This window comes from Paracoccus sp. PAMC 22219, assembly GCF_000787695.1.
Classification (GTDB): Bacteria; Pseudomonadota; Alphaproteobacteria; order Rhodobacterales; family Rhodobacteraceae; genus Paracoccus.
In genome coordinates this window covers 1-55770 of the sequence record NZ_BBPH01000009.1, presented here as the reverse complement: position 1 = coordinate 55770, position 55770 = coordinate 1, and the positions used below count along the sequence as shown (strand labels likewise).

Below are 55770 nucleotides of genomic sequence, written 5' to 3'. Positions count from 1 at the left end.
GCGGTCCAGGGGACGACCACGCCCTGTTCCATCGCCATGCTCAGATGCCCGCGCACCGACGCGCCCAGCAGCACGGTCCCGGCATTGGGCGTCAGCAGACGCGCGCGCACGGTCACCGTGCCGGTCTGCGGATCGACCAGCGGCGCGATCTCGGTCACGGTGCCGACCATGTCGGGGCGGTCGACGTCCAGCGTCTCCATCCGCACGTCGCGGCCCAGGATGTCGCGCAGCAGCGGATCGTCGGGGGCGTGGAACACCGCCTCCAGCCCGGACAGCGCGGCCAGCGTCAGCACCGGCTGCGCGGCGGCGACCACCTGGCCGGGGGCCACCGACTTGGCGGTGACGACCGCCTGTTCGGGGGGCGCGCAGCACGGCGTCGTCCACGGCGCGGCGGGCCTGCTCGACCGCGGTCTCGGCGCGTTCCAGCGCGCCTTGCGTCTGGGACAGCGCCTGTTCCGCCTGATCGGCCGCCGCCCGCGTGCCGACCCCGCGCGACAGCAGCGCATCGGCCCGTTCGCGCGCCTGCCGCGCCTGGTCGCTGCCCGCCTGCGCGGCGGCCAGACCCGCCAGCGCCACGTTCAGCGCCTGGTCCTGCTGGACCGCATTCAGCCGCGCCAAGGGCTGGCCCGCGACCACGCGGTCGCCCTCGGACACCAGCACCTCGGTCACGCGGCCGCCCTGGCGAAAGCCCAGCTCCAGCGTGTCGATGGCCTCGATCGCACCGGACAGCTGCATGTCGCGGTCCAGGGGCTGGGTGCGGGCGGTCACGATGCGCACCCGGATGTCGTCGGGGGCGGCTTGTGCCGCCGCCAGCGCGGGAATCATCATGACAAGGGCAAGGGGCAGCATCTTGAACATCGGAACCGATCCACGACATCTGTGGCTCAATCTGTCGACGGTTTTCACCGACTTGGGAAGCCCTCTTACCCTAGGTCACGGCGGCCTTGCGATGGAATTCCGCGCTGTCCCAGCTGCCGTCGCGCAGGATGCGGGCCAAGGTGTCCACCGCCTGCGACACGTCGTCCAGATCGTTGTACAGCGGCGCGAACCCGAACCGCAGCACGTCGGGCGCGCGGAAATCGCCCACCACCCCCGCCGCGATCAGCGCCTGCATCACGGCATATCCCTGCGGATGGCGGAACCCCACCTGCGATCCGCGCCGCAGCGGGTCGCGCGGGCTGTTCAGCACCAGGTCGGGGCAGGCCGCCTCGACTCCCGCGATGAACGCCTCGGTCAGTTCGATCGACCGCGCCCGCAGCGCGGCCATGTCGACCATGTCCCAGATGTCCAGCGACGCCTCCAGCGCGCTCAGCGCGATGACCGGGGGCGTGCCCACGCGCATCCGCTCGATCCCCGGGGCGGGGCGGTATTCCTGGTCAAAGGCAAAAGGCGCGGCATGGCCCATCCAGCCCTGCAGGATGGGTTCCGCGACCTCGGCATGGCGCGGATGCGTCCAGATGAAGGCCGGCGCCCCCGGCCCGCCGTTCAGGTATTTATAGGTGCAGCCCACCGCGAAATCGGCATCCGCGCCCAGCAGGTCGACATCGACCGCCCCCGCCGAATGTGCCAGATCCCAGATCGCCAGCGCGCCGGCCTCATGCGCCCGCGCGGTCAGGGCCGGCATGTCGTGACGGCGTCCGGTGCGGTAATCGACCTCGGTCAGCATCAGCACGGCCAGATCGGGGCCGATGGCCGCCTCGACCGCCTCCGGCTCCACCACGCGCAGGGTCGCACCCAGGGCGCGCGCGATCCCCTCGGCCACGTACAGGTCCGACGGAAAGTTGCCGCTGTCCGACAGGATCACACGCCGGTCGGGCCGCAGCGCCAGCGCCGCGCTCACCGCCTGGAACACCTTGATCGACAGGGTGTCGCCCATGACCACCTGCCCCTCTCCCGCGCCGATCAGCCGCGCGATGCGGTCGCCGACCTTGCGCGGCTGGACATACCAGCCCGCCTTGTTCCAGCCGGTGATCAGCATCTGGGACCATTCGTCGGCCATCATCGTTGCGACCCGGTCGGCGGCGGCGCGCGGCATCGGCCCCAGCGAATTGCCGTCCAGATAGGTCATGCCCTCGGGCAGATGGAATGCGGCGCGGGTCTTGGTGAAATCGGTCATCATGGGCTCCCTCTTGACGCGACGATAGCGCCGCGATTGGCTGCCCGAAAGAGGGGGAACCGATGCTGTATCAGATCACCGATTGGGACGACGCCTATGCCAACGGCGCGCATATCCCGCATGCCGACACCTATGTCCCCCGCTGGACCGAAGCCGCGGCGGCCTTTCGCGCCGCCCATCCGCCTCAGGACCTGGGCCGCGGGCACCTGTTCCTGCCGGACGATACGCCCCGCGGGCTGATGGTATTCATCCATGGCGGCTACTGGATGCGGTTCGACCCGACGCTGTGGTCGCATCTGGCAGCGGGCGCGCTGGCGGCGGGCTGGGCCTGCGCGATGCCCGGCTATCCGCTGGCGCCGGACGCGCGCATCGCGGACATGACCCGGATCGTGGCCGACCAGATCGCGCAGGCGGCGGCGCAGGTCGCAGGCCCAATCGCGCTGACGGGCCATTCGGCGGGCGGTCATCTGGCGGCGCGGATGATCTGTCCGGGGGTGCTGCCCGACGCCGTGGCCACACGCGTCACCGCCTGCGTGCCGATCTCTCCGCTGACCGACCTGCGCCCGCTGCTGCGCACCGCGATGAACGACACGCTGCGTCTGGACGCGGCGGAATCCGTCGCGGAAAGCCCTGCCCTGCTGGAACCCCGCGCGGGCATCCCGGTCACCACCTGGGTCGGGGGGGCCGAACGCCCCGAATTCATCCGCCACGCACGGCTGCTGGCGAATGTCTGGGCGGGGCTGGGCGTGGCGACCGACTGCGTCATCGACCCCGGCCGCCACCATTTCGACGTGATCGAGGGACTGGCGGACCCCGCCAGCCCCCTGATGCGCCGACTGCTGGATCAGATCGCGCCGCGATAATCGAATTCGTCCGGGTCCGGCCCGGTGCGATGGCCGCGGTCCAGCGCGTCGATGGCCGACATCTCCTCGGGCGTCAGGGTGAAATCCAGCACGTCGAAATTCTCGGCCAGGCGTTCGGGCTTTTCCGACTTCGGAATGACCGACAGCCCGTGCTGGATGTGCCAGCGCAGGATCACCTGCGCGACCGTCCGGCCCGTGCGCGCGGCTGCGTCGTGGATCGCGGGCGCGTCAAAGCTGTCGCCGCGGCCCAAGGGGGTCCAGCTTTGCGTGACGATGCCCAGCTGCTTGTCGACCGCCCGCATCCGTTCCTGCGTCAGCGACGGGTGCAGCTCGATCTGGTTCAGCGCGGGGGCCACGCCGGTCTCGTCGATCAGGCGGCGCAGATGCGGCTCGTGGAAATTGGCGACCCCGATCGACCGCACGCGACCCTCGTCGCGCAGGCGGATCAGCGCCTTCCACGTGTCGACATAGGCGTCCAGCGCCGGCAACGGCCAGTGGATCAGGTACAGGTCCAGATAATCCAGCCCGCACCGCTCCATCGTCGCATCGAACGCCCGCAGCGCGGCGTCATGGCCCTGCGCATCGTTCCACAGCTTGGAGGTGACAAAGATCTGGTCCCGCGCGACGCCGCTGTCGCGCACGCCTGCGCCCATCCCGGCCTCGTTCTTGTAGGCGGCGGCGCCGTCGATCAGGCGGTATCCCATGCGCAGTGCCTCGGCCACGACGGCGGGGGTGGCCGCATCGTCGATCTGCCAGATGCCGGTGCCCAGCTGGGGCATGGTCCGGCCGTCGTTCAGGGTCATCATCGGTTGGGTCATCGCGTCTTCCTTGTGGCTGTCGCGACCCAACGCCCGCGACCGGCGCATGGGTTCATGCGACAAACTTTCCCGGCTGCGCCCCGGTCACCGCCTGCAGCCGGTCGGGCGCGATGGCAAAGACATGGCGCGGCGTCCCCGCCGCCGCCCAGACCTGCGCGAAATCGGCCAGCCGCGGGTCCAGGAACGCGCGCAGCGGCGTCAGGTGCCCCACCGGCGCCACGCCCCCGATGGCAAAGCCCGTCCGCGCCCGCACCAATGCCGCATCGGCCCGGCCCAACGGCTCCCCGGCCAGCGCCGCGGCCTTGTCGGGATCGACCCGGTTGCCGCCCGCGGTCAGGAACAGCAGCACCTGCCCGCTGTCCATGCCGTGAAAGATGATCGACTTGGCGATCTGGTCCAGCGCGCAGCCGACCGCATCGGCGGCCTCGGCGGCGGTGCGGGTGCTCCCCGGCATCTCGCGGATGTCGACCGCGATCCCCGCCGCATCCAGGGCCGCGCGGACCCGCGCCAGACTGTCGCTCATCGCATGCCTCCCGCCACTGCTGCGCGAACCTAGCGGGCGGGACGGGGCGGCGGAACCCCCCGGTCCGGGCACGGTTATAGGCTGTGCAGCATTCCCTGCCGCGAAAGGCCATTCATGGACCAGCCGGTCATCCCCTTCGATCTTGCCCGGATGTTCCTTGGCGATCACCCGCCCCTGTTCTATGCCGAGATCCTGGTCCGCACCGTGCTGGTCTATGTCTATGCGCTGCTGATGATCCGCTGGATCGGCGGGCGCGGCGTGGCCCAGCTGTCGATGGTGGAATTCCTGCTGGTCATCGCCCTGGGCTCGGCGGTGGGCGACGCGATGTTCTATCCCGACGTGCCGCTGCTGGCGGCGATGGCGGTCATCACCGTCGTCGTCGCGCTGAACAAGGTGCTGGACCGGCTGATCGTGCGGTTCGACCGGGCCAAGCGCATCATCGACGGCCGCCCCGTGGCGCTGGTCCTGGACGGGCGCATCCTGCCCGATGCGGCGTCCCACCGCGACCTGGGCCTGGCCGAGATCAAGGCGATGCTGCGCCTTGCGGGCGTGTCGAACCTGGGCGAACTGCGCGCCGCCTATCTGGAGGCCGGGGGCGGCCTGTCGGTCTTTCGCCGCGCCGAACCACGGCCGGGCCTGTCGCTGCTGCCGCCCGAACATCTGGTGAACGGCCCGCCGCTGCCCGCAAAGGCGCTTGCGATGGACGGATGGACATGCTGTTGCCTGTGCGGCGCGCCAGCCGGCGCCCAGATCATCGCCACCCGTGCGCCCTGCCCCGAATGCGGCAACCGCATGTGGCAGGCCCCCGAATGGCCCGAAGGGGCCGACAGCGCCCAAGGCGGCGCCAAACCGATGGAGTAAGCCATGAAGGTCTTCACGCTGGTCGTCGAACTGGGCAGACGGGCGGGCGACGGTCTGCCCAAGGGCGCGACCGGGGCGGGCCTGGTCTGCTATGCCGCGGGCCATGACGAACCCGAGGCGGTGCGCGAAACCGTGGCGATCCTGAAACAGGCCGACATGGCCCCGCTGGACGTCACCGGATACGGCACGCTGGACGAACGCCTGGCCGACGGGCACGAGATCGACGACGCGGAACGTGCGCTGATGGACCGCGCGCTGGCCGAAAACTCGGTCATCATCGCGCAGATGACGCCCTGGTTCGGAGAGGCGCCGGACCCGGAATCGCTGCTGCACTAAGCGCGCCCGCGCCCTACCCAAGCGAGAGTGGTTCGTCTAGACTGCACGTGGAAGACCAAATCCGGGCCATCAAGATCCGGGCAAACAAACCTCGGCAGTCCAATACAGGCGATCCACAATGAGCTTTACCCGCATTCTTCTGTCCACCACCCTGATCGGCGCGCTGGCGGCCTGCGCGTCGCCGGTGTCGCGCATGCCCGCCGCGGGCGGTCCCCGCGCCCCCGCCGACGTCACCGTGACCCCGATCCCGGCCGCAGCCCCCGGCGACGAGGCCGGCCTGCAGCAGTTCGTCCAGCAGTTCCGCGCCCGCGCCCTGTCGTCGGGCGTGTCCGGTCCGACCTATGACCGCGCCATGGCGCTGGCCCGCTACAACCCCGACGTGATCCGACTGGACCGCCGCCAGGCCGAATTCTCGCGCCCGGTCTGGCTGTACCTGGACAGCGCCGTGTCCGACGTGCGCATCACCACCGGCCGCCAGAAGCTGGCGCAGCTGAACCCCGTCCTGGCCCGGATCGAGGCGCAGTACGGCGTCCCGCGCGAAATCGTGCTGGCGGTCTGGGGGATGGAATCGAACTTCGGCGCCAACCGCGGCCGGATGCAGGTGATCCCGTCGCTGGCAACGCTGGCCTATGACGGCCGCCGCGGAGAGATGTTCCAGAACCAGCTGATCGCCGCCCTGCAGATCCTGCAGGCGGGCGACACCGACCCCCAGCACATGCTGGGCAGCTGGGCGGGCGCGATGGGCCACACCCAGTTCATGCCGACCTCCTATCTGGAATACGCGGTCGACTTCACCGGCGACGGCCGCCGCGACATCTGGTCCGAGGATCCGACCGATTCGCTGGCCTCCACCGCGGCCTATCTGGCCCGCAGCGGCTGGCAGCGCGGCGCGACCTGGGGGGCCGAGGTGCAGCTGCCCGCCAACTTCAACATGGGCCTGATCGGCAAGGGCACCCGCCGGTCGGCAGGCGACTGGTCGGCACAGGGCGTGCGCACGATGGGTGGCGGCGGCCTGCCGTCGGGCAACGGCTCGATCATCATGCCGGCGGGGGCACGGGGGCCCGCGTTCTTCATCACCGACAACTTCCGCGCGATCCTGCGCTATAACAACTCGGACAACTACGCCTTGGGCGTGGCCTATCTGGGCGAACGCATCGCCAGCCGTTCGGGCATCCAGGGCGCCTGGCCGCGCCAGGACCGCGCCCTGTCCACCGGCGAACGCCAGGAGATCCAGCAGCGGCTGGCCCAGCGCGGCTTCTATCAGGGTGAAATCGACGGGCTGTTCGGCTCGGCCACGATGGAATCGGTCTCGGCCTTCCAGCGGTCCATCGGCGTGACGCCGGACGGCTATCCGACCTCGATCCTGCTGGACCAGCTGCGCCGGTGACCGACGACGACGGCCTCGCCCCGGCGGGGCCGTTCTCTCCTGCGGAACGCGCGGCGGTCTATCGCGCGATCCGCGAACGCCGCGACGTGCGCGGCCAGTTCCGCCCCGACCTGGTCGATCCCGCGACCCTGCGCCGCCTGCTCCAGGCGGCGCATGACGCGCCCTCGGTCGGGCTGTCGCAACCCTGGAACTTCATCCTGATCCGCGACGCCGCCCTGCGCGGGCGCATCCACGACGCCTTCGCATCCGCCAATGCCGATGCCGCGACCCGCTTTCCCGACCGCAAGGCGCTCTATTCGTCGCTGAAGCTGGAGGGCATCCTGCAGGCCCCGGTCAACCTGTGCATCACCTGCGACCGCACCCGCGGCGGCGACCATGTGCTGGGCCGCACCCACGATCCGGCGACCGACCTCTATTCCACGGCCTGCGCGGTGCAGAACCTGTGGCTGGCCGCGCGGGCCGAAGGCATCGGCGTGGGCTGGGTCAGCATCTTCCGCCAGGACGACCTGCGCCGGCTGCTGCACCTGCCCGACCATGTCGTGCCGGTGGCCTATCTGTGCATCGGCCATGTCACCGAACTGTACCGCCAGCCCGAACTGCAAAGCCGGGGCTGGGCCACGCGCCTGCCGCTGGACGACCTGATCCTGCAGGACCGCTGGCCTGCGCCCTAGGCCAGGTGGGCGCGGAATGCGCCCAGCACCTCGGCATAGACGGCACGCTTGAACGGCACGATGCTGTCCAGCACGTCCTCGGCCCGCATCCATTGCCACCGGTCGAATTCGGGATGCGCGGTGTCGATGCGGACGTCCTCATCCGTGCCCAGGAACCGCAGCGCCAGCCATTTCTGGCACTGGCCCCCGAACCGCCCCTTCCAGATCCGGCCGACCATTTCGGGCGGCAGGTCGTAAAAGACCCAGTCCGGCGTCTCGTCCAGCACCTCGACCAACGACGGGTCGATGCCCGTCTCCTCGGTCAGCTCGCGCAGGGCTGCCTGACGCGGGGTCTCTCCGTCGTCGATGCCGCCCTGGGGCATCTGCCATGCGGGCGGCTGGTCGGGGTTGCGGTCGATCCGGCGCCCGGCAAAGACCATGCCCCGGTCGTCGATCAGAACCACGCCCGCGCAGGGCCGGTACGGCAGGCCGCCCGGCCCCATGCGTCCATCCATCGGATCAGCCTGGTCGGGGGCGGCCTCGGCCCCCTCGCCCGCGCCTTCGCCGGTCACCGCCGGGGTCGCCTCGGCCGGCACCTGGTCGGCGCGGAAATTGACCGCGGCCAGACCCTTCAGCACGTCGACCGCATAGGCCAGCTGGTAATCCTCCTCGCGCAGCGCGGCGGTCGCCTCGACCTCGGCGGCCTCGGTCTCCATCTGCTCGCGCATCTCGTCGCTGACATCGTTGCCCAAGGCACCGCGCAGGTCGGCCTCGGACCGGCTGAAGTCGCTGTTGCTGCGGGCTTCCTCCTCCTCGGCCTCGGGGGCCGGGGCGGGCTGGGCCACCAGGATGTCGGGCTGCACGCCCAAGGCCTGGATCGACCGGCCCGACGGGGTGAAATACCGCGCCGTGGTCAGGCGGATGGCGCTGTCGGCGGTCACCGGCATGACCGTCTGGACCGAGCCCTTGCCGAACGACTTCTCGCCCACGACGATGGCCCGGCGATGGTCCTGCAACGCGCCCGCGACGATCTCGGACGCGCTGGCCGAACCGCCGTTGATCAGCACGACCATCGGCTTGCCCTCGGCCAGATCGCCGGCCTCGGCGTTCCAGCGTTCGCTCTCCTCGGGGTTGCGGCCGCGGGTGCTGACGATCTCTCCGGCGTCCAGGAACGCGTCGCTGACGCTGATCGCCTGGTTCAGCAGACCGCCCGGATTGTTGCGCAGGTCCAGCACGAACCCGGTCACGCGGTCGATCCCGCCCGCCTCCTCGACGGCCTTGGCCAGTTCCGCCTCAAGCGTGTCCTGGGTCTCGTCGTTGAAGGTCGACACGCGCAGCACGACCGCATGGCCTTCGACGCGACTGCGCACCACGGTCAGCTTGATCGTGTCGCGAGACATGGACAGATCGAACGGCTCGCTCTCGCCCTCGCGCAGGATGGTGATGGTGATCTCGGACCCGATGGGGCCGCGCATCATCTCGACCGCGTCGTCCAACGGCAGGCCCAGCAGCGATTCGCCGTTCACATGGGTGATGAAATCGCCCGGCTGGACGCCCGCATTGGCGGCGGGGGTGTCGTCGATGGGGGCCACGACCTTTACCAGACCCTCCTCCTGGCTGACCTCGATCCCCAGGCCGCCAAAGCTGCCGCGGGTCTGGGTCTGCATGTCGGAATAGTCGTCCGCCGACAGAAAGCTGGAATGCGGATCAAGCGAGGTCAGCATGCCGTTGATGGCGGCCTCGATCAGGTCCTTGTCCTCGGGCGCCTCGACATAGTCGGTGCGGATACGCTCGAAGATGTTCCCGAACAGCTCCAGCTGCTGATAGACAGAGGTGTTCCCCTCGGCCGTCTCCTGCGCCAGCAGCGGACCGGCGATCTGCGTGGTGGCCAGGGCTCCGGCCAGAACGCCCCCCAGGCCTGCGATCAGATAATGTCTCATGGCGGTCTTTCCTGCCTCAGTCCTGTTGCGGCTCGACGACGGGATTCAGCACGAACCAGTCGGCGGGGTCCAGCGTTTCATTGCCCTGGCGCAGTTCCAGATACAGCGTCTCGCTGCGTCCGGCGTCGGCGCCCTGGGCGGCATCGGCGACGAATTGCGACCCGAACTCCTGGGCGGGGGCCTCGGCCCCTCCCATCAGGCCCACGGGATCGTTCGCGGCAAGCACGTCTCCCACTTCTCCAAAGACCTGGGACAGGCCTGCAAAGATCATAAGATAGCCGCGCGCGGGCTCGACGATCATCACATTGCCGTAATCCAGGAACGGCCCGCGATAGCGGATTGTCGCAGGCCACGGCGTCTGGACCAGCGCCGCGGGGGCGGTGGCGATGATCCAACCGGGACGGCTGACCCCCGCCGCATCAGGTTCCTGGTACGGGCGCAGCACGGTCCCCACCACCGGCAGGGCCAGGCTGCCCTGCGCGCCCTCGAAATCGTCCATGGGCGCGCCCACGTCCTTTTCCATCCGCGCGATGCCGGTCGCGAAATCGTCCAGGCTCTGCGCGGCGGCGCGCAACTCCTGCAGCTCCTCGGGGTCCTCGGCATATCGCGCGGGCATGGAGCTGCGGTCGGTCACGGCGCTGGCCAGCAGGCGCCGCGCCTCCTGGACGCTGTCCAGGCCGCTGCCCAGCATGCCGGCGGCGTTCGACTGCAACTGGCGGACGGTGGCGATCTCGTCCAGGTCCGCCTGCAGGGCCTCGGCCTCGGCCCGCAGGCCGGGGGTGCGCCCGACAGGATCATCCCCGACCGCGCATTGGCCAGCGCCCCCGCCGGATGCAGCAGCATCGTCGATTCAGGGCTCTGCTGCAGCGCGGTCATCGCGCCCAAGACGCGGGCCAGCTGGTCGCGCTGCGCCTCGAACCGGTCGCGCAGCTCGGCCTCGCGGCCGCTTGCCTGGCGCAGACCGCCGCGCAGGGCGGCCAGGCCCAGCTCGTATCCGCGGATCACCTCGGTCAGGGCCACGACCTGATCGTCGGCGCTGACCGCTTGGGCCAGCTGGCCGATGGCCGCGCGCAACAGCGCGGCGGCAGCCTCGGCATCGGCCACCGCCTGGTTGGCGGGGCTGGTCTGCGCAAAGGCCGGACCGGCAAGGGCGGCGCACAGCGCCAGGACAAGACGTGCGTTCATCGGACGATCAGGCTTTCCCCGGTCATGTCGGCGGGCTGTTCCAGCCCCATCAGCGCCAGGACCGTGGGCGCCAGATCGGGCAGCCGCCCGTCGCGCAGGCCACGGACGCCCGGCGCGCCATAGGCGATGACCGGCACCGGGTTCAGCGTATGCGCCGTGTGCGGCCCGCCCGTCACCGGGTCGATCATCTGTTCGCAATTGCCGTGATCGGCGCAGATCACCGCCGCCCCGCCCACGGCGTCCAGCGCCGCCAGCATGCGGCCCAGACCACGGTCCACCGCCTCGCAGGCGCGGGCGGCGGCGTCCAGGTTGCCGGTGTGGCCGACCATGTCGGGGTTGGCATAGTTCACGACGATCAGATCGTAGCCCTGCCCGATCACCTCGACCAGCTTGTCGGTCACAGCGACCGATGCCATCTCGGGCGCCAGGTCATAGGTCGCGACCTTGGGGCTTTGCGGCATGTGGCGGTCCTCGCCGGGTTCGGGCGTTTCCTTGCCGCCGTTCAGGAAGAAGGTGACGTGCGGGTATTTCTCGGTCTCGGCCAGGCGGAACTGGCGCAACCCCTGGGCCGCGACCCAGGCGCCAGGGTGTTCTGCACCTGCCGCTTTGGAAAGGCCGCCTGCATGAAGCTGTCGTGGCGGGTCGAATAATCGACCATGCCCAGCATCGCGGCCCAGGCGGGCCGGGCTGCCGCGTCGAACCCGTCGAACACCGGATCACCCAGGGCCGACAGGACCTCGCGCGCACGGTCGGCGCGGAAGTTCAGGCAGAACACCCCGTCCCCGTCCTGCGCCCCCGCATAGCCGCCGATGACAAAGGGCGGCACGAACTCGTCCATCTCGCCCCGCGCATGGGCCGTGGCGATGGCGGTCGCGGCGTCGGGCGCGGCCTCTCCGCGTGCCTCGACGATGGCATCGAAGGCCAGCCGCACGCGGTCCCAGCGGCTGTCGCGGTCCAGCGCGAAATACCGCCCGATCACGGTGCCGATCCGCGCCCCCGCAGGCAGCCCCGCCTGCAGCGTCGCCAGGAAACCCGGCGCCGAATCGGGGGCCACGTCGCGCCCGTCGGTGATCGCGTGGATCACCACCGGCACGCCCGCCCCGGCCACCGCCCGCGCGGCGGCCAGCACATGGACGATATGCCCGTGCACGCCACCATCGGAAATGACCCCCAGCAGATGCGCGGTCCCGCCCGTGGCCTTCAGCCGGTCGATGAACGCCAGCAGCGGCGCGTTGCGGCCAAAGCTGCCATCCTCGATCGCCAGATCGATCGCGCCCAGATCCATCGCGACCACGCGTCCGGCGCCGATATTGGTGTGGCCCACCTCGGAATTGCCCATCTGGCCGCGCGGCAGGCCCACGTCGGGACCATGGGTCACCAGCGTCGCATGCGGGCACTCGCGCATCAGGCGGTCAAAATTCGGGGTCGCCGCCCGGTCGGGGGCGCTTTGTTCGGGGCGATTGGACAGGCCCCAGCCGTCAAGAATGCACAGGATCACGGGTTTGGTCATCGGAGCCTCGCAGTTTTGCCCTTACTTACGCGTCGCGGGCGGCGGCGGCAACCAACGTGACCTAGGCCCGGTGATAGGGCGATCCGGCCAGGATCGTGGCCGCGCGGTACAGCTGTTCGGCCAGCATCACGCGGACCAGCAGATGCGGCCAGACCATCCGGCCCAGGCTGATCTGCCAATCGGCCCGCGCGCGAAACGACGGGTCCAGCCCGTCCGCGCCGCCGATGACGAAACACACGTCGCGCGCCTGATCGCGCCAGTCCGCCAGCCGCGCCGCGAATTCGGGCGAGGTCGGCTGATCGCCGCGCTCGTCCATCATCACCACCGCCGCGCCGGGCGGGATGGCACGAGCCAAGAGCTCCGCCTCGGCGGCCATCGTGCCGGCGCGGCGATCCTCGACCTCGACGACGGACACGGCCGGCAGCCCAAGGCTGCGGCCGGTCTTGGCAAAGCGTTGCAGGTAATCGGCGACCAGCGCCGCCTCGGGGCCGGTCTTCAGCCGCCCCACGGCGGCGATGTCGATCCGCATGAGGGCGGATCAGTCCTGCGGCTGATAGCTTGACGGTTGGGCGGGCTCGCGCACGCGGGCCAGCGCATCGGCGGGCAGCCACATCTTTTCCAGCTGATAGAAATCGCGGACTTCCGGGCGGAAGACATGCACGATCACGTCATCGGTGTCGATCAGCACCCAGTCGCCGGCATCCTTGCCCTCGATCCGGGGGCTGCGGCCGGTGACCTGCTTCACGCGCTCGGCCAGCTTTTCCGCGATGGCGCCCACCTGGCGCGAGCTGCGCCCCGAGGCGATGACCATGTGGTCAGCAATGGCCGTGCGGCCGCGCAGGTCGATGGTGACGACCTCTTCGGCCTTGTCGTCATCAAGGGAATTCAGCACCAAAGCCAGCATGTCGTCGCTGGTATGCTGGCTGGTCTGCTGGGTCGAGGTCGGCCGACCGGCCGACGGGGCGTCTTGTGACAGGGTGTAGTCCTCCGGTCCGCGCGCCGATAGCCCCCGGCGCAGGGGTTCCCCCAACATAGCATCTTTTCGGCCCGTCTCAATCTCTCGCGGCATTTTCCTTGACATGCGCACGCTTGCCAGCGGGCGGATGCTGGCCTAATCTGGCCGGATGATGCGTTATTTCGACATTCATGATCGCGCGCGCCTGCCGGGCCGCTTCTACGGCGAGATGCTGGGCGTGACCGCGCAGGGCTGACGGCTGCCCGCTTGTCCGCCCCCCTTGCATCACAGCCGAAAGACCTCAGCCATGACCCCTGCACGCACGCTTTATGACAAGATCTGGGACGCCCATGTGGTGGACCGCCAGGAAGACGGCACCTGCCTTCTGTATATCGACCGCCATCTGGTCCACGAAGTGACCAGCCCGCAGGCCTTCGAGGGGCTGCGCATGACCGGCCGCACGGTCCGCGCCCCCGAACGCACCATCGCCGTGCCCGATCACAACGTGCCCACCACGCTGGACCGCCAGCAGGGCATCGACAACCAGGAATCCCGCATTCAGGTCGATGCATTGGACCGCAACGCCCGCGAATTCGGGGTGGTCTATTACCCGGTCAACGACATCCGCCAGGGCATCGTGCACATCGTCGGCCCCGAGCAGGGCTGGACCCTGCCCGGCATGACCGTCGTCTGCGGCGACAGCCACACCGCGACCCACGGCGCCTTCGGCGCGCTGGCCCACGGCATCGGAACCAGTGAGGTGGAACACGTCCTGGCCACCCAGACCCTGATCCAGGGCAAGTCCAAGAACATGAAGGTGGAAATCACCGGCCGCCTGGCCCCCGGCGTGACCGCCAAGGACATCGTCCTGCGCATCATCGCCGAAACCGGCACCGCGGGCGGCACCGGCCATGTCATCGAATATTGCGGCGAGGCAATCCGCAACCTGTCGATGGAGGGCCGCATGACCATCTGCAACATGGCGATCGAAGGCGGCGCCCGCGCCGGCCTGATCGCGCCGGATGAGGTCACCTTCAATTACGTCAAGGGCCGCCCCCACGCGCCGAAGGGCGCCCAGTGGGAGGCCGCCGTCGCTTTGTGGAAGACGCTGTTCTCCGATGACGGCGCGCATTTCGACAAGGTCCTGACCATCCGCGCCGAGGACATCGCCCCCACCGTCACCTGGGGCACCAGCCCCGAAGACGCCCTGCCCATCACCGCATCCGTCCCCGCCCCCGAAAGCTTCGCGGGCGGCAAGGTCGACGCGGCGCGCCGCAGCTTGGACTACATGGGCCTGACCGCCGGCACGCCCCTGACCGACATCGCCATCGACGCCGTGTTCATCGGATCGTGCACCAACGGCAGGATCGAGGATCTGCGCGCCGCCGCCGACGTGCTGCGCGGGCGCAAGCTGGCACCCGGCGTGCGCGGCATGGTCGTGCCCGGATCGGGCCTGGTGCGCGCCATGGCCGAGGAAGAGGGGCTGGACCGCATCTTCCTGGACGCCGGTTTTGAATGGCGTCTGGCCGGATGCTCCATGTGCCTGGGCATGAACCCCGACCAGCTGAAGCCCGGCGAACGCTGCGCCGCGACCAGCAATCGCAACTTCGAGGGGCGCCAGGGCTACAAGGGCCGCACCCACCTGATGAGCCCGGCGATGGCCGCCGCCGCCGGCGTCACCGGACGCCTGACCGACATCCGCGCATTCGCGCACGAACCGGCCTGAGGACATCATGGACAAGTTCACCACCCTGACCGGCATCGCGGCCCCCATGCCGCTGGTCAACATCGACACCGACATGATCATCCCCAAGCAGTTCCTGAAGACCATCAAGCGGTCCGGCCTGGGCGTGAACCTGTTCGACGAGATGCGCTATGACCGCGAGGGGCACGAAATCCCCGATTTCGTCCTGAACCGGCCCGCCTATCGCGACGCCCAAATCCTGATCGCAGGCGACAATTTCGGCTGCGGCTCGTCGCGCGAACATGCGCCCTGGGCGCTGCTGGATTTCGGCATCCGCTGCGTGATCTCGACCAGCTTTGCCGACATCTTCTTCAACAACTGCTTCAAGAACGGCATCCTGCCCGTGGTCTTGCCCCAGGACGCGGTCGACGCGCTGATGCGCGACGCCGAAAAGGGCGCGAATGCCCGCATCACCGTCGATCTGGCGACCCAGACCGTCACCGGCGCGGACGGCACGGCCTATGCCTTCGACATGGACCCGTTCCGCAAGCACTGCCTGATGAACGGGTTGGACGACATCGGCCTGACGATGGAAAAGGCCCCGTCCATCGACACGTTCGAACAGCAGATGGCCCAGGCCCGCCCTTGGATCTAAGGCGCTTGCCCTGCTGCTGCTGGCGACCCCGGCGGCGGCGGACACGCTGCGCATCGCCACCTGGGACCCCGGCCTGTCGCGTGACGGGCCGGGCCTTCTGCTGCGCGACATCATGGCGGACGATCCGCAGGTGCTGGCCGCGGCGCAGGTGATCGCGGGCATCGCACCCGATGCGATCCTGCTGACCGGGCTGGACTGGGACCTGGACAACCGCGCCCTGACCGCATTCGCCGACCTGCTGGCCGCGCAGGGCCACCCCATGCCGCACCGCCACGCGACCCAGCCCAATCGCGGCCTGCCTACCGGGCTGGACCTGGACGGCGACGGACGCGCGGGCCGGCCCCGCGACGCGCAGGGCTATGGCGCCTTCACCGGACAGTCCGGGCTGGCGATCCTGTCGCGCCTGCCCATCGCGGGGGTCACCGACCACAGCGCGACGCTGTGGCGCGACGTGCCGGGCAACCGGATGCCCGACAGCCCCCATGCCGACGTTCAGCGCCTGTCCAGCACCGCGCATTGGGACGTGGCGCTGACCACGCCAGCGGGCCCGCTGCACCTGCTGGCGCTGGCCGCCACCCCGCCCGCGTTCGAGGATCGCAATCCCGCCCGCAACCATGACGAGGTCACGTTCTGGCTGTCCCACCTGCCCGACGCGCCCTTCGCGATCCTGGGCAACCTGAACGTCGACCCGCGGGACGGCGACGGCGATCCGGCCACGCTGGCGGCGCTGGCGACGTCACCCAGGACCCCCAGCCGCGCGGCGCATGGCAGCCGCCGCAGACCGGCCCGAATGCCGCGCATCGGGGCGACCCGGCGCTGGACACGGCGGAATACGACCGCGCGCCGGGCAACCTGCGGCTGGACTATGTCCTGCCCGCTACCGGGCTGCGCGTCCTTGATGCAGGCGTCCTGTGGCCCGCGCCCGACGATCCGCTGGCCGAACCGGTCGCGCTGGCCTCGCATCGCAAGCTGGTCTGGGTCGATCTAGACCTGGAATGAGGTCACGGCCCCCCAGGCCGCATCCAGATCGTCCCCCGTGACGCAATAGGGCGGCAGCACATAGACCGTGTTCCCCAAGGGCCGCAGCAGCACGCCGCGATCCATGCAATGCGCCCGCATCCGCGGCCCGACCTCGGACAGATAGCCGCCCTGGGGCACGACCAGATCGGCCGCTGCGATGGTCCCGCATTGGCGGATGTTGGTGAACCGCCCGTCCAAGCCCGCCAGCCGTTCGGCCTGCATCGCCGTCAGCGCGTCCAACCGCGCCTGCATGGGGCTTGCCTGCCACAGCCGCACCTGCGCCAGCGCCGCCGCGCAGGCGATCGGGTTCGCAGTATAGCTGGACGAATGATAGAAGGTCCGCCGCCGGTCCGTGGACCGATGCGCGTCAAAGATCCGCCCGCTGGCCAGTGTCGCCGCCAGCGGCACCACGCCCCCGGTCAACCCCTTGGACGTGCACAGAATATCGGGCGCCACCCCCGCATGGTCACAGGCCCACAGCCGCCCCGTGCGCCCCCATCCGGTCATCACCTCGTCCGCGATCATCAGCACGTCATGCCGGTCGCAGATCGCCCGCAGCCCGGCCAGAACCGCGGGGGCATACATCCGCATCCCCCCCGCACCCAGGACCAGCGGCTCCAGGATGATCGCCGCCATCCGCCCCGACGCCGCCAGCGCCTCAAAGGCCGCCAGCGTCGCCGCCCCGTCGCCGTCCGGGAAGGGCAGCCGGTCCACCCCGAACATCAGCGGGTCATAGGCGGCGTTGAACACCCCCCGCTCGCCCACGCTCATCGTGCCGATCGTGTCGCCGTGATAGCTGTCCTCGATCACCGCGATCCGATGCCGCCCGTCGCCCTCGTGCCGCCAGTATCCCAGCGCCATCTTCAGCGCGACCTCGACCGCCGTCGATCCGCTGTCGCTGTAGAACACATGGTCCAGCCCCGCGGGCGTCATCGCCACCAGCGCCTCGGCCAGCTCCTCCGCCGGTGCATGGGTCAGCCCGGCAAAGATCACCTGGTCCAACCGCCCGGCGGTCTCGCGGATCGCCTCGACGATCTCGGGTTGGTTGTGGCCATGCGTGACCACCCACCAGCTGCTGATCCCGTCCAGCAGCGGCCCGCGATCGGTTTGGATATGCGCACCTTGGGTGCCGACGGCCCGCGGCGGAGCGGGTTCGGTCCCGTGCTGAAAGAACGGATGCCAGACGGCACTCATGCGAAATCCTCCGCCCGGAACGCAGCCTGCATGGCGGCGGACAGGCTGTCTCGGTTCAGCCGGTCCAGCACGGGCAACCGCCCCAGAACCCTGACCCGACCCAGATCGCCGATGGTCGCCATGTTGTCGTCATTGGCGGGACCGACAAAGGCCACGCCATGCACCGGCACCCCGCGCGCGCGCAGACTCTCCAGCGCGGTCAGGCTGTGGCTGATCGTCCCCAGCCCCGTGGCGCAGACGACGATCACCGGCACCTGCCAGCGCGCGAACACATCCGCGAACAGCACCTGCCGCGTGACGGGGACCAGCGCGCCGCCCGCCCCCTCGATCACCAGCCGCGCGCGCCCGGGATCGCCCAGACCTCCGGGTCCAGCGTCACGCCCTGCAGCTCCGCCGCTCGGTGCGGCGACAATGCCTCGCGCAGCAGCACGGCCTCGGGGTGGGTGCGCGCGCCCGACAGCCGCTCGACCTCGGCGCGGTCGGTGCCGGGTTGCGCAACGGCACCGTGCGTTGTCGGTGTACGCCCTGTGCTCCCGCTGTGCCCCCCCGGTGCATCGGCGGTGAGGGCGTCATTCGCCACATTCCCCGCCAGCCCGGACTGCACCGGTTTCCAGTACTCGGCCCCGATCAGACCGCACAACCCGGCCGCAAAGACCGTCTTGCCGACATCGGTTCCGGTGCTTGTGATCACAAATCGGGCCACAGATCCTCCAGCGTCTCGGCCAGGCGGATCACCTCCGCCCGCGTGGCATTCAGCGTCAGCGACACCCGCAACCGCGATGTCCCCTCGGGCACCGTCGGCGGCCGGATGCCGCGCACATCGAAGCCCCGCGCCTGCACCTGCGCCGCCAGCGCCATCGTCTGGGCATTGGGCCCGACGATCAGCGGCACGATCTGGCTGCCACTGACCGGCACCTGCGGCAGCCGCCGCGCCATCTCGGCCCCGAAGGCCGCGACATGCCCCGTCAGCGTCGCCTGCCGCCACGGCTCATCGCGCAGAATCGCCAGCGATTCCAGCCCCGCAGCCGCCATCAGCGGCGATGGCGCGGTGGCAAAGATGAAGGGCCGGCAGCGGTTCACCAGGAAATCGATCAGCACCCGCGCCCCGCAGATCAGCGCACCGGACCCGCCCAGGGCCTTGCCAAGCGTATGCAGCGTCACGACGTTGTCGCGCCCTTCCAAGTGATGGGCCAGTCCCCGCCCCCGGGGACCGAAGACGCCCGTCGCATGCGCCTCGTCAATCAGCAGAAACCCGTGCGCGTCCGCCAGGCGCATCAGATCGTCCAGCGGCGCCCGGTCGCCATCCATGCTGTAAAGGCTCTCAACCGCGATCCACACCGCGCCGGTATTGCCCGCGCGCCGCCATTCCGTGATCACATCCTCGGCGTGACCGACATCGCCGTGGCGAAAGCTGGCGACCTCGGCCCGTCCGGCCCGTGTGCCCTCATGCGTGCTGGCATGCGCCAGCGCATCCATCAGCAGCAGGTCACCCCGCTGCGGCAATGTTGTGATCACGGCAAAGTTCGCGACATAGCCGCCGCCGAACCCCAAGGCCGCCTCGGCCCCAAAGAACCGCGCGGCGGCATCCTCGAACCCGGCCTGCTGGTCGGTGTTCCCGCGCAGCAGGCGCGACCCGGCCGCACCCACAGGCACGTCCCGATCCAGCGCCCGGACGACCGCGGCCCGCATCCGGTCACTTTGCGCCAGGCCCAGGTAATCGTTCGACGAAAAGTCGATCCCCCGGCGTTCAGCCAGACTGCGCAGCCGAGCATCGCCCGCCAGACCCTGCAGGTCGCGTCGATAGATCGCCAGCCGGTCCAAGCCGCGGCCCCGACCCTAGCGCAGGATCGGAATGGCGGGATCGGCGGCCAGCAACGCGGCGCGCCGCGCCGCGTCGGGGTGATGTTCATGCGCCTGCATCGGCTGCAGGCCCAGCTTGGCAAACAGGCGCATGTCGCTCTCTTCCTCGGGGTTGTCCTTGGTCAGCAGCGTGTCGCCCACGAAGATCGAATTGGCGCCTGCGAAAAAGCACATCGCCTGCATCTCGTCCGACATCGCGGTGCGGCCGGCGGACAGGCGGACATGGCTGCGCGGCATCATGATCCGCGCAGTGGCGATCATGCGCACGAAATCGATGGGGTCCACAGGGGCGGCATCGGCCAGTGGCGTGCCCTCGACCGGGATCAGCATGTTGATCGGCACGCTTTCGGGCGCGACGGGCAGATTGGCCAGCGTCACCAGCATGTCGACGCGGTCCTGCGGCCCCTCGCCCAGGCCCAGGATGCCGCCGGAACAGACCTTGATCCCGGCCTGCCGGACGGTGTCCAGCGTATCCAGCCTGTCGGCAAAGCTGCGGGTGGTGATGACGTTGCCGTAATGCGCCTCGGAGGTGTCGATGTTGTGGTTGTAATAGTCCAGCCCGGCATCGGCCAGCTGACGCGACTGGTCCGCATCCAGCATGCCCAGGGTCATGCAGGTCTCCATCCCCAGGGCCTTGACCCCCTCGACCATGGCGACGATCTGGGGCATGTCGCGTGCCTTGGGGCTGCGCCAGGCGGCACCCATGCAATAGCGCGTGGCACCGGCGTCCCGCGCCCGGCGCGCCTCGGCCAGCACGCGCTCGACCTCCATCAGCTTGGACGCCGACAGGCCGGAATCGTGGCGGGCCGACTGGCTGCAATAGCTGCAATCCTCGGGGCAGCCGCCGGTCTTGATCGACAGAAGGCGGCTCAGCTGCACGCGGTTGGGGTCGAAATGCTGGCGATGCACGGTCTGCGCCTGAAACAGCAGATCCATCAGCGGCAGGTCGAAGACCGCGCGCGCGCCCTCGGCGGTCCAGATCTTGCGGTGGCTGTCGGTGTTCGGATCGCTGTGCAGCATGGCTTTTCCCCGTGGCTTGGCACCGTGCCTAGCATCCCGGTCGCAGCCTGTCCAATGCCGCCGGGGGGGTCAGTATTTCTCCTTGCGGCGGCGTTCCGCCTCGTCCTGGCCCAGGTTCAGCAGCGCCTCGGCCCGGCCGAATTCGCGGGCCGCCTGTTGGCGGGCGATCTGGAACCGGGGCAGCATCCGCTGCAGCTCCTGGTCGGCATGGCGCAACTCGCGCGCGGCCCGCCCGGCCTGGGCATTGGCGATGCGCGCCTCTGGCAGGGTCAGGGGGGCGGTGCTGTCATAGCTTTGCGCCAGCGCTGCCTGCAGCGAATCGATGCGCTGACGCGCGACCGTCATATGGGCGTTGAACGCCGCGAAGGTCTTGAGCTGTCGTTCGGCCTTCAGCCGCGCGATGCGTTCCAACTGCTGCAACTGCTTGATCTTGTCTACCATCCGGCACGGGCCTTCTGTCGCATCTTTTCGGCAAAGCGGATCGCGGCGGCGACGGCGGCGAAATGCGCGCGGTCGATCTCTTCTCCGACCTTGACCTGCGCGTGGATGGCGCGGGCGCAGGGCGGGTCGGACCAGATCGGCACACCCGCCTCGGTCGCCTTGGCGCGGATGCGGGCGGCGACCTCGTCGGTGCCCTTGGCCACGCAGACGGGGGCGCGGCCGGACCCGCGCGACCATTTCAGCGCGACGGCGTAATGGGTCGGGTTCACGATGATCACGTCGGCGGTAGGCACGTCGGCCAGCATCTGCTTCATCGCGATGTCGACGGCGCGCTGACGGCGGGCGCCCTTCATGTGCGGATCGCCTTCGGAATCCTTGAACTCGTCCTGCATCTCCTGCCGGCTCATGCGGTTCTTGCGGCGGTGGTCGAACCATTTCCAAAGCATGTCCGGCACCGTGAAGATGATCGAGACGACCAGCCCCAGCATCAACACCTGCCCCAGGATCGTGCCAAGCGCCGCCACCCACTGCCCGTCCGCCATCGCCGAGGCCGCGATCCGGTCCAGCAGCGACACGAACAGGAACCAGCCCCCCACGCAGACCAGCCCGGCCTTGCCCAGGGAAAACGCAAAGGTCACCAAACCGTCCTTGCCGAATTTCTGCGCCGCGTTCTTGACCGGGTTGATGCGCTTGATGTCGAAGGCCAGCTTCTGCGGCGAAAAGATCAGCGCGCGCGTGGCGATCAGGCCCAGCAGGATCGCCCCCATCACCAGCGCGGCTAGACCGATCGTGGCCGTCGCCGCATAGGCGGCCAGCCCGCGCGCGATCGGGGCGGGGCCGCTGTCCGCCCAGCCTTCGGCACCCAAGGCCCGCGTGGCCATGGCCAGCCATTGGCGCACCGCGAACCCGGCCATGACCGCAAAGGCCAGGAACGCGCCCAGATACATCATCGTCACGTTCAGTTCGGTGGACCGGGGAATGTCGCCCTTTTCACGTGCGCGCTGCAGCTTCTGGTCGGTGGCCTCGAACTGCTTGTCGTCGGTATCCTCGCTCATCCGCGGTCCCTCATGGCAATGCCGGCAGCATGAAGCCCAGGACCGCATTGGCCCAGATGCCGACCAGCAGCGGCGCCAGGATCACCAGCCCCATCAGCGCCAGCAGGATGGACGCGGGCGCACCGATGAACACCACCGGCAGGGCCGGCATCACCCGGTTGATGACCCCGGAGAGCGCCTGGTACAGGAACCCGCCCAGGGTGAAGGGGGCTGCCAGCATCATCGCCAGCCAGAAGCTGTCGGCGACCATCCGCACGATGGCCATCACCAGCCCCTCGACCTGGGGCAGGTCGGCGGGCGGCCACAGGCGCAGGCTGTCGGCGATCAGCTCGACGATCATGATCGGCAGGCCCATCGCCATCAGGACCGCCATGCCGGCCAGGTGCAGCATGTTGCCGATCGGATGGGGCGACATCTCGTTCTGGATGCCCATGATCTGGGACAGCGAGGCGGTCGCGGCGATGGCCGTGGTGGCGATGTCGATGGCGATGGTCAGCAGCCGCAGCATGATGCCCGTGGCAAAGCCCAGCACCATCTCTACCCCGATCTGGGCGATCATGCCCAAGGGCTGCGCGGGCATCTGCGGGCCGGGCGCGATGCCCGACAGCAGCGGCGCCAGCGCCAGCGCGATGGCGACCTTGACCCGGGCCGAGATCACGCGTTCGCCCAAGCCCGGCAGGGCCACCACGCAGGCCTGAACGCGGACATAGACCAGCACCAGCGCCCAGTCCAACCCCGGGACGATGGCCTGCAGCTGGTCCCACATCACGCGGCCTCGACCGTGCCCAGCAGGCGCAGTTCCGCGGCGGGGTCGATCTCCTCCAGGCCGAGGACCGGGACGGCCATGCCGTTTGCGCCCAGCACTGCACGCACCATGCGACGACGGTGGTCGGGTGCGACCAGCACGGTGCGCGCGACCGGTTCGGCCAGGGACAGGGCGCGGCGCACGGCCTCGACCAGCTTCTTGGACATGGCGGGGGTCATGGCCCCGCCACCGGCGCGGCCGGTTTCGGCATCGGCGCGCACGAACTCGGCCTCCCATGCGGGATGCAGCTGCAGGGCGGCGATGCGCCCGGCCTCGTCGGAGTATTGCTGGGTGATCTGGCCACGCAGACGCTTGCGCACCAGCTCATAGATCGTCTCGGCCGATTCCACGCTGCGGAATTCGCAGATGGCATCCACGATCAGCGGCAGGTTGCGGATCGAGATCCGCTCCTCCAGCAGGGCGCGCAGAATTGCCAGCAGAGTTTCGGGGGTCACCTTGTCCGGCATCATCGCGTCGAAATACTTGCGATAGCGTTCGGCGCGGCCGGTATCGGACAGGGTCTTCAGCTCCTCGATCTGACGCTGCATCGCGCCCAGGGTCAGCAGTGCGGGCAGGTTCGCCTTGACCACCTCCATCAGGTGCGTGGACAGGACCTCCATCGGGGTGACGACGGTGGCGCCCATGGTGGCCGCGTCCTCCTGGTCCGCCGGATGGATCCAGCGGGCGGGGCTGGAATAGACCGGCTCGCGGACGGCCACGCCGCGCAGGTCGGCCAGCACCGCATCGGGACCAAGCGCCAGGATCTCGGCCGGGCGCAGGGTTCCGCGGCCGCGGATGACACCGTGAATGCGGATCTGATAGTCGCCGGGCGGCAGGTCATCGGTGTCGGTGATGCGCACGTCCGGCAGGATCAGGCCAAAGCTGCGGGCGATGTGGATGCGCAGGTTGCTGATGCGGCTGCCCAGGCCCCGCGCTTGGTCCAGCGCAGTCACTATCAGGTCCGACCCGATCTCGACGCTGATGTCGTCGGTGTCCAGCACGTCGCCGATACGGGCGGCGGGCTTGATGCCGCTGTCGCCCAAGGGCAGGTCGGGCAGCGTCTCGGCCGCGATGCGCTGTTTCTGCGCGATGCGCCAGGCCATGTAGGCCATGCCCGCCGCTATGCCTAGAAACAGCGGTTTCGGCATCCCCGGCACCAGCGAGATCACCACCATCGCCGCCGCGACCATCGCCGCCGGCTGCCAGCTGCGCACGAACTCGTTCGACATCAGGCCCGCGGTGGTTTCCGTGGCGCCCCCCCGCGACAGCAGCAGCGCCGCCGCCATCGAGGTGATCAGCGCCGGGATCTGGCTGACCAGCCCGTCGCCGACCGTCAGGTGGGAATACGTCGCGGCCGCCTCGCCCAGGGGCATTCCGTGGATCGTGATCCCGACGACCAGACCGATGCACAGGTTGATCAGCGTGATGACGATCCCCGCCACCGCATCGCCCTTGACGAATTTCGACGCACCGTCCAGCGAGCCGAAAAAGCTGATCTCGCGCTGTTCCTGGATGCGGCGGCGTTTCGCCTCCTGGTGGTCGATGGCGCCGGCGTTCAGATCGCCGTCGATGGCCAGCTGCTTGCCGGGCAGCGAATCCAGCGCAAAGCGGGCCGCGACCTCGGCCATCCGGCCCGAGCCCTTGGTGATGACCATGAAGTTCACGACCGAGATCACCGCAAAGATCGTGATCCCGACCAGGATCGATCCCCCTGCCACGAACTCGGCAAAGCCGTTGATGACGGCACCCGCGGCCTCCTTGCCGTTCTGGCCTTCGGTCAGGATCAGCCGGGTCGACGACACGTTCAGCGACAGCCGGATCACCAGGCTGACCAGCAGCAGGACCGGGAACGCCTGAAAGTCGGTCGGTTTCTCGACCAGCGAGGCCATGACCAGCACCATCACGGCGGTGGCGATGGAAATGGCGATGCCGAAATCCAGCACGCTGGCCGGCAGCGGGATGACCATAGAGATGACGACCAGCACAAGGCCGCCCGTGACAAGCAGGGGCGCATCCAGGATCTTGGTGGACTTGCCCGGAAGGGCGGCGATGGGGGTCATTCGCGGGGCTCCGTTCTGGTGGCCGCGGGGCGCAGAAGGTCGTCAAGCGACCAGGGACGTTCTGTCAGCAGTCCGATGCGACGAAGATAGGCGATCGCCTGCAGCCGATCGGCGCTGTCCATCTGCAGCAGTGTCACGCGATAGTCGCGCGGCAGCCCCTGCCCGGTCAGCAGCCATTCGTCGGCGGTGCGGCGGAACCCGTCCAGACCGGCGGCGGCGACCGGACCGGCGGTCAGGCAGGCGATCAGGAACAGCGGGCCGATCCGGGTCATCACGCGGCCTTCTTCAGCTCTCTCAGGGCGCCTTCCAGCGTGTCGAAGCTGGGACGCACATGTTCGGGGACGGTCTGGCGACCGACCTCGACGCACAGGGTGGTGGCGTGCTGATGCAGGCCCGCGACCAGGACCGACTTGACGACCTCGTAAAAGCCCAGGTCCTGCTTGACGACGGCGCCAAGCCGGTTGGCCAGCGGCGCGACGAAACCATAGGACAGGAACACCCCCAGGAAGGTGCCGACCAGCGCCCCGCCGATCATCTTGCCCAGCACCGCGGGCGGCTGATCGATCGAGGACATGGTCTTGATCACGCCCAGAACCGCTGCCACGATCCCTAGGGCGGGCAGCGCGTCGGCCATGTTCTGCAGCGCGTGGGGGACGTGCATCTCCTCCTCCTTGAGGACGGCGATGCGGCGGGACAGCATGTCCTCGACCTGATAGGGATCGTCATAATTCAGGCTGGCCGAGCGCAGCGTGTCGGCAATCAGCGACACGACGTGATGATCCGCCGCCAGCTTGGGATAGGCGGTGAAGATCGGCGATTCGCCCGGATTTTCGATGTGCTGTTCCAGCGCCACCGGGTTCTCCTTGGCGATCTTGAGCAGCTGGAACATCAGGCACAGCACGTCCTGATGATCCTGGGCGTTCCATTTCGGACCCTTGAACGCGCGGATCAGTCCGCCCAACGTGGCCTTCAGCGTATGGGTGTCGTTGCCCAGCAGATAGGCGCCGACCGCGGCGCCCATGATCATCATCATCTCGAAAGGCAGCGAATGCAGGATCACGCCCATCTTGCCGCCGGCCAGAAGATAGCCGCCGAAGACCATGACGATGGTAAGGAAGATTCCGACGAAACCGAACATTGCGGGGTTCCTTATGGGTTGCGGACGCTGCGCGCGCCCATCTGGGCGGTCAGCAGGGCGGCCTGGCGGGGCTCGACCGCGGCGATGATGCGGGCGCCGGCCTCGGGCTGGACGCGCATCAGGATCTCGGCCGCGAAATCGGCGGGAAGGTTGGTCAGGATGGCGGCGGCCTCGGCGGGCTTCATCTGGTCGTACAGCGCGATCAGACGGTCGATGTCGGTGCGCACCGCCTGGGTCGCGCCGTCCTGGCGGGCGGTGATGCTGCCCTTCTGGGCGCGCAGTTCGGCCAGGCGTTCGCGCAGCGTGGTTTCCGCCTGCGTCAGCTCGGCCTTCCGGGCGTCGATGGATTCCATGTAGCGTTCGATGCGCAGCGCCCGGTCGCGCAACTCCTCGGCCAGGGCCACGGCCTCGGGGACGTCGCCGCAGCCGTCCAGCAGGTCGGTGGGCGCGGCCACGGCGGCAAAGACCCGCGACAGGTCCTGGCCCTGCAAGATAATCGCGGCGGCCGGCAGCGCGAACAGCAATGTCAGCGCGGGCAGAAGATGCCTAGCCATGGGACACCTCGCGCTTGCGCAGGCGACGACCCGAGGGCATCGGCTGCGGCGCCTCGGAGGCGGCGGCGCCGATCCGCTGGCGCAAATCCCAGATGGCGCGTTCGCGGCGCGCGGTCTCGATCTCCTCGGCCAGGCGCTCGCTGGCGGCGGTCGCCTCGTCGCGGGCGGACCGGATGGCGCGTTCCAGCCGGTCGACCTCGGCGGCCATGACCGCGATGGCGCCGCCCAGACCGCTTTCCAGATTGTTCATCCGCCGCAGCCGCCGCGCCAGGGTGGCGCAGAACACGCCAAGCCCCAGACAGGCCACCAGCAACAGGATCTGCATCAGTTGTTCCAGGGTCATTTGAATCGAAACTCCGTGATCAGAAGGTCCTTGACCGGCTCCTCGCCCAGGACGAAGCGGGTGCGCGTGACCAGTTCGGCGCGGATCACCTCAAGGACGCCGCGCTTGTCATAGGCCGCCGGATCGACGCCCGAGAGGAAGGTCGTGAACGCGTCCGACACCCGCGGCATCAGGTGGGTCACCTCGGCCTTGTGGGTGGTGTCGGTCTCGATCGTGGCGGACAGGACCAGGCTGCGGGCGCGGCCGCCGGGGATGACGATCTCGATCGTGGGGATGTCGATGAACTCGACGGTCATGTGCTCGGTCGATTCGACCGGCTCGGCGGGGCCCGACAGCATGCCGGATGGCGACCAGAACCCCAGATAGCTGGAGGCGAATCCCGCCCCGCCCAGCACAAGCGTCGCCACCAGCGGGATCAGCAACCCCTTCTTTCCGCGCGGCTTTTCGGGTGCCGCCGCAACAATGTCGGTCATCGTGATTCTCCGTCCTGACCAGACCGAAATATCAGGTCGCGACTAACCAAATCTTAACGTGGCCCATGTCATTTCAGGGTCAGACGACCATGACGCGATGATTCGAAAGGAACGGTTTTGCAAAAACTGCAGGACTACTGGAACGAGCGAAGCTCTCGACAGCGGATGATCCTGGGGGCGGCCTTTCTGGGGACGTTCCTGGTGATCGCGGGGTTCGGCTGGATGGCCAGCCGCCCCAGCATGGCCCTGATCTATGGCGGGCTGGACAGTGCCCAGGCCGGCGAGGTGATCGCCGGCATCGAACGTGCCGGCGTCCCCTACGAGGTGCGCGGCGATGCGATCTATGTCGCCTCCGATCAGCGCGACCGCCTGCGCATGGACCTGGCCGCCGAAGGCCTGCCCGCCGCCGGCAGCACCGGATACGAGCTGCTGGACGGAATGTCGGGGTTCGGCACCACATCGCAGATGTTCGACGCCGCCTATTGGCGTGCGAAGGAGGGAGAGCTGGCACGCACCATCCTGGCCCTGCCCAATGTCCAGACCGCCCGCGTCCACCTGGCGATCGAGAATGGTCGCGGATACCGCCGCGACCAGAACGGCAGCGCGTCCGTCACCCTGACCACCAGCGGTGGCACGATCACGCGCGAACAGGCCGCGGCGCTGAAATACCTGGTGTCGTCGGGCGTGCCGGGCATGCAGCCCGACCGCGTCACCGTCATCGATTCGCAGCGCGGCATCATCGCCGCCACCGAAGACCAGAGCGGCGCCGACCGCGCGGCCGAGATGAAGCGCAACGTCGAACGCATCCTGGAACCCCATGTCGCGTCGGCAATGCCATCGTCGAGCTGAACCTGGACCTGCTGACGGAGACCGAGCTGCTGACCGAACAGCGCTACGACCCCGAGGCGCGCGCCCTGATCTCGACCGTGACCGAGGAGACGACGGACGAAAGCAACTCCACCGGGACGGGGGCGGTCACCGCGGCCTCGAACCTGCCCGACGCCGAGGAACAGCCGGGCGACACCAGCCAGAGCAGCCGCGCCGAAAACCGCACCCAGTCCAACTTCGAGGTCAGCCGCACCACGCGCGAGGTTCAGCGCCAGCCCGGATCGACTCGCCGCCTGACCGTCGCGGTCCTGGTGAACGGCGTTCCGCAGGCCGGTGCCGACGGAGAGACAGCCCTGACCCCCCGGTCGGAGGCCGAACTGCAGACGCTGCGCGAGCTGGTCGCGTCCGCTGTTGGCTATGACGAGGCGCGGGGTGACCAGATCACCGTCAAGTCGCTGCCCTTCGCCACCCTGGGCGAGAACGGCACCCTGGCCACGCCGGGCTTCCTGGATCGGCTGGCGCTGAACGATCTGGCCCGCATCGCGCTGATCGGCTTTTTCGCGCTGGCGGTGATCCTGATGGTGCTGCGCCCGATGATGCGCAACCGCGCACCCGCCCCGGCGCCGATGCTGGACAACAGCCTGCCGCCGATGCCGCCGATGATGGACGGGCTGACGGGCATGATCGACGACGAGCCCTCTCTGGACAACCCGCGGATCGTGCCGATCGATTTTCCGGGCCTGGACCAGCTGGCGCTGCCGCCCGCAGACCCGGTCGCCCGGCTCAAGGCGATGATGAAGGACCGCCATGACGAAAGCGTCAAGATCCTGTCCGGCTGGATCGACAACAAGGAGAAGGTGAATTGAGCCTGGCGATCTTCAAACTTGAATCCTTTTCGAACGCTGTCGCGGCGCGCGGGGTCGAGGTGACCTATACGCAGGCCGACCTGGACCAGGCCTTTGCCGACGGCATGGCGCAGGCCAGCGCGCAGGCCCAGGACGACCAGCTGCGCGCCCTGGGCGCCAGCTTGGAACAGGTCGCCGCGGGCCTGGCGGCGGACGAGACCCGCCGCCGCCAGCTGCGCCAGGAGGCCGTCGATGCCCTGACCCCGATCCTGCACCAGATCCTGGACCTGATGGCGCCGCCGCTGTCGTCGCGCCGGCTGGAGGAGGCCCTGCAGACGGAACTGACCCATCTGGCGCAGCGCGCAAACCCCGTCGGCCTGCGCATCGCGTGCAGCGATCGGCTGGCCGACATGGTCCGGCGCTGCCTGACCCAGGCAGGCCTGCAAGGCATCGACATCGCGCCGGTGCCGCAGGACCTGATCACCGTGACGCTGCAGGGCGGCCACATCGACTTTACCCCCGACAGCATCGCGGGCGACATCCGCGCCCTGATCGCGGAAATCACCCAGGAGGACAGCACATGGACGCACTGAAGCATCTGATCGACACCGACACCATTCAGGTCGAGGTGACCATCCGCCTTGGCCGCACGCGCCAGACCGTCTCGCAGCTGTCCTCGTTGCGCGCCGACGACATCCTGGTCCTGGACCAGGCGATCGAGGACGGGGTCGAGATCTGCGTCGGCGACAAGGTCATCGCGCGGGGCGAGCTGACCGGCGACGGCTCGGCCGAGGACCGGCTGTGCGTGCGCGTCCTGGGCGCGACGGGGGCGGCGTGATCCGCGCCGCGGCCCTTGTCGCGGTCGCGGCCCTGCTGCCCACGCCGCTGTGGGCGCAGGATCTGGGCGGCGCCCTGGGCGCAGGTCTGGGCGACAATGCGGTGATGCTGGTCCTGGTGCTGACGGCGCTGTCGCTGGCGCCGGGCATCGCGATCATGGTGACCGCATTCCCGTTCATCGTGACGGTCCTGTCCATCCTGCGCCAGTCTATTGGCCTGCAGCAGTCGCCGCCGAACATGCTGATCGTCAGTCTGGCGATCTTTCTGACCTGGTTCATCATGGACCCGGTCCTGCGCGAGGCATGGACCGTCGCGGGCCTGCCCCTGCAGCAGGGCCAGATCGACATCAGTGAGGCGTTCCAGCGCGGCATCGTGCCGTTCGAGGGGTTCATGGCCGCGCGCACCGACCCCGACACCTTGGCCAACCTGGCCGAGATCGCCCCCGGCACCGGACCCGACGACCGCCTGTCCGTGCTGATCCCATCCTTCATGCTCTCCGAAATCCAGCGCGCGTTCGAGATCGGGTTCCTGATCGCCCTGCCCTTCCTGATCATCGATCTGGTCGTGGCGGCGGTGCTGATGTCGATGGGCATGATGATGCTGCCCCCGGTGGTGGTGTCGCTGCCCTTCAAGCTGGCGTTCTTCGTCGTCGTGGATGGCTGGGGGATGATCGCGGGCGCGCTGGTGCGCAGCTATGCGCCCGGCTGACCCCCACGGGGGATCAGCCGACAGGTATCAGGCGCGGTCGGTGCGCCGCGCGGCCAGTGACTGGACGCCCATCACGGACAGGACCTTGTCCTCGATATGCTGGGCGTTCAGGCAGCTGCTGTCATACATCGCCCGCGGCGCGTCATGGTCGACGAACGCGTCCGGCAAGACCATCGACCGGAACCGCAACCCTTGGTCAAAGGCGCCCTCCTCGGCCAGCAGATGCGCGACATGGCTGCCGAAACCGCCGACAGCGCCCTCCTCGATGGTGATCAGCGCCTCGTGATCGCGGGCCAAGGCCAGGATCAGATCGCGGTCCAGCGGCTTGGCAAAGCGCGCATCGGCCACGGTCGGGGTGATGCCGCGGGCCATCAGCGCCTCGCGGGCGGTCATCACCTCGGACAGGCGGGTGCCGAAGGACAGAATGGCCACGCCCTTGCCCTCGGCGATCATGCGCCCCTTGCCGATGGGCAGGATCTGGCCACGCTCGGGCATCTCGACCCCGGTGCCCTCTCCGCGCGGAAAGCGGAAGGCGATGGGGCCGCTGTCATGGGCGGCGGCCGTGGCGACCATGTGGACCAGCTCGGCCTCGTCGGCGGCGGCCATCACCACAAATCCCGGCAGGTTGGCCAGGAACGCGGTGTCATAGGCGCCCGAATGGGTCGGTCCGTCCTGGCCCACCAGACCGGCGCGGTCGATCGCGAACCGCACTGGCAGGTTCTGGACCGCCACGTCATGCACGATTTGATCATAGCCGCGCTGCAGGAAGGTCGAATAGATCGCGACGAACGGCTTCATGCCCCCCGCGGCCAGACCGGCGGCAAAGGTCACGGCATGCTGTTCGGCGATGCCCACGTCGAAACAGCGCCGCGGGAACCGCTGCGCGAACTGTTTCAGGCCCGTCCCGTCCGGCATGGCGGCAGTGACCCCCAGGATGCGGTCGTCGTGACCGGCCTGATCGATCAGCGCCTGCGCAAAGACGGCGGTATAGCTGGGCGCGTTCGATTTGGCCTTGGCCTGCACGCCGGTGATCACGTCGAACTTGGCGGTCGCATGACCCTTGTCCGCGGCGGCCTCGGCCGGGGCATAGCCCTTGCCCTTCTTGGTCACCACGTGGATCAGGACCGGCCCGTCAGCCCGCGCCCGCACGGTGCGCAGCAGCGGCAGCAGCAGTTCCATGTCGTGCCCGTCGACCGGGCCGATATACGAAAAGCCCAGCTCCTCGAACAGGGTGCCACCGACGGCCATGCCCTTGAGCATCTCCTTGGCGCGGCGCGCGCCCTCCTGCAGGGCGTCGGGCAGCAGGCCCACGGCACCCTTGGCCGCGGCCTTCAATTCCTGGAACGGACCGCCCGCATAAAGACGCGTCAGATAGGACGACATGGCGCCGACCGGGGGCGCGATGGACATCTCGTTGTCGTTCAGGATGACGAACAGGCGCTTGCCCTCGTGTCCCGCGTTGTTCAGCGCCTCATAGGCCATGCCCGCGCTCATAGCGCCGTCGCCGATGACCGCGATCGCATCGCCCGGATCGCCGCCCAGTTCCCGCGCCATCGCAAAGCCCAGGGCCGCGCTGATCGAGGTCGACGAATGCCCCGCCCCGAACGGGTCATAGGGGCTTTCCGTCCGCTTGGTGAACCCCGCAAGGCCCCCGCCCATGCGCAGCGTGCGGATGCGGTCGCGCCGCCCGGTCAGGATCTTGTGCGGATAGCACTGGTGGCCCACGTCCCAGATCAGCTTGTCGCGCGGCGTGTCGAACACGGCATGCAGGGCGACGGTCAGCTCGACCACGCCCAGGCCCGCGCCCAGATGGCCGCCGGTCACGCTGACGGCGCTGATCGTCTCGGCCCGCAGCTCGTCGGCAAGCTGGCGCAGTTGCGCATCGGTCAGGGTCTTCAGATCCGACGGCAGGCTAACGCTGTCCAGAATCGGCGTCTTGGGTCGATCGGTCATGGCTGGCCCTCCTCCGGGGCGGGCGTCAAGTGTCGCGCTCGATAACGAAACGCGCGAGATCGTGCAAGTTCCCGGCGGCATCACCATATTGCGACAGCGCATCGGTGCCCACGGCGACACGTCGCCGCGCCTCGGCTTGGGCGCCGGCCAGGCCCATCAGCGACACAAAGGTCGCCTTGCCGGCCCCGGCATCCTTGCCGACGCGCTTGCCGGTGACGGCCTCGTCACCGGTCACGTCCAGGATGTCGTCGCGATCTGGAAGGCCAGGCCCAGGGCCACGGCATAACGGTCCAGCGCCACGGGGTCGTCGCCCGCGATAAGCGGTCCGGCGGTCGCGGCAAAGCGGATCAGCGCGCCGGTCTTGCCGCCCTGCAATTCGGTGATGGCGTCCAGGTCCAGCGGCGTGCCCGCCGTTTCCGCCGCGATGTCCAGCGCCTGCCCCCAGACCATGCCCGCAGCCCCCGAGGCCTGCGCCAGCGCCGCCACCAGCCGCACCTGGGCATCAGCCGCGCCGATGCGCGGATCGGTCAGCAGCTGAAACGCCAGCGTCTGCAACGCGTCGCCGGCCAGGATCGCGGTCGCATCGGTCCACTTGACATGCACGGTCGGCTGGCCGCGCCGCAGGTCGTCGTCGTCCATCGCGGGCAAGTCGTCATGGACCAGGCTATAGGCATGCAGCGCCTCGACCGCCGCCGCGACCGGCAGGGCGGCATCGTCGGACACCCCGTGCAGGCGTGCCGATTCCATCACCAGAAAGGCCCGCAGGCGCTTGCCCCCCTGGACCGCATAGGCCATCGCATCGCGCAGATCGCCGGGCGGCAGCGCCGCGATGGCGCGGTCCAGCTCGGCCTGAACCTCGGTGCGGACACGCGCAAGGCGGTCCTGCATCACAGGCCCTCGACGGGGGTGGTGCCGGCGGGCTGGCCGTTGGCGGCCAGGGTGATCTTCTCGACGCGCTCCTCGGCCTCGCGCAGGCGGGTCTCGCAATGGGCACGCAAGGCGGCACCGCGTTCGTACAGCGCGATGGATTCCTCCAGCGTCGCCTCTCCGGTCTCCAGCTTGCCGACCGTGGCCTCCAGCTCGCGCATGGCCTCCTCGAACGAGAGGGTGTTGATATCGCTCATGCGTCGGCCTCCAGCAGCACATCGACATGGGCCCGCACGCTGCGGCCCAAGGCGTTCAGATCATAGCCGCCTTCCAGGCAGGATACCACCGGGGCCCCGCCCGCCGCGTCCAGGATCTCGCGCGTCAGGGTGGCGTAATCGTCGTCGTCCCACTCCAGCTGGGCCAGCGGATCGTCGCGATGCGCGTCGAACCCGGCCGAGATCAGCACCAGCTGCGGCGCAAGGTCGCGCACCTGCGCCAGCGCGCCGCGCCATTCCGACAGCGCCAGCACCCCGTCCGATCCCGGCGACAGCGGCAGGTTCACCACCTGCCCATGCACGCCCCGTTCTGACGCCGCGCCAGTGCCGGGCCACAAAGGCGACTGCTGGCTGCTGACGAACAGCACCCGCGCCTCGTCCCACAGCAGGGCTTGGGTGCCGTTGCCGTGATGCACGTCGAAATCCAGCACCGCGACCCGTTCCAGCCCGTGATGATCCAGTGCCCGTTTCGCCGCGATCGCCACGGTGCCGAACAGGCAGAACCCCATGGAAACCTCGGCCTCGGCATGGTGCCCCGGCGGGCGCATGGCGACAAAGGCCGACCGCGCCTCGCCCGCCAACACCGCATCGACCGCCGCGCAGGCCCCGCCCACGGCACGCAACGCGGGCTCCAGGCTGCCCGGCGACAGATGCGTATCGGCATCGATCTGGCGCGTGCCCGTCTGCGGCACCGCATCGCGCAGCCCCTGCAGATAGGCGGCCGGATGGCACCGCAGCACCTCGCATCGTCGGCCACGGGCGCCTCTCGCCGATCCAGCGGCAGGCCCTCCAGCGCCGCCATCACGGCATCATATCGCGCCACCTGCTCGGGGTGGCCGTCGGGCGTCACATGGCGGCGGGCGCTGTCATGGGAATACAGGATCACGGTCATTCATCTCCTCCGGAAGAACAGGCTAGAAGCCCCCGCGCATCCCGACAACCCGCCATTTCTCTGTTGCGCAAATACCCCGGGGGAGCCCGAAGGGCGGGGGCAGCGCCCCCTGCGACGCCGCTCAGACCGTCAGCCGCTGGCCATCATGACCCGCGACGGTCAGTGTCATCAACGCGCCTTCGGGCTGGTCGCTGGCAAAGGTCACCTCGGTGAACTGCTCGGTCCGGCCAAGGCGTGGACCTTCGGTCAGGACACGGTGCGTGCGGCCGACCTGCGCCTGCAGATGCGTGCGCAGCGCCGCGTCGCCCGCCGCCCGCAGACGCGCGGCCCGGTCGCGGATCGCCGGGCCTGCCACGGCGGGCATGCGCGCGGCGGGCGTGCCCTTGCGCGCCGAATAGGGAAAGACATGCAGGAAGGTCAGACCGCAATCCTGAACCAGCTTCAGCGAATTGTCGAACATCGCCTCGGTCTCGGTCGGGAAGCCGGCGATGATGTCGGCGCCGAACACCATGTCGGGACGCAGCCGCCGCGCCTCCTCGCAAAAGGCGATGGCGTCGTCGCGCAGGTGGCGGCGCTTCATCCGCTTCAGGATCATGTCGTCGCCCGCCTGCAGCGACAGGTGCAGATGCGGCATCAGGCGCGGCTCAGACGCGATGGCCAGCATCAGGTTCTCGTCCGCCTCGATCGAATCGATCGAACTGATGCGCAAACGCGGCAGGTCCGGCACCAGCCGCAGGATGCGCATGACCAGATCGCCAAGCCGCGGCGTGCCCGGCAGATCGGCGCCCCAGCTGGTCAGGTCCACCCCGGTCAGCACGACCTCGTTGAAGCCGCGCCCGACCAGGCGCTTGATCTGCTCGATCACCACGCCTGCGGGTACGGACCGCGAATTGCCGCGCCCGAAGGGGATGATGCAGAAGGTGCAGCGGTGATCGCAGCCGTTCTGGACCTGCACATAGGCGCGGTGCCGCCCGAACCCGTCGATCAGATGGCCTGCAGTTTCCCGCACCGACATGATGTCGTCCACGATGACCTTTTCGGTGTCGCCGATCAGGTCGGGGGCGCGCGAGGTCGCCCAGGTGGCGGGCTGCATCTTCTCGTGATTGCCGATGACCTTGGTGACCTCGGGCATGGCGGCAAAGGTCTCGGGCTCGGTCTGGGCGGCGCAGCCGGTGACGATGACCGGCACGCCCGGATTCTCGCGCGACAGACGGCGGATCTCCTGGCGGGCCTTGCGCACGGCCTCGGCGGTGACGGCACAGGTGTTCACAACGACCGCGCCGGACAGGCCCGCAGCCACGGCCATCTCGCGCATGGCCTCGGTCTCATAGGCGTTCAGGCGACAGCCCAGGGTGGAGAAGATCGGCGCGCTCATGCCAGCCACGCGGGCGTCAGGACCCCTTCGAACACGATGGCGGTCGGACCCTCCATCCAGACGCCGTCCTCGCGCCAGTCGATCAGAAGTTGCCCACCCGGCACATGCACGGTCACCCGCCGATCCGTCAGCCCGCGCCGCACGGCGGCCACCACCGCCGCACAGGAACACGACCCGGATGCCAGCGTCGGCCCTGTCCCGCGTTCCCAGATCCGCAGCCGGATCGCGTCGCGCGACAGGACCTGCACGACCTCGACATTGGTGCGTTGGGGATACAGCGGGTGATGTTCGTGTTCCGGGCCGAACCGATCCAGTTCGACCGCGTCCGCGTCGGGCACGAAGAATGTCACGTGCGGATTGCCCATCCCCGTCGCCGCGGGATCGCCCGCGATCGGCAGATGGTCGATGTCGACATCGCGCGCAAGCGGGATCGCCTGCCAGTCCAGCACCGGGGCCCCCATGTTCACGCGGGTCAGCCCAGCCCCTGCATCCTCGGCCGACAGGACGCCGTGATCGGTACGCAGGCGCAGCGTCGCGGCCCCCGTCTGGTCCATCAGCCAGCGCGCGATGCAGCGCGTGGCATTGCCGCAGGCGCCGACAGCGAGCCGTCGGCGTTCCAGAAGACCAGCCGCGCGTCGGCGTCATCGCAATCCTCGACCCCGGCCAGCTGGTCGAAGCCCACGCCCCGGTGCCGGTCCGCGATGCGCGCGACAAGGCCCGCGTCAGGCCGGGCCAGCCCGCCGCGCAGATCCAGTACCACAAAGTCGTTGCCCAGCCCGTGCATCTTGAGAAAGGGCAGCCCGGTCGAATGAGAATGCGTCATGGCCGCGATATAGGCCGCACGGACCGATTCCGCCAGATGGGTTGATTTTTCCGCTTGACGCCACCGGCCACCCCCCCTAGGAACCGCCTCGTGATGGGCCCATAGCTCAGTTGGTAGAGCAACTGACTTTTAATCAGTGGGTCACAGGTTCGAATCCTGTTGGGCTCACCACTGTATCCTCCAATCTGCAGACCACCAGCCGCCCGCGGCGATCGGCATGCACGATGCCGGGGAATTCACCCGCGCGACATCCGGGGCACTGGTCCTTGGGGCGCGCAGCGGCTACATCTTGGGCATGCGCAAGATCACCCTTCCCGAACGCCCCGACCTGGCCGCCAAGGCCGCCGATGTCGGTTTCACCTTCGCCCATATGCATGGCGAGCCCTACTGGGACGAAACCACCGCCTATCAGTTCACGCTGGCCCAGATCGAGGACGACCTGGAAGGCCCCGCGACTGAACTGCACGCGATGGTGCGCCAGGCGGTCGATCGCATCGTGGCCGACCCGGCGCTGATGACGCGATTGGGCATCCCGCAGGCGCATCACGCGCTGGTCGCCGACAGCTGGGCGCGGGCCGAGCCCGAGATCTATGGCCGCATGGACCTGGTCTATGACGGCACGGGTCCGGCCAAGCTGCTGGAATACAACGCCGACACGCCGACCTCGCTGTACGAATCAGCGGCGTTCCAGTGGCAGTGGCTGGAGGATCAGCTGGCGGCGGGGCATCTGCCCGAAGGGGCCGACCAGTTCAACGGCATCCACGAGGCGCTGGTCGAACGGTTCCGCGGATTGTTCGCGCCGAACACAGACATCCATTTCACCGCCGTCGCGAACAATGCCGAAGACTATGCCACCGTCGAATCGATGGCCTGGGCCGCGCGCGAGGCCGGGTTGGGCGCGCATTACACCGACCTGGACAAGCTGGCCGTCAGCAAGGAGGGTCAGTTCCTGGACGCCGAGGACCGCGTGATCGGCACGCTGTTCAAGCTGTATCCGTGGGAGGATCTGCTGGCCGACGACTATGCCCGCCATATCGCGGGGTCGGGCTGCATGTTCCTGGAACCCGCCTGGAAGGCCGTCGTGTCGAACAAGGGCCTGCTGCCCGTCCTGTGGGAGATGTTCGAGGGTCACCCGAACCTGCTGCCCGCGTTCTTCGCCGACGACGTGGCCCCGGCCCTGGTCGAGGGCGGCCAGCCTGACCCGTCCGTGGCCCAGGCCTTTGGTCGCGTCGCGGACCAGTTCCGCGCCGCCCACGTGGTCAAGCCGATCTTTTCGCGCGAAGGCGCGGGCGTGGTCATCGTCGAGAACGGCGCGGTTACCGAGGCGTCCGAGAACCACGATTACGACGGCCATGCGCGGATCGTGCAGGCCTATCACCCGCTGCCCGAATTCGAGGGGTTCCGCCCGGTGATCGGTGCCTGGATCGTGGGCGATGCCTGCGCGGGCATCGGCATCCGCGAGGATCGCGCCCGCATCACCCAGGACCTGTCGCGCTTCAAGCCGCATTTCATCGCGGGCTGACCCGCCAAGGAGGATTTCCATGAGGACACGTTCACGGACCGTCGCCCTGACCATTCTTGGCGCTGCCGCCTTTACCGTCGCGGGCTGCCGGGACGAACAGGTCGAGGCGCAGGCCTTCCCCGATCTGGCCAGCTGCCAGGCGGCGGCGACCAGTGGCGGGCTGGTCACCGCCGACCAGTGCAGCCAGGCCTTCGCCGAAGCCGAGGCCCTGCATGTCGAGGCCGCCCCCCGCTATGACAGTCTGGCCGTCTGCGAGGAACAGCACGGCGCCGGCAATTGCGGGTCCGAGGATCAGCAGGTGTCGCAGGGCGGGTCGGGCAGCATCTTCATGCCGCTGCTGGCCGGCTATCTGATCGGCAGCATGCTGGGCCGCGCGGGCGGCGGGATGGCCGCGTCGCAGCCGATGTACCGCAACGCCCAGGGCGGGTTCACCAATGCCGCCCGGACCACCAACTTCGGCAGCAACGCCGGACGCGCCGCGATGTCGTCGCAGAACTTTGCGCGTCCTGCGGCGACGGCGGGTCAGGCCCCCATGTCGCGCGCAACGGCTGCATCGCGCGGCGGTTTCGGCGGGTCCAGCGCGGCGCGCAGCGTCGGCGGCTGAGGCCACCCATGCGACCGATCCTGGTCATGGGCATCTGCGGCACCGGCAAGTCGACCGTGGCGCAGGGCGTGGCCGACCGGCTTGGCGGCAGCCTTGTCGAGGCTGACCTGTATCACGACCAGGCCAGCGTGGCGCGGATGGCCGCGGGAATGGCCCTGACCGACGACATGCGATGGGGCTGGCTGGACCGGGTGGCAGCGGCGGCGGCCCATGCGCCGCGGCGTGCGGTGATCGCCTGTTCGGCGCTTGGGCGGGCCCATCGCGACCGGTTGCGCGCGGGCACCGGGCCGCTGGACATCCTGTTCCTGCACGGCGATCGCGCCCTGATCGCGGCGCGCATGGCGGCACGCCGAGACCACTTCATGCCGGTCAGCCTGATCGACAGCCAGCTTGCCGCGCTGCAACCCCCCGATCCGGTGGCCGAACGCGCGGTGTGGCTGGATGTCGCGCAGCCGATCGACCGGATCATCGATCGTGGGGTTTCCGCCGCGACGGCATCGTCGCCACGCGGCTGATCCGGCAACGCGCCGGAACCAAATCGCCGCGCGGGCATTTGCACTGTCGAGCCCAACAATGCCGTCCGCGCGACAGGAGATTCCCATGAAAGCCCTTACCCCCATCGCCGCGCTGCTGATCGGCATCGCCGGCACCGCCGGCGCGCAGGACATCACCGTATCGTCCAAGATCGACACCGAGGGCGGCCTTCTGGGCAACATGATCCTGCTGGCGCTGCAGGACGCGGGCCTGCCGGTGCAGGACCGCCTGCAGCTGGGCGGCACGCCGATCATGCGCGACGCGATCACCTCGGGGCAGATCGACATCTATCCGGAATACACCGCCAACGGCGCGTTCTTCTTCAACGAGGCTGACAGCGAGGTCTGGAAGGACGCGCAGGCAGGGTTCGACCGCGTGTCCGAGCTGGACATGGAGCAGAACGAGATCGTCTGGCTGAAGCCTTCGCCCGCCAACAACACCTGGGCCATCGCCCTGCGTCAGGATGTCGCGACCGAGAACGGGCTGGAAACCATGTCCCAGATGGGCGAATGGATCACCGGCGGTGGCGCGATCAAGCTGGCGGCCTCGACCGAATTCGTGACCTCGGCCGCGGCGCTGCCGGCGTTCCAGGAGACCTATGGCTTTGCGCTGACGCCCGACCAGTTGGTCCAGCTGTCGGGCGGAGACACGGCCGCGACCATCGCGGCGGCGGCGCAGCAGACCTCGGACGTGAACGCGGCGATGGTCTATGGCACCGATGGCGGCATCGCGCCTGCCGGTCTGGTCGTGATGGCCGATGATCAGGGCGTGCAGCCCGTCTATCAGCCCGCCCCCATCATCCGCGCCGAGGTGCTGGAGGCCCATCCCGAGATCCGCGACATCCTGGCGCCGATCTTCGAATCGCTGGACCTGGAAACCTTGCAGGAGCTGAACGGCCGCATCCAGATCGGCGGTGAACCCGCCGCCACCGTCGCCCGCGACCACCTGACCCAAGCGGGTCTGCTGGACTGATGCGCCCCCGGCTGGACCGGCCCGGCCTGCTGTTCGCAATGATCGGACTGGCCGGGTTGGCCCTGCCGCTGGTGCAGTTCAAACCGAACCGCATCGTGCTGGGAGAGGGGTCGTCGCTGACCGCCGCCGTGCCCCAAGGCCTGATGGTGACCCTTGTCCTGGGGGCGGTGCTGGTTGCCGGCTGCCTGCGCTGGCCGCCCGCCTTGCGCCTTGGCGCGGCTGCGGCGGCGCTGTTGGCCGTGCTGTTGGCCCTAGGAGCCGCGGCAGGGCATCTGACCCCGCCGGACAACACGCTGGCGCGGGTGGCGCCGTCGGTCGGGTTCTGGCTGATGGCGCTGGCCTTCGCGCTGATGCTGGCTGACGCGCTTGCACGACTGAACCCGGCGCTGTGGCTGCGCTGGCTGATTCTGGCGGGGACCGTGGCGGCGATCGGTGCCCTGTTGGGTTCTGGCGCGCTGGACGGGGTGTCCGTCATGCGCGAATACGCGGCACGCCAGGACATCTTTCTGCGCGAAGCGCGGGCGCATCTGACGCTGGCCTTCGGGTCGCTGGCGCTGGCGCTGCTGATCGGGCTGCCGCTTGGGGTGGCGCTGTATCAGGCGCGGTCGCTGCGCGGGCCGGTCCTGTCGGTGCTGAACATCCTGCAGACGGTCCCGTCGCTGGCGCTGTTCGGCGTGATGATCCCGGTCTTTGGCTGGATCGCGGCCAACGTGCCCGGCGCGGCGCAGGCGGGGGTGGCGGGCATCGGCCTGTTCCCGGCGCTGGTGGCGCTATTCCTGTATTCGCTGTTGCCGGTCGTGTCGAACACCCTGACCGGGCTGACCGGCGTGAACCCCGCAACGCGCGAGGCCGCGATCGGCCTGGGCCTGACGCAGACGCAGCTGCTGACCCAGGTGCTGATCCCGCTGGCGCTGCCGGTGCTGCTGGCGGCGGTGCGGATCGTGCTGGTCCAGAACATCGGGCTGGCGGTCATCGCGGGCCTGATCGGCGGCGGCGGCTTTGGCACCTTCGTCTTTCAGGGCCTGAACCAGACCGCGATGGATCTGGTCCTGCTGGGCGCCCTGCCCACCATCGCGCTGGCGCTGACCGCCGGCATCGCCCTTGATCTGCTGGTGCGTTCCAGCCGGAGGTCCGCATGATCGACATCCAGAACCTGACCCGCATCTATGACGGCCGCGCCGCGGTCGACGATGTCAGCCTGACGGTCGAACCCGGCCAGATCGCGGCCCTTGTCGGCACGTCGGGGTCGGGCAAGACGACGCTGTTGCGCATGATCAACCGGCTGGTCGAACCCAGCAGCGGGCGCGTGCTGATCGATGGGCAGGACACGCGAGACGTCGCCCCCCACCTGCTGCGCCGCCGCATCGGCTATGCGATCCAGGGCCACGGCCTGTTCCCGCACCGCACCGTCGGCCAGAACATCGCCACCGTCCCGCGCCTGCTGGGCTGGGACCAGACCGCGATCCGCGACCGCGTGGACGAACTGTTGACCCTGTTCCAGATGGAGCCCGACCAGTTCCGCGACCGCATGCCCCATGAGCTGTCCGGCGGCCAGCAGCAGCGCGTGGGCGTGGCCCGCGCGTTGGCGGCGAAACCCGACCTGCTGCTGATGGACGAACCCTTTGGCGCGCTGGACCCGGTGATCCGCGCCAAGGCGCAGGCCGACCTGCGCGACATCCAGCGCCGTCTTGGCACCACGCTGATCTTGGTCACCCACGACATGGAGGAGGCCGTCACCCTGGGCGACCGCATCGCCGTCATGGACAAGGGCCGCCTGGTTCAATACGCCCCCCCGTCCGAGATCCTGACCGCCCCCGCCACGCCCTTCGTGCGCGACCTGATCGGGCTGGACCAGCGGCCCTTTCACCTGCTGTCGCTGACCCCGGCCTATGCGCTGGCCGCCGAGGGCCATGCGAACGGCCCCGCCCTGCCCCGCGACGCGACCCTGCGCGACGCGCTGGCCGAATGCCTGTGGAGCGGCCGCGACGCTGTACCGGTCGAGGGGGGCGGCGTCATCACCTTGGCCGCCCTGCGCGCCCAAGCCGCGCCGCAGGCCCGGGCAGCGGAATGATCGGACGCGTCCTGCTGGCCTTGGCCGCGGCTTTTCTGGTGGCATTTCTGGCCAGCCCGGACAGTTTTGCGGCGATCTTTCAGCCCTTCACCCGCAACAACGCGCCCGCGATCTATGCCCAGACCCCGCTGTGGTCGCTGACCCTGTCGCATCTAGCGCTGGTGGCGCTGGCGGTGGTCGCCTCGACCGTCGTGGCGCTGGTGCTGGCGGTGCTGGTCACGCGGCCGGCGGGGCGTGAATTCCTACCCTTGGCGCGCACGATCACCAGCGTCGGCCAGACCTTTCCGCCTGTCGCGGTGCTGGCGCTGGCCGTGCCGATCATGGGGTTCGGTGCCGGGCCGACGCTGGTGGCGCTGTTCCTCTACGGCCTGCTGCCGGTGTTCGAAAACACCCTGGCCGGCCTGACCACCCAGCCCGCCAACGTGGCCGAGGCCGCGCGCGGCATGGGCCTGACCCACCGCCAGCGGCTGTGGCAGGTGGACCTGCCCCTGGCGCTGCCGGTGATCCTGGGGGGCATGCGGCTGACGGCGGTGATTTCCCTAGGCACGGCCACGATCGGGTCCACTGTCGCCGCCCGCACCCTGGGAGAGGTGATCATCGCGGGTCTGCTGTCGTCGAACACGGCCTTCGTGCTGCAGGGCGGGCTGGTCGTCGGCATCATCGCCGTGCTGATCCACGAAGGGTTTCAGGCGCTGGAGCGGATCGCCGCCCGCCGCACCGGTCTGGACCGCTAGCGTCCCCGCAATGCCGCCGACAGCGCGCCCGTCACGGGCAGCGCGTCGTCGAACCGGATTCCCGCCTCGATATGGCGCAGATGCGTGTCCAGCAGGGACAGGGCCCGCCCCTCGTCCCGCGCGGCGATGGCGGCGACGATGCCCGCGTGTTCGTCCTCGGCGCACAGCGTCGCGTGGCCTTGCGCATACAGCCCGATGATCAGCGACGACCGCATCGTCAGCTCGTCCAGATAGCGGGCCAGCACCGGGTTGCGGCCGATCCGCGCCAGCAGGATGTGGAACCCCCGCGACAGGCGGATGGCGACGGGGCGGTTGTCCTGCCCGCGGGCCGCATCCTCGGCCGCCAGATGAGCCTGCAGGTCGGCCAGGTCCTGCGCATCGGCCAGGCGGACGGCATTGCGGCAGATCGTCGTCTCGATCGCGCGACGCGCCTGGAACACGTCGCGGGCGTCCTGCGGCGTCGGGGTCGCGACATAGGCGCCGCGGTTGGGCAGATGGTCCACCACCTGCCACCCGGTCAGCATCGACAGCGCGCGTCGCACATGGGCGCGGTTGCAGTCAAAGATATCCGACAGCGCCTGTTCGCCCAGCTTGGTCCCCGCACGCAGCCGCTGATCGGCAATTGCGTCCAGGATGCTGTCCACGATCAGTGTTTCCAAAGGCTTGTCCATGGTTTCCAATTTGCACCTTCCTTGGGCCTTCGCAACATTGTTCCGCCCTTAAAGGCGGCAGAAAAATATGATTATAGATTGTTAACAATGTCTGGTAACAATAGGGCGACACAGGAACACGGAGACGCCAATGAAGCTGGTCGTGATCAACCCCAACTCCACCGTATCGATGACCGACAAGATCCTGGCATCGGCCCGCGCGGTGGCCGCCCCCGGCACCGAGGTCGATGGCCGCACCGCCCACGGCGCCCCCGCCAGCATCGAGGGCCATTTCGACGAGGTGATGTCGGCCGCCCACCTGCTGCGCGAGGTGCAGCAGGCCCAGGCCGAGGGTGCCGACGCCATCGTGGTCGCCTGTTTCGACGACCCCGCCATCGGCGCCTGCCGCGAAGTCGCGACCGGCCCCGTGCTGGGCATCTGCGAGGCGGGCATCAAGGCCGCCAGCATGATCGCCACGTCGTTCTCCATCGTCACCACCCTGCCCCGCTCCGTCCCGGTGATCGAGGAATTGGTGCGCAAGTACGGCCTTGACCACCAGTGCCGTCGCGTCCGGTCGGCGGAAATTCCGGTCCTGGCCCTGGAAGAGCCCGGATCGAATGCACGCCAACTGGTTCGTGCCGAAATCCTGCGCGCCATCGAGGAGGACCGCTGCGAGGCGGTCGTTCTGGGATGCGCCGGCATGTCCGACCTGACCGAATGGCTGAGCCACGAGACGGGCATTCCCGTCATCGACGGCGTGACCGTCGCCACCAAGTTCGCCGAGGCGCTGGTCGGCGCCGGGCTGCTGACCTCCAAGATCGGGGCCTATGCGCACCCAATCCAAAAATAAGAAATCCGCCATCTCCACACAGGGAGTATCCCCCATGACCCATACCGGAACGATCACCGATCACGCCCCACACGCCATAGACGACAAGAAACCGGGCGAGGAGAGCCTTGCCCCCCAGACCACCCGCATCATGGACCCCTGGTCCTATCTGTTCGCCTGGCTGGGCGGCTGCGTCAGCATCGGCACCTTCACCGTCGGATCGGGGCTGGTGGGCACGCTGAACCTGATCCAGACCATCACGGCCATCACCATCGGCTGCACCGTCATCGGGCTGGCGCTGATGATCAACGGGCGCGCGGGGCACAAGTACGGCATCCCCTTCATGGTGCAGGCCCGGTCGTCCTTCGGCTTTGCCGGAACGCGGCTGCCCGCGCTGGTCCGCTCGGTCCCGGCGATCGTCTGGTACGGCTTTCAAAGCTGGATCGGCGCCGGCGCCCTGAACCTGGTTTCCGAAACCATGTTCGGCTACTCCAACATCTGGGTGTTCTTCGTAGGCTTCCAGTTCCTGCAGATCGGCCTGTCGGTGCTGGGCTTTCACGGCATCAAGTGGCTGGAGAACATCGGCGCCGTGTTCATCATCGGCGCGCTGATCTATATGTTCTTCAGCGTGATCAACCAGTACGGCGACCAGATTAGCACCAACCTGATCCAGGCCGAAGGCACTTGGGGCGCGCCGTTCTGGGGGGCCACGATGCTGTTCCTGGGCGTCTATTCCACGATGATGCTGAACGTGTCGGACTATTCGCGCGAATTGCAGCATCGCGTGGGGTCCGTACGGCAGGTCGCGATCTATGCCAACTCGATCCTGCCCGCGACGCTGTTCATGGGGATGATCGGCCTGATGGTGTCGTCCGCCACCGGCGAGGTCGACCCGATCAAGGTCTTCTCCAGTGCGGTGGACAACCCGATCCTGCTGGTGGTGACGCTGCTGTTCATCGCCTTCGCGCAGGTGACGACGAACATTCTCAACAACGTGGTGCCGCCCGCCTATGCGATGATGGACGTGTTCAAGCTTCCGTTCAAGGCGGCGGCGGTGATCGTGGGCCTTCTGGCCTTCGCGACCTTCCCCTGGCTGCTGGTGCGCGACGAATCCGCGGCGGGGCTGGGGCTGTTCATCCAGACCTACAGCGCGTTCCTGGGGCCGATCTTCGCGATCCTGGTGGTCGACTATTACGTGATCCGCCGCCAGACGCTGAACCTGGACCATCATTACGACGCCGAAGGCCCCTATCGCGGCTGGAACCCGGCGGCGGTCATCGCGACCGTGGTGGGCGTGGTCGTCGCGCTGATCTTTTCGGGGATCAGCTGGTATGCCAGCCTGATCCCGGCGGGCGTGACCTATTATCTGCTGATGCAGCACCTGCCCGCGGCGCAGCGGTTCCGCGCCTGAAACGAAAAAGGCCCCCGGTGACGGGGGCCTTTTGCCTTATGCCGGCACCACCGGCACCGCGTGCCAGATGTCGCGCATGTATCCCCGGATCGTCCGGTCCGAGGAGAAGAACCCCGACCGCGCGATGTTCAATGCCGCCATCCGGTCCCAGCCCGCCTGATCCGCATAGGCGCGGTCCACCGCGCGCTGTGCCGCGAAATAGGCGTCGAAATCGGACGCGACCAGGAACGGGTCGTCGTTCCAGGTCCGGTCCAGCAGCGTGTAATAGCTGTCGGCACGGCCGAACCGCCCCTCGGCGATCAGCTGCAGGGCGATCTTCATGTCCTCGGACGCCTCGATGGCGGCGCGGGCATGGCCGGGGCGGGCCTTTTCGGCCGCAGCCTCCTCGGCGGTCAGGCCGAACAGGAAGAAGTTCTCGGCCCCCACATGTTCGCGGATCTCGACATTGGCGCCGTCCAGCGTGCCGATGGTCAGCGCGCCGTTCATCGTGAACTTCATGTTGCCGGTGCCGGACGCCTCCTTGCCCGCGGTGCTGATCTGTTCGGACAGATCGGCGGCCGGAATCAGGTCCTCGGCCATCGAGACGTTATAGTTCGGCGGATAGGCGATCTGCAGGTATTTCGACGTGACCGGGTCGCTGTTGATCTTGGCGGCCACGTCGTTGATCAGGTGGATCACCGATTTCGCCAGCCAGTATCCCGGCGCCGCCTTGCCGCCAAAGATCTTGACGCGCGGCGTCCAGTCGCCGTTCGGGCTGTCATGGATGCGTTTCCAAAGGGCGATCGCCTCCAGCACGTTCAGCAGCTGGCGCTTGTATTCGTGAATGCGCTTGATCTGCACGTCGAAGATCGCGTCCGGGTCGGCCTTGACGCCCAGTCCGGCCAGCAGCCCGTCCGACAGGGCGACCTTGTTGGCGCGCTTGGCGGCGTGCAGATGCTCCAGGAAGGTCGCGTCGCCGGCATGCGCCTCAAGGCCCGTCAGCTGGTCCAGGTCCTTGGTCCAGCCGGTGCCGATGGTGTCGTCCAGCAGGCGCGTCAGCGCCGGGTTCGACATGCGCAGCCAGCGGCGCGGGGTCACGCCGTTGGTCTGGTTCACGATCCGGTCAGGATGCAGCTTGTGCAGGTCGGCAAAGACCGTGTCCTTGACCAGTTCCGTGTGCAGCGCCGACACGCCGTTCACGCGGCCCGCCATGATGAACGCCAGCTCGCCCATATGGACCTGGTCGCCATGCACGATGCCGATATGGGTGGGGCGGTTGGTGGTCTTGCGGTGATCCTCGTCGATCATCTGGATGATCTGCATGTGGCGCGGCAGGACGCGGCCCATCAGCCAGGTCGACCACCGCTCCAGCGCCTCGGGCAGCAGGGTGTGGTTGGTATAGTTCAGCGTCCGGCGCGCCAGATCCTGCGCGCGATCAAAGGCCATCCCGTGCACGTCCATCAACAGGCGGATCAGCTCCGGCCCGGCGATGGCGGGGTGGGTGTCGTTCAGCTGGATCGCGACCTTGTCGGGCAGGATCGCCAGGTCGCCATGTTCCGCCAAGAACCGCGCCAGGATGTCCTGTAGCGCCGCCGAGGTCAGGAAATATTCCTGCTTCAGCCGCAGCTCCTTGCCCGATTCCGTGGTGTCGTCCGGATACAGGACGCGCGACAGCGTGCGGGCCAGCGCCTCGGGTTCGGCAGCGGCGGTGTGGTCGCCCGCGTTGAAGCGTTTCAAGTCCAGCAGCGTGGTCGGGTGCGCGCCCCACAGCCGCAGGCTGTTGGCCCAGTCCCCGCCCCATCCGATGACCGGCGTGTCATAGGCGCGCGCCACGACGCTTTCGCCCGGATGCCAGACGGCGTGCCCGTCGACCGTGTCGACATGGCCCTTGAACCCGATCTCGTAGCTGTAGTTGATGCGCACGAATTCCCACGGATGCGGCTGGTTCAGCCAGTCCTCGGGGGTCTCGACCTGCTGGCCGCCCTCGAAGCGCTGGCGGAACAGGCCGTGTTCGTAGCGGATGCCATAGCCGAAGGCCGGGCAGGACAGCGACGACAGCGATTCCATGAAGCACGCCGCCAGACGCCCCAGGCCGCCGTTGCCCAGTGCCGCGTCGGGTTCGTCGTCCAGGATCACCTGTTCGTCCAGACCCAGCAGGGTCAGCGCCTCGCCCATGGCGGGTTCCAGGTTCAGGTTGATGATCGCATCGCCCAGGATGCGGCCGATCAGGAATTCCATCGACAGGTAATAGACCCGCTTGGCCCCCTGATCGCGGGCGGCGCGGATGGCGCCGACCCAGGGGCCGACCATCAGGTCGCGCACCGTATAGCTGACGGCAAGGCGCCAGTCGAAAACGGTTGCGAATTCGGGACCGCGACCCTGGGTGTGGGTCAGATGATGCAGGATCTGGTCGCGCAGATCCTGTGCCGACAGGGAATGGGTCAAATGCGGCCTCATGGGCTTGGGAAAATCAGGACAACCAGACGCGGCCATAGGGCGGCAAAGCCAGCATGTCGTCATGCAGCGTCACCGTCGCATCGGACAGGATGTCGCGCATGTCCGTCACGCCTTGAAAGCGCAACCAATCGCCGCTGATCTGTTGCCAGCTTTCCGTGAAGTTGAAAAGACACAGAATGCCGCCCTGAGGGGCGCGGCGTGCGAATGCCAGCAGCGCGGCGTTGCCGCAGTCCAGAATTTCGGTCGGATGCCCGCCATGCAGGCGGTCGCAGGACCGGCGCGCGGCCAGAATGGCGCGGGTGCCGTGCAGAACGCGCCCCTCGGGCGTGTCCGGGTCGGCGCTGGCGCGGGCGGCGCGGTCCCAGTCCATCGCGGGACGGTTGATCCAACGGCTGTCATGGGCGTGCTCCGGCACGTCCCGATAGCCGTGGTCGTTCACCATCGCCAGTTCGTCCCCCATGTAGATCAGGGGAATGCCGCCAAAGGACGCGATCAGCGCATGGCCCAGCAGGATGCGGTCCACGGCCCGGTCGATGGCCAGCGGATCGGCCGCGGCCAGACCGGCCTCCAGCCCCGCCAGCGCGGCAAAGCTGCCGGCGATGCGCTTGTCGCCGGTGTCCGGGTTCTGCTGGAACAGCACGCCGCGGGCAAAGCTGCCCGGATAGCTGCCGTCATAGAAATCCGACAGGAAGGCGCGATGCGCGGCGCCCGACAGGCCCAGGGCGCCTGCGTCCTCATCGGTGATCGCCCATCCGATGTCGTCGTGACAGCGGATATAGGTCGCATAGGTCGCGTTGGTCAGCACGGGCGGGAAATGCGTGGCCAGCACATGCGTCATCAGCCGCGTGTCGCGCGTGGCCAGCGCCGACCAGTACTGGACCATCAGGCTGTTGTGATAGCACAGGTTGCCCTCGCGCCCGTCATGCTCGCCGCGCCCGAAATAGGTCAGCATCTCAGCCGGGCCGACGATGGCCTCCTCCAGGTGGATCACTGCATTGGCGGCAATCCGGGTGCAGGCGCGCAGCGCGCGCAGGATCAGGTGCACCTCTGGCTGGCTTTGGCACGTGGTGCCGATGCGCTTCCACATGAAGGCCACCGCGTCCAGGCGCAGCACATCGACGCCCTTGTTGGCCAGATTCAGCATGATCCGCACGATCTCCAGGAAGACGCGCGGATTGGCCCAGTTCAGGTCCCATTGATGGTCGTTGAACGTGGTCCAGACCCATTTCCCGAATTCGGGTGGTGGGTGAAACTGCCCGGCGCGGTTTCGGGAAAGATCTCGATCAGCGACTGTTCATAGGCGCGGGGCAGCGTGTCGTCGTCGAACATCAGGTACATGTCCTGATAGGCCGGATCGCCCGCCGCCGCGCGTCGCGCCCAGTCATGTTCGCGCGCCGTGTGGTTCAGCACCAGATCGACGCACAGCGACATGCCCCGGTCGCGCAGCCCCCCCGCCAGCCGCGTCAGGTCCGACATGCGGCCGTAAGCCGGATTGATCTGGCGATAGTCCATCACCGAATAGCCGCCGTCGCTGTCGCCCGGACGCGGCATCAGGCAGGGCATCAGGTGGACATAGCTGATCCCCAGATCGCGCAGGTAATCCAGCCGGTCATGCACCCCCGACAGCGTCCCTGCAAACCGGTCGATATAGAAGACATAACCCGCCATGCCAGAGCGCTGGAACCAGTCGGGTTCCAGATCGCGGGCCAGGTCCAGGCGTTTCAGGTCGGCGGGACGCGCGGCCCATCCTTCGCGCAGCGCGGCCTCCAGTTCGGCGCGAAAGGCGTCGAAATCGGGCCGTTCGCCGTACAGGCGTTCCAGCACGGGCCACAGGTCGGGCGCGCTGCGCGCAAGGCGCATGTCAAAGATCGAGGGGGCTTGGGTCATGATACGCTCGGGGTGGTCAGGACAAAGGCCGCGACGCTGTCGGCGGCAATGGATTCAACGTCATTGGCGGGCAGGTCCGGGTCGTCGTCGCGCGCACTGTCCAGACGGCGGCGCCACTGACCCTGCGGTGCGTCGGGCAGGCGCACCTGCGCGTCGGGGCCGTTGTTGAAGACCAGGAACACCGCCCCCGGCAAGGCGGCATAGGCGGGGGTGCCCGACGCCATGCGCATCTCTGCCGCCAGCAGGCGGTGGTCGGGGTCGTTCCAGTCGTCGGGTGACATCGCCGCGCCATCGGCACGACGCCAGAACAGGTCGGGCAGCCCGTCCTGTTCGCGCGGCTGGCTGTGCAGGAACCGCTTTTGCCGCAGGATCGGATGCGCGCGCCGGAACGCGATGACGCGCCGCACGAAGTCCAGAAAGGCCGGGTCCGCGTCGTCCCAATCGACCCAGCCCGTTGCATTGTCCTGGGCATAGGCGTTGTTGTTGCCGCCCTGGCTGTTGCCCAACTCGTCGCCCGCCAGCAGCATCGGCGTGCCTTGGGACAGCATCAGCGTGGCGATCAGGTTGCGGCGGCGGCGGTCGCGCGCGGCGGTGATCGCGGGGTCGTCGGTCGGGCCCTCGGCGCCCATGTTGTCGGACAGGTTGTGGTTGTGGCCGTCGCGGTTTTCCTCGCCATTGGCCTCGTTGTGCTTGTCGTTGAAACTGACCGTGTCCATCAGCGTGAATCCGTCATGCGCGGCGACAAAGTTCACCGAACTGGTCGCCGGGCGACCGTCATGGTCGAACCGCGCGGCCGATCCCGCCACGCGCTTGGCCAGCTTGCCGATCAGGCCCGGATCGCCCCGCCAGAACCCGCGGATCTGGTCGCGATAGCGGTCGTTCCATTCGGCAAAGGGCGCGGGGTATGCGCCCAGCTGGTACCCGCCCGGCCCGATGTCCCAGGGTTCGGCGATCAGCTTGACCCGGTTCAGCACCGGGTCCTGACGGATCGCGCGGAACAGCGGCGCGTCGCGGTCGAACACCCCCCGCGTCCGGCCCAACACCGATGCCAGGTCGAACCGGAACCCGTCCACATGCATCACCTGCACCCAATAGCGCAGCGAATCCATGACCAGCCGCAGCGTGAAGGGGCTGTCCAGGTTCAGCACGTTGCCGGTGCCCGCGTCGTTGACATAAAACCGCCGATCCTCGGCCAGGCGGTAATAGGACGCGTTGTCCAGCCCGCGGAACGACAGGGTCGGGCCCAGTTCGTTGCCTTCGGCGGTGTGGTTGTAGACGACGTCCAGGATCACCTCGATTCCGGCCTTGTGGAACCGGGCGACCATCTGCTGGAATTCCGCGATGTCGCCCGTCTGCATGTAACGCGGTTCGGGCGCGAAGAACCCGTAGGACATGTAGCCCCAGAAATTCGTCAGCTTCTTGTCGGTCAGAAAGCGGTCGTCGGCAAAGGCGTGGACGGGCAGCAGCTCGATCGCGGTGACGCCAAGCCGCGTCAGGTGGTCCAGCACGGGTTCGGACGCCATCGCCAGATAGCTGCCGCGATGCGCGATGTCGGTGCGCCCCGCGGTCAGTCCCTTGACATGCGCCTCGTAGATCACCGTTTCCGACAGGGGCCGGTGCAGGGCGCGGTCGTCGCCCCAGGCAAAGCTGGGGTCGACGACCACCGATTTCGGCATGTGCTGCGCGCTGTCGCGGCGATCGAATGACAGGTCGGCATCGTGGTGCCCGACCTTGTACCCCATCAACGCGTCATGCGCCGCGGGCCGCCCCGTCAGCCGCTTGGCATAGGGGTCGATCAGCAGCTTGTTCGCGTTGAAGCGGTGACCTTCGTGCGGGCGATGGGGGCCGTGCATGCGAAAGCCGTACTTCTGGCCGGGACGCAGCCCCTCGATATGGCCATGCCAGACATGGCCGTCGCGTTCGGGCAGATCGACCCGCGTCTCGCGGTTGCGTTCGTCGAACAGGCACAGCACGGCCCGTTCGGCGTGCTGGGAGAACACCGCAAAGTTCACCCCGGCACCATCGAAGGTCGCGCCCAGAGGCGTGGGGTGACCTGCGGTCATCGCGATGGTCTGGGTCATGACGGGTCGGTCAGCCTTGCATAGAGATCGGCATAGGCGCGGGCCGATTGCCCCCACCCGACGGGATGGGCCATGGCGTTGGCCTGCATCCGGGACCAGGTGTCCCGGTCCGCGTAAAGGGTCGCCAGCCGCATCAGCGCACCGCGCAACGCCACGGCGGTGACGGGCGCGAACTGGATGCCCGTGGCCACGCCGCGCGCCAGCCCCGCGGGCGATGCGTTGATGACCGTGTCGGCCAGCCCCCCGGTCAGCGCGACGACCGGGATGGTGCCATAGCGCAGGCCGTACATCTGCGTCAGCCCGCAGGGTTCGAACCGCGACGGCACCAGGATCGCGTCGCCCCCCGCAATCAGTCGATGAGAGAACGCCTCGTCATAGCCGATGCGCACGGCGACGTTCGGATCCGCCGACGCCTGCCGGAACGCCTGTTCCAAGCCCGGATCGCCCGATCCCAGGACCGCCAGTTGCCCCCCCGCCGCCAGCAGCGCGGGCAGCGTCTCCAGCACCAGGTCCAGCCCCTTCTGATGGGTCATTCGCGACACGATCACGCATAGCGGCCCGTCCGCCTGCGGCAGGCCCAGTTCGGCCTGCAGCGCAGCCTTGGCGGCGGCCTTGCCCGCCGGGTCGGCGAACGCCACGATCGCCGGGTCGGTGGCGGGGTCCCAGGCCTGTTCGTCGATGCCGTTCAGGATGCCGGTCAGGGCCGCCTGCCGGTGGCGCATGACCCCGTCCAGGCCCATGCCGAATTCAGCCGTCATCAGTTCGTCCGCATAGCTGGGCGACACAGTCGTCAGCGCATCCGCGCCCATCAGCCCGGCCTTCAGCGCCGAGATGCCGCCCCAGAATTCGTATCCCTCGCTGTAGAACCGTGCGGGGTCCAGGCGCAGGGAATGCAGCCGCCCCGGATCGGTCGATCCGGTAAAGGCGATGTTGTGGATGGTCAGCACCGTCCGCACGTCGCCCCCGCCCATGCGCGGCAGGTATTCGGTCATGAAGCCCGCCTGCCAGTCATGCCCGTGCAGCACCTGCGGACGCCAGCCGCCCGCGCCATGGGCCGCGACATGCGCCCCGACCCAAGCCAGCGCGGCAAAGCGTTCGGGGTTGTCCGGCCAGTCGCGCCGTCCGGGCCCAGATAGGGATTGCCGGGGCGGCCATACAGATGGGGTGCGTCGATCACCAGCAGGTCCAGCCCCGCGCCCCGCCCCTGCAGCAGGACCGCGGGGCCGCCGAACAGGTCCTCGAACGCGTGCACGGCCTCGGGCTCCTGCAGGGCGGCCATCACCGCCGGGTAACCGGGGACCAGGCTGCGCATCTGGACGCCCACGCCGGCCAGCGCGGCGGGAAGCGCGCCCGTGACATCGGCCAGCCCCCCGGTCTTGACCAGGGGGGCGATTTCCGAGGCGACCGACAGCACCCGCATCACAGGGATGCCGCCCGCCGGTCCAGCATGTCCTGGGTGATCAGGGTCACGCCGCCCTCGCTGACGCGGAACCAACGGGCGTCGGCCTCGGGGTCCTCTCCGACGATCAGCCCTCGGGGATGATGACGCGGCTGTCGATCACGACGTTGCGCAGCCGGGCATGGCGGTTCACGGTGACATAGGGCAGTACCACCGCGTGATCCAGGACCGCGTAGCTGTTGGTGTGCACCTCTGTGAACAGCAGCGAATTGCGGATCTCGGTCCCCGAGATGATGCAGCCCCCCGACACCATCGACGATATGGCCACACCGCGGCGGTCGGCCTCGTCATGGATGAACTTGGCGGGCGGGGTGCTTTCGGAATAGGTCCAGATCGGCCATTCCGTATCCCACAGGTCCAGATCGGGCGTGAAATCGGTCAACGCGATGTTGGCCTGCCAGAAGGCGTCGACCGTGCCCACGTCCTTCCAATAGGCCGGCGCACCCGGATCGCGGACGCAGGAGGTGTCGAACCGGTGCGCCATCGCCTTGCCGTTCTTGACGATGTCGGGGATCAGGTCGGTGCCGAAATCATGGCTGGAATTCGGGTCCTGCGCATCGCGCAGCAGCAGGTCGCGCAGGAACGCCCAGTTGAAGACATAGATGCCCATCGACGCCAGCGCCTTGTCCGGCGCACCGGGCATGGCGGGCGGGTCGGCAGGTTTCTCCAGGAACGACACGATCCGGCCCGTGGCATCGATGTCCATCACGCCAAAGGCCGTGGCCTCCATCCGCGGCACGGTCAGGCAGCCCACGGTGACATCCGCCCCGCTGGCCACGTGTTCGCGCAGCATGATCTCATAGTCCATCTTGTAGATGTGGTCGCCCGCCAGGATGATGATGTAGTCGACGTCGTAATCGTCGACGATGTCGATGTTCTGGGTCACCGCATCAGCCGTGCCGCGGTACCAGTGATCCTCGGACGTGCGCTGGCTGGCGGGCAGGATGTCCAGGAATTCGTTGCGTTCGGCGCGGAAAAAGTTCCAGCCGCGCTGGCAATGCCGGATCAGGCTGTGGGCCTTGTATTGCGTGGCGACCGCGATCTTGCGGATGCCGGAATTCATCGCGTTCGACAGGGCGAAATCGACGATGCGGGTCTTGCCGCCGAAATAGACGGCGGGCTTGACGCGCCGGTCGGTCAACTCCTTCAGGCGACTGCCCGGCCCCCGCCAGCACGAATGCCATCGCCCGGCGCGTCAGCCGTTGCGTTTCCACCATGGTCCTCTCCTCCCTCATGAATTCAGCCTGCCGCCACGAAGATCACCACGGACAGCGGCGGCAGGGTCACAGCCATCGAAGCCGGCTGACCGTCCTGCGGTTCCCCGTCCGCCGTGACGCCGCCCAGATTGCCCATGCCGCTGCCGCCATAGGCGGTGGCGTCGGTGTTCACCGCCTCGCGCCAGTGGCCCGCCTGCGGCACGCCGATGCGGAAACCGGGACGCGGCACCGGGGTGAAGTTGCAGACCACCACCACCGGCGGATCGCTCGCATCGCCGCGGCGCACCCAGACATAGGTCGACTGCGCCGGATCGGTCGCGACCCACTGGAACCCCTCGGGTTCGGCGTCCTTGACGTGCAGGGCGGGGGTGTCGCGATACAGCGCGTTCAGATCGCGCACCAACGCCTGCACACCCTGGTGCATCGGCTGGCTGGCCGCGTGCCAGTTCAGCTCTCCGTTGTGGTTCCATTCTTCGGGCTGGCCGAACTCGCAGCCCATGAAAAGCAGCTTTTT

53 protein-coding genes, 1 tRNA gene and 9 pseudogenes (1 of these 63 only partly in view) are annotated in these 55770 nt (G+C 68.6%); 23 read left to right on the top strand and 40 right to left on the bottom strand.

All coding sequences use genetic code 11. The annotated features are described in order from the left end of the window. From TY51_RS19995 to kynU, 3 genes and pseudogenes are all read right to left on the bottom strand, one after another. Window positions 1–329 carry the 5' portion of an efflux RND transporter periplasmic adaptor subunit gene (locus TY51_RS19995; protein WP_052649670.1) on the bottom strand. The gene continues 208 nt to the left of window position 1, outside the view, so 329 of the gene's 537 nt are visible here — the first part of the coding sequence; it begins with the start codon at window positions 327–329; its stop codon lies off the left edge, out of view. Between the two features lie 292 nt (window positions 330–621). Beyond that, window positions 622–735: pseudogene (locus TY51_RS24470) on the bottom strand (efflux RND transporter periplasmic adaptor subunit); the annotation flags it as partial. A gap of 193 nt (window positions 736–928) precedes the next feature. Then, a complete protein-coding gene (kynU, locus tag TY51_RS02210; protein WP_042245357.1) occupies window positions 929–2116 on the bottom strand; it encodes a kynureninase in 1188 nt (395 codons plus the stop codon). Between the two features lie 62 nt (window positions 2117–2178). On the opposite strand from kynU, the gene TY51_RS02205 reads away from it, so the two are divergent. After that, the gene (locus tag TY51_RS02205) at window positions 2179–2979 is read left to right on the top strand and encodes an alpha/beta hydrolase (protein ID WP_042245260.1); all 801 of its coding nucleotides are present in this window, start codon (window positions 2179–2181) and stop codon (window positions 2977–2979) included. On the opposite strand, the gene TY51_RS02200 is transcribed toward TY51_RS02205, so the two are convergent. Both TY51_RS02200 and TY51_RS02195 read right to left on the bottom strand, forming a co-directional pair. Continuing rightward, entirely contained in the window at window positions 2961–3797 is an 837-nt protein-coding gene (locus TY51_RS02200) for an aldo/keto reductase (RefSeq protein WP_042245354.1), read from the bottom strand. The two genes, TY51_RS02205 and TY51_RS02200, sit on opposite strands and share 19 nt — an antisense overlap. Before the next feature lie 52 nt (window positions 3798–3849). Beyond that, on the bottom strand, window positions 3850–4320 hold the full coding sequence (locus TY51_RS02195; RefSeq protein ID WP_042245258.1) for a YbaK/EbsC family protein: 471 nt from the start codon (window positions 4318–4320) through the stop codon (window positions 3850–3852). A gap of 114 nt (window positions 4321–4434) precedes the next feature. Here TY51_RS02195 and TY51_RS02190 point away from each other — a divergent pair, with 114 nt between their 5' ends. The 4 genes from TY51_RS02190 to bluB all read left to right on the top strand — a co-directional run bounded on the left by TY51_RS02190 (window position 4435) and on the right by bluB (window position 7575). Continuing rightward, the gene (locus TY51_RS02190) at window positions 4435–5181 is read left to right on the top strand and encodes a DUF421 domain-containing protein (protein WP_052649668.1); all 747 of its coding nucleotides are present in this window, start codon (window positions 4435–4437) and stop codon (window positions 5179–5181) included. 3 nt (window positions 5182–5184) lie between these two features. Further along, window positions 5185–5517, top strand: a complete 333-nt coding sequence (locus tag TY51_RS02185; RefSeq protein ID WP_042245254.1) for a hypothetical protein — start codon at window positions 5185–5187, stop codon at window positions 5515–5517. A gap of 118 nt (window positions 5518–5635) precedes the next feature. Next, window positions 5636–6904, top strand: coding sequence for a lytic murein transglycosylase (locus tag TY51_RS02180; protein ID WP_156117833.1), 1269 nt, complete (start codon window positions 5636–5638; stop codon window positions 6902–6904). Continuing rightward, window positions 6901–7575, top strand: coding sequence for a 5,6-dimethylbenzimidazole synthase (gene bluB, locus TY51_RS02175; RefSeq protein ID WP_042245251.1), 675 nt, complete (start codon window positions 6901–6903; stop codon window positions 7573–7575). Before TY51_RS02180 ends, bluB begins: the two co-directional genes overlap by 4 nt. On the opposite strand, the pseudogene TY51_RS23065 reads toward bluB, so the two are convergent. The 7 genes and pseudogenes from TY51_RS23065 to rsfS all read right to left on the bottom strand — a co-directional run. Beyond that, window positions 7572–8033, bottom strand: a pseudogene (locus TY51_RS23065) (RNA pyrophosphohydrolase); the annotation flags it as partial. The gene bluB and the pseudogene TY51_RS23065 overlap by 4 nt on opposite strands. Window positions 8034–8168: 135 nt before the next feature. Then, a pseudogene (locus TY51_RS02170) lies at window positions 8169–9494 on the bottom strand (S41 family peptidase); the annotation flags it as partial. Window positions 9495–9510: 16 nt separating this feature from the next. Continuing rightward, window positions 9511–10185, bottom strand: coding sequence for a murein hydrolase activator EnvC (locus TY51_RS23060; protein ID WP_231558861.1), 675 nt, complete (start codon window positions 10183–10185; stop codon window positions 9511–9513). Next, complete coding sequence (locus TY51_RS23055) at window positions 10125–10679, bottom strand: hypothetical protein (protein ID WP_231558860.1); 555 nt, start codon at window positions 10677–10679, stop codon at window positions 10125–10127. The genes TY51_RS23060 and TY51_RS23055 overlap by 61 nt, the downstream gene beginning before the upstream one ends. Next, a pseudogene (gpmI, locus tag TY51_RS24465) lies at window positions 10676–12189 on the bottom strand (2,3-bisphosphoglycerate-independent phosphoglycerate mutase). Before gpmI ends, TY51_RS23055 begins: the two are co-directional and overlap by 4 nt. A gap of 61 nt (window positions 12190–12250) precedes the next feature. Further along, window positions 12251–12718: a 23S rRNA (pseudouridine(1915)-N(3))-methyltransferase RlmH gene (gene rlmH / locus TY51_RS02155; RefSeq protein ID WP_042245249.1), complete on the bottom strand. Its 468-nt coding sequence runs from the start codon at window positions 12716–12718 to the stop codon at window positions 12251–12253. A gap of 9 nt (window positions 12719–12727) precedes the next feature. Further along, on the bottom strand, window positions 12728–13093 hold the full coding sequence (gene rsfS / locus TY51_RS02150; protein ID WP_042245343.1) for a ribosome silencing factor: 366 nt from the start codon (window positions 13091–13093) through the stop codon (window positions 12728–12730). A 358-nt stretch (window positions 13094–13451) separates the two neighbouring features. Between rsfS and leuC the strand changes: the two genes are divergently transcribed. From leuC to TY51_RS02135, 3 genes are all read left to right on the top strand, one after another. Next, the gene (gene leuC / locus TY51_RS02145; protein WP_042245245.1) at window positions 13452–14870 is read left to right on the top strand and encodes a 3-isopropylmalate dehydratase large subunit; all 1419 of its coding nucleotides are present in this window, start codon (window positions 13452–13454) and stop codon (window positions 14868–14870) included. Window positions 14871–14877: 7 nt separating this feature from the next. Next, window positions 14878–15483: a 3-isopropylmalate dehydratase small subunit gene (gene leuD / locus TY51_RS02140; RefSeq protein ID WP_042245243.1), complete on the top strand. Its 606-nt coding sequence runs from the start codon at window positions 14878–14880 to the stop codon at window positions 15481–15483. 112 nt (window positions 15484–15595) lie between these two features. Further along, window positions 15596–16471 carry an endonuclease/exonuclease/phosphatase family protein gene (locus TY51_RS02135; protein ID WP_231558859.1) on the top strand — a complete coding sequence of 292 codons (876 nt, stop codon included), beginning with the start codon at window positions 15596–15598 and terminating at the stop codon, window positions 16469–16471. Here the strand turns inward: TY51_RS02135 and TY51_RS02130 are convergent. From TY51_RS02130 to fliL, 14 genes are all read right to left on the bottom strand, one after another. Next, window positions 16468–17697, bottom strand: a complete 1230-nt coding sequence (locus tag TY51_RS02130; protein ID WP_042245240.1) for an adenosylmethionine--8-amino-7-oxononanoate transaminase — start codon at window positions 17695–17697, stop codon at window positions 16468–16470. The genes TY51_RS02135 and TY51_RS02130 overlap by 4 nt on opposite strands. Continuing rightward, complete coding sequence (gene bioD / locus TY51_RS23885; RefSeq protein WP_197054604.1) at window positions 17694–18029, bottom strand: ATP-dependent dethiobiotin synthetase BioD; 336 nt, start codon at window positions 18027–18029, stop codon at window positions 17694–17696. Before bioD (TY51_RS23885) ends, TY51_RS02130 begins: the two co-directional genes overlap by 4 nt. After that, window positions 18026–18400, bottom strand: coding sequence for an ATP-dependent dethiobiotin synthetase BioD (gene bioD, locus TY51_RS23880; protein ID WP_197054603.1), 375 nt, complete (start codon window positions 18398–18400; stop codon window positions 18026–18028). Before bioD (TY51_RS23880) ends, bioD (TY51_RS23885) begins: the two co-directional genes overlap by 4 nt. Next, window positions 18385–19518, bottom strand: a complete 1134-nt coding sequence (locus TY51_RS02120; protein ID WP_042245237.1) for an 8-amino-7-oxononanoate synthase — start codon at window positions 19516–19518, stop codon at window positions 18385–18387. Before TY51_RS02120 ends, bioD (TY51_RS23880) begins: the two co-directional genes overlap by 16 nt. Window positions 19519–19533: 15 nt before the next feature. Further along, on the bottom strand, window positions 19534–20577 hold the full coding sequence (gene bioB, locus TY51_RS02115; RefSeq protein WP_042245234.1) for a biotin synthase BioB: 1044 nt from the start codon (window positions 20575–20577) through the stop codon (window positions 19534–19536). Between the two features lie 69 nt (window positions 20578–20646). After that, window positions 20647–21018 (bottom strand): hypothetical protein, encoded by a 372-nt coding sequence (locus TY51_RS02110; protein WP_042245231.1) that lies wholly within the window; start codon window positions 21016–21018, stop codon window positions 20647–20649. Continuing rightward, complete coding sequence (gene flhB, locus TY51_RS02105) at window positions 21012–22073, bottom strand: flagellar type III secretion system protein FlhB (protein WP_042245229.1); 1062 nt, start codon at window positions 22071–22073, stop codon at window positions 21012–21014. Before flhB ends, TY51_RS02110 begins: the two co-directional genes overlap by 7 nt. A 10-nt stretch (window positions 22074–22083) precedes the next feature. After that, a complete protein-coding gene (locus TY51_RS02100; protein ID WP_042245226.1) occupies window positions 22084–22839 on the bottom strand; it encodes a flagellar biosynthetic protein FliR in 756 nt (251 codons plus the stop codon). Further along, the gene (locus TY51_RS02095) at window positions 22839–24938 is read right to left on the bottom strand and encodes a flagellar biosynthesis protein FlhA (protein WP_042245223.1); all 2100 of its coding nucleotides are present in this window, start codon (window positions 24936–24938) and stop codon (window positions 22839–22841) included. The genes TY51_RS02100 and TY51_RS02095 overlap by 1 nt, the downstream gene beginning before the upstream one ends. Further along, window positions 24935–25210 (bottom strand): hypothetical protein, encoded by a 276-nt coding sequence (locus TY51_RS02090; RefSeq protein ID WP_052649666.1) that lies wholly within the window; start codon window positions 25208–25210, stop codon window positions 24935–24937. The genes TY51_RS02095 and TY51_RS02090 overlap by 4 nt, the downstream gene beginning before the upstream one ends. Continuing rightward, window positions 25210–26076 (bottom strand): flagellar motor stator protein MotA, encoded by an 867-nt coding sequence (gene motA / locus TY51_RS02085; RefSeq protein WP_042245220.1) that lies wholly within the window; start codon window positions 26074–26076, stop codon window positions 25210–25212. Before motA ends, TY51_RS02090 begins: the two co-directional genes overlap by 1 nt. Before the next feature lie 11 nt (window positions 26077–26087). Further along, a complete protein-coding gene (locus TY51_RS02080; protein WP_052649664.1) occupies window positions 26088–26630 on the bottom strand; it encodes a MotE family protein in 543 nt (180 codons plus the stop codon). Then, window positions 26623–26973 carry a hypothetical protein gene (locus TY51_RS02075; protein WP_042245217.1) on the bottom strand — a complete coding sequence of 117 codons (351 nt, stop codon included), beginning with the start codon at window positions 26971–26973 and terminating at the stop codon, window positions 26623–26625. Before TY51_RS02075 ends, TY51_RS02080 begins: the two co-directional genes overlap by 8 nt. Continuing rightward, window positions 26970–27446, bottom strand: a complete 477-nt coding sequence (gene fliL, locus TY51_RS02070) for a flagellar basal body-associated protein FliL (RefSeq protein ID WP_042245215.1) — start codon at window positions 27444–27446, stop codon at window positions 26970–26972. The genes TY51_RS02075 and fliL overlap by 4 nt, the downstream gene beginning before the upstream one ends. Before the next feature lie 117 nt (window positions 27447–27563). On the opposite strand from fliL, the gene TY51_RS23035 reads away from it, so the two are divergent. Genes TY51_RS23035 through fliP form a run of 5 tightly spaced genes read left to right on the top strand, consistent with a single transcriptional unit; the run spans window position 27564 to window position 30664 of the window. Further along, entirely contained in the window at window positions 27564–28295 is a 732-nt protein-coding gene (locus tag TY51_RS23035; protein ID WP_231558858.1) for a hypothetical protein, read from the top strand. After that, on the top strand, window positions 28283–29140 hold the full coding sequence (locus TY51_RS23030; RefSeq protein WP_231558865.1) for a flagellar M-ring protein FliF C-terminal domain-containing protein: 858 nt from the start codon (window positions 28283–28285) through the stop codon (window positions 29138–29140). Before TY51_RS23035 ends, TY51_RS23030 begins: the two co-directional genes overlap by 13 nt. Continuing rightward, window positions 29137–29712, top strand: a complete 576-nt coding sequence (locus TY51_RS02060) for a hypothetical protein (protein ID WP_042245212.1) — start codon at window positions 29137–29139, stop codon at window positions 29710–29712. The genes TY51_RS23030 and TY51_RS02060 overlap by 4 nt, the downstream gene beginning before the upstream one ends. Then, window positions 29700–29957 (top strand): FliM/FliN family flagellar motor C-terminal domain-containing protein, encoded by a 258-nt coding sequence (locus TY51_RS02055; protein ID WP_042245210.1) that lies wholly within the window; start codon window positions 29700–29702, stop codon window positions 29955–29957. The genes TY51_RS02060 and TY51_RS02055 overlap by 13 nt, the downstream gene beginning before the upstream one ends. After that, on the top strand, window positions 29954–30664 hold the full coding sequence (gene fliP, locus TY51_RS02050; protein ID WP_373960250.1) for a flagellar type III secretion system pore protein FliP: 711 nt from the start codon (window positions 29954–29956) through the stop codon (window positions 30662–30664). The genes TY51_RS02055 and fliP overlap by 4 nt, the downstream gene beginning before the upstream one ends. A 27-nt stretch (window positions 30665–30691) precedes the next feature. Here fliP and dxs read toward each other — a convergent pair whose 3' ends face one another. The 6 genes and pseudogenes from dxs to dapF all read right to left on the bottom strand — a co-directional run bounded on the left by dxs (window position 30692) and on the right by dapF (window position 36849). After that, window positions 30692–32617, bottom strand: a complete 1926-nt coding sequence (gene dxs / locus TY51_RS02045; protein ID WP_042245208.1) for a 1-deoxy-D-xylulose-5-phosphate synthase — start codon at window positions 32615–32617, stop codon at window positions 30692–30694. 25 nt (window positions 32618–32642) lie between these two features. Then, a pseudogene (locus TY51_RS02040) lies at window positions 32643–33505 on the bottom strand (polyprenyl synthetase family protein). Further along, window positions 33505–33741: an exodeoxyribonuclease VII small subunit gene (locus TY51_RS02035; protein WP_042245205.1), complete on the bottom strand. Its 237-nt coding sequence runs from the start codon at window positions 33739–33741 to the stop codon at window positions 33505–33507. Before TY51_RS02035 ends, TY51_RS02040 begins: the two are co-directional and overlap by 1 nt. Continuing rightward, window positions 33738–34651, bottom strand: a pseudogene (locus TY51_RS02030) (histone deacetylase family protein). The gene TY51_RS02035 and the pseudogene TY51_RS02030 overlap by 4 nt, the downstream one beginning before the upstream one ends. Window positions 34652–34772: 121 nt before the next feature. Then, a complete protein-coding gene (gene mtaB / locus TY51_RS02025) occupies window positions 34773–36026 on the bottom strand; it encodes a tRNA (N(6)-L-threonylcarbamoyladenosine(37)-C(2))-methylthiotransferase MtaB (RefSeq protein WP_042245203.1) in 1254 nt (417 codons plus the stop codon). Next, a pseudogene (gene dapF, locus TY51_RS02020) lies at window positions 36023–36849 on the bottom strand (diaminopimelate epimerase). Before dapF ends, mtaB begins: the two are co-directional and overlap by 4 nt. Window positions 36850–36944: 95 nt before the next feature. Here dapF and TY51_RS02015 point away from each other — a divergent pair. The 8 genes from TY51_RS02015 to TY51_RS01980 all read left to right on the top strand — a co-directional run bounded on the left by TY51_RS02015 (window position 36945) and on the right by TY51_RS01980 (window position 43286). Further along, a tRNA-Lys gene (locus tag TY51_RS02015) sits at window positions 36945–37020 on the top strand. Window positions 37021–37144: 124 nt separating this feature from the next. Further along, a complete protein-coding gene (locus TY51_RS02010) occupies window positions 37145–38371 on the top strand; it encodes a glutathionylspermidine synthase family protein (RefSeq protein WP_042245331.1) in 1227 nt (408 codons plus the stop codon). 19 nt (window positions 38372–38390) lie between these two features. Continuing rightward, window positions 38391–38975 (top strand): DUF1190 domain-containing protein, encoded by a 585-nt coding sequence (locus tag TY51_RS02005; protein WP_042245200.1) that lies wholly within the window; start codon window positions 38391–38393, stop codon window positions 38973–38975. Window positions 38976–38983: 8 nt separating this feature from the next. Then, window positions 38984–39490: a gluconokinase gene (locus tag TY51_RS02000; protein WP_042245197.1), complete on the top strand. Its 507-nt coding sequence runs from the start codon at window positions 38984–38986 to the stop codon at window positions 39488–39490. Between the two features lie 85 nt (window positions 39491–39575). Then, window positions 39576–40481 (top strand): ABC transporter substrate-binding protein, encoded by a 906-nt coding sequence (locus tag TY51_RS01995; protein WP_042245194.1) that lies wholly within the window; start codon window positions 39576–39578, stop codon window positions 40479–40481. Beyond that, entirely contained in the window at window positions 40481–41620 is a 1140-nt protein-coding gene (locus tag TY51_RS01990; RefSeq protein ID WP_042245191.1) for an ABC transporter permease, read from the top strand. The genes TY51_RS01995 and TY51_RS01990 overlap by 1 nt, the downstream gene beginning before the upstream one ends. After that, on the top strand, window positions 41617–42552 hold the full coding sequence (locus TY51_RS01985) for an ABC transporter ATP-binding protein (RefSeq protein ID WP_042245189.1): 936 nt from the start codon (window positions 41617–41619) through the stop codon (window positions 42550–42552). Before TY51_RS01990 ends, TY51_RS01985 begins: the two co-directional genes overlap by 4 nt. Further along, window positions 42549–43286 carry an ABC transporter permease gene (locus tag TY51_RS01980; RefSeq protein WP_042245186.1) on the top strand — a complete coding sequence of 246 codons (738 nt, stop codon included), beginning with the start codon at window positions 42549–42551 and terminating at the stop codon, window positions 43284–43286. The genes TY51_RS01985 and TY51_RS01980 overlap by 4 nt, the downstream gene beginning before the upstream one ends. Here the strand turns inward: TY51_RS01980 and TY51_RS01975 are convergent. Next, window positions 43283–43957 (bottom strand): GntR family transcriptional regulator, encoded by a 675-nt coding sequence (locus TY51_RS01975; protein ID WP_042245328.1) that lies wholly within the window; start codon window positions 43955–43957, stop codon window positions 43283–43285. The genes TY51_RS01980 and TY51_RS01975 overlap by 4 nt on opposite strands. 130 nt (window positions 43958–44087) lie before the next feature. On the opposite strand from TY51_RS01975, the gene TY51_RS01970 reads away from it, so the two are divergent. Beyond that, window positions 44088–44786 (top strand): aspartate/glutamate racemase family protein, encoded by a 699-nt coding sequence (locus TY51_RS01970; protein WP_042245183.1) that lies wholly within the window; start codon window positions 44088–44090, stop codon window positions 44784–44786. A gap of 34 nt (window positions 44787–44820) precedes the next feature. Next, window positions 44821–46176: an NCS1 family transporter gene (locus tag TY51_RS01965; protein WP_042245181.1), complete on the top strand. Its 1356-nt coding sequence runs from the start codon at window positions 44821–44823 to the stop codon at window positions 46174–46176. A gap of 36 nt (window positions 46177–46212) precedes the next feature. On the opposite strand, the gene TY51_RS01960 is transcribed toward TY51_RS01965, so the two are convergent. The 7 genes and pseudogenes from TY51_RS01960 to TY51_RS01935 form a co-directional block, all read right to left on the bottom strand. Beyond that, window positions 46213–48600, bottom strand: a complete 2388-nt coding sequence (locus TY51_RS01960; protein WP_231558857.1) for a glycogen/starch/alpha-glucan phosphorylase — start codon at window positions 48598–48600, stop codon at window positions 46213–46215. Window positions 48601–48625: 25 nt separating this feature from the next. Then, complete coding sequence (locus TY51_RS23875; protein ID WP_373960248.1) at window positions 48626–49768, bottom strand: alpha-glucosidase C-terminal domain-containing protein; 1143 nt, start codon at window positions 49766–49768, stop codon at window positions 48626–48628. A gap of 29 nt (window positions 49769–49797) precedes the next feature. After that, complete coding sequence (locus TY51_RS23870) at window positions 49798–50499, bottom strand: alpha-amylase family glycosyl hydrolase (protein ID WP_156117831.1); 702 nt, start codon at window positions 50497–50499, stop codon at window positions 49798–49800. Then, the gene (glgX, locus tag TY51_RS01950; protein WP_042245178.1) at window positions 50496–52580 is read right to left on the bottom strand and encodes a glycogen debranching protein GlgX; all 2085 of its coding nucleotides are present in this window, start codon (window positions 52578–52580) and stop codon (window positions 50496–50498) included. The genes TY51_RS23870 and glgX overlap by 4 nt, the downstream gene beginning before the upstream one ends. Beyond that, a pseudogene (gene glgA / locus TY51_RS01945) lies at window positions 52577–54000 on the bottom strand (glycogen synthase GlgA). Before glgA ends, glgX begins: the two are co-directional and overlap by 4 nt. Continuing rightward, window positions 54000–55223, bottom strand: a pseudogene (gene glgC / locus TY51_RS01940) (glucose-1-phosphate adenylyltransferase). The pseudogenes glgA and glgC overlap by 1 nt, the downstream one beginning before the upstream one ends. 55 nt (window positions 55224–55278) lie before the next feature. Further along, window positions 55279–55770, bottom strand: a 492-nt coding sequence (locus TY51_RS01935; protein WP_042245176.1) for an alpha amylase C-terminal domain-containing protein, incomplete at its 5' end; no start/stop codon positions are given.

Bases quoted from the DNA above. Each gene is read 5' to 3' on its own strand.
- kynU (WP_042245357.1), bottom strand. From the start codon at position 2,116: ATGACCGATTTCACCAAGACCCGCGCCGCATTCCATCTGCCCGAGGGC.
- TY51_RS02205 (WP_042245260.1), top strand. From the start codon at position 2,179: ATGCTGTATCAGATCACCGATTGGGACGACGCCTATGCCAACGGCGCG.
- TY51_RS02200 (WP_042245354.1), bottom strand. From the start codon at position 3,797: ATGACCCAACCGATGATGACCCTGAACGACGGCCGGACCATGCCCCAG.
- TY51_RS02195 (WP_042245258.1), bottom strand. From the start codon at position 4,320: ATGAGCGACAGTCTGGCGCGGGTCCGCGCGGCCCTGGATGCGGCGGGG.
- TY51_RS02190 (WP_052649668.1), top strand. From the start codon at position 4,435: ATGGACCAGCCGGTCATCCCCTTCGATCTTGCCCGGATGTTCCTTGGC.
- TY51_RS02185 (WP_042245254.1), top strand. From the start codon at position 5,185: ATGAAGGTCTTCACGCTGGTCGTCGAACTGGGCAGACGGGCGGGCGAC.
- TY51_RS02180 (WP_156117833.1), top strand. From the start codon at position 5,636: ATGAGCTTTACCCGCATTCTTCTGTCCACCACCCTGATCGGCGCGCTG.
- TY51_RS23060 (WP_231558861.1), bottom strand. From the start codon at position 10,185: ATGCTGGGCAGCGGCCTGGACAGCGTCCAGGAGGCGCGGCGCCTGCTG.
- TY51_RS23055 (WP_231558860.1), bottom strand. From the start codon at position 10,679: ATGAACGCACGTCTTGTCCTGGCGCTGTGCGCCGCCCTTGCCGGTCCG.
- rlmH (WP_042245249.1), bottom strand. From the start codon at position 12,718: ATGCGGATCGACATCGCCGCCGTGGGGCGGCTGAAGACCGGCCCCGAG.
- rsfS (WP_042245343.1), bottom strand. From the start codon at position 13,093: ATGCTGGCTTTGGTGCTGAATTCCCTTGATGACGACAAGGCCGAAGAG.
- leuC (WP_042245245.1), top strand. From the start codon at position 13,452: ATGACCCCTGCACGCACGCTTTATGACAAGATCTGGGACGCCCATGTG.
- leuD (WP_042245243.1), top strand. From the start codon at position 14,878: ATGGACAAGTTCACCACCCTGACCGGCATCGCGGCCCCCATGCCGCTG.
- TY51_RS02135 (WP_231558859.1), top strand. From the start codon at position 15,596: ATGGCGGACGATCCGCAGGTGCTGGCCGCGGCGCAGGTGATCGCGGGC.
- TY51_RS02130 (WP_042245240.1), bottom strand. From the start codon at position 17,697: ATGAGTGCCGTCTGGCATCCGTTCTTTCAGCACGGGACCGAACCCGCT.
- bioB (WP_042245234.1), bottom strand. From the start codon at position 20,577: ATGCTGCACAGCGATCCGAACACCGACAGCCACCGCAAGATCTGGACC.
- TY51_RS02110 (WP_042245231.1), bottom strand. From the start codon at position 21,018: ATGGTAGACAAGATCAAGCAGTTGCAGCAGTTGGAACGCATCGCGCGG.
- flhB (WP_042245229.1), bottom strand. From the start codon at position 22,073: ATGAGCGAGGATACCGACGACAAGCAGTTCGAGGCCACCGACCAGAAG.
- TY51_RS02100 (WP_042245226.1), bottom strand. From the start codon at position 22,839: ATGTGGGACCAGCTGCAGGCCATCGTCCCGGGGTTGGACTGGGCGCTG.
- TY51_RS02095 (WP_042245223.1), bottom strand. From the start codon at position 24,938: ATGACCCCCATCGCCGCCCTTCCGGGCAAGTCCACCAAGATCCTGGAT.
- TY51_RS02090 (WP_052649666.1), bottom strand. From the start codon at position 25,210: ATGACCCGGATCGGCCCGCTGTTCCTGATCGCCTGCCTGACCGCCGGT.
- motA (WP_042245220.1), bottom strand. From the start codon at position 26,076: ATGTTCGGTTTCGTCGGAATCTTCCTTACCATCGTCATGGTCTTCGGC.
- TY51_RS02080 (WP_052649664.1), bottom strand. From the start codon at position 26,630: ATGGCTAGGCATCTTCTGCCCGCGCTGACATTGCTGTTCGCGCTGCCG.
- TY51_RS02075 (WP_042245217.1), bottom strand. From the start codon at position 26,973: ATGACCCTGGAACAACTGATGCAGATCCTGTTGCTGGTGGCCTGTCTG.
- fliL (WP_042245215.1), bottom strand. From the start codon at position 27,446: ATGACCGACATTGTTGCGGCGGCACCCGAAAAGCCGCGCGGAAAGAAG.
- TY51_RS02055 (WP_042245210.1), top strand. From the start codon at position 29,700: ATGGACGCACTGAAGCATCTGATCGACACCGACACCATTCAGGTCGAG.
- dxs (WP_042245208.1), bottom strand. From the start codon at position 32,617: ATGACCGATCGACCCAAGACGCCGATTCTGGACAGCGTTAGCCTGCCG.
- TY51_RS02035 (WP_042245205.1), bottom strand. From the start codon at position 33,741: ATGAGCGATATCAACACCCTCTCGTTCGAGGAGGCCATGCGCGAGCTG.
- mtaB (WP_042245203.1), bottom strand. From the start codon at position 36,026: ATGAGCGCGCCGATCTTCTCCACCCTGGGCTGTCGCCTGAACGCCTAT.
- TY51_RS02010 (WP_042245331.1), top strand. From the start codon at position 37,145: ATGCGCAAGATCACCCTTCCCGAACGCCCCGACCTGGCCGCCAAGGCC.
- TY51_RS02005 (WP_042245200.1), top strand. From the start codon at position 38,391: ATGAGGACACGTTCACGGACCGTCGCCCTGACCATTCTTGGCGCTGCC.
- TY51_RS02000 (WP_042245197.1), top strand. From the start codon at position 38,984: ATGCGACCGATCCTGGTCATGGGCATCTGCGGCACCGGCAAGTCGACC.
- TY51_RS01995 (WP_042245194.1), top strand. From the start codon at position 39,576: ATGAAAGCCCTTACCCCCATCGCCGCGCTGCTGATCGGCATCGCCGGC.
- TY51_RS01990 (WP_042245191.1), top strand. From the start codon at position 40,481: ATGCGCCCCCGGCTGGACCGGCCCGGCCTGCTGTTCGCAATGATCGGA.
- TY51_RS01985 (WP_042245189.1), top strand. From the start codon at position 41,617: ATGATCGACATCCAGAACCTGACCCGCATCTATGACGGCCGCGCCGCG.
- TY51_RS01980 (WP_042245186.1), top strand. From the start codon at position 42,549: ATGATCGGACGCGTCCTGCTGGCCTTGGCCGCGGCTTTTCTGGTGGCA.
- TY51_RS01975 (WP_042245328.1), bottom strand. From the start codon at position 43,957: ATGGACAAGCCTTTGGAAACACTGATCGTGGACAGCATCCTGGACGCA.
- TY51_RS01970 (WP_042245183.1), top strand. From the start codon at position 44,088: ATGAAGCTGGTCGTGATCAACCCCAACTCCACCGTATCGATGACCGAC.
- TY51_RS01965 (WP_042245181.1), top strand. From the start codon at position 44,821: ATGACCCATACCGGAACGATCACCGATCACGCCCCACACGCCATAGAC.
- TY51_RS23870 (WP_156117831.1), bottom strand. From the start codon at position 50,499: ATGACCCAAGCCCCCTCGATCTTTGACATGCGCCTTGCGCGCAGCGCG.
- glgX (WP_042245178.1), bottom strand. From the start codon at position 52,580: ATGACCCAGACCATCGCGATGACCGCAGGTCACCCCACGCCTCTGGGC.